The sequence below is a fragment of the Microlunatus sagamiharensis genome (assembly GCF_900105785.1).
GTDB lineage: Bacteria > Actinomycetota > Actinomycetes > Propionibacteriales > Propionibacteriaceae > Microlunatus > Microlunatus sagamiharensis.
On the sequence record NZ_LT629799.1, the window covers coordinates 4,335,471 to 4,391,224 of the forward strand.

58 protein-coding genes (2 of these 58 cut by a window edge) are annotated in these 55,754 nt (G+C 72.9%); 32 read left to right on the plus strand and 26 right to left on the minus strand.

Features of this window, described 5'->3' with window-relative positions; all coding sequences use genetic code 11:
* The 5 genes from BLU42_RS20050 to ccsB form a co-directional block, all read left to right on the plus strand.
* Positions 1-292, plus strand: partial view of a histidine phosphatase family protein gene (locus tag BLU42_RS20050; protein WP_091078752.1) — the end only. The gene continues 383 nt to the left of window position 1, outside the view; the window shows 292 of its 675 coding nt (coding positions 384-675); its start codon lies off the left edge, out of view; the stop codon is at positions 290-292.
* A complete protein-coding gene (locus BLU42_RS20055; protein WP_231918356.1) occupies positions 285-884 on the plus strand; it encodes a TlpA family protein disulfide reductase in 600 nt (199 codons plus the stop codon). Before BLU42_RS20050 ends, BLU42_RS20055 begins: the two co-directional genes overlap by 8 nt.
* Positions 881-1,645 carry a cytochrome c biogenesis CcdA family protein gene (locus BLU42_RS20060; RefSeq protein ID WP_407940234.1) on the plus strand — a complete coding sequence of 255 codons (765 nt, stop codon included), beginning with the start codon at positions 881-883 and terminating at the stop codon, positions 1,643-1,645. The genes BLU42_RS20055 and BLU42_RS20060 overlap by 4 nt, the downstream gene beginning before the upstream one ends.
* Before the next feature lie 163 nt (positions 1,646-1,808).
* Positions 1,809-3,389 carry a cytochrome c biogenesis protein ResB gene (gene resB / locus BLU42_RS20065; RefSeq protein ID WP_231918628.1) on the plus strand — a complete coding sequence of 527 codons (1,581 nt, stop codon included), beginning with the start codon at positions 1,809-1,811 and terminating at the stop codon, positions 3,387-3,389.
* Complete coding sequence (gene ccsB, locus BLU42_RS20070) at positions 3,386-4,366, plus strand: c-type cytochrome biogenesis protein CcsB (RefSeq protein WP_091078762.1); 981 nt, start codon at positions 3,386-3,388, stop codon at positions 4,364-4,366. The genes resB and ccsB overlap by 4 nt, the downstream gene beginning before the upstream one ends.
* Before the next feature lie 108 nt (positions 4,367-4,474).
* Here the strand turns inward: ccsB and BLU42_RS20075 are convergent, their stop codons facing one another.
* The 3 genes from BLU42_RS20075 to BLU42_RS21760 all read right to left on the minus strand — a co-directional run bounded on the left by BLU42_RS20075 (position 4,475) and on the right by BLU42_RS21760 (position 5,511).
* Positions 4,475-4,873, minus strand: a complete 399-nt coding sequence (locus tag BLU42_RS20075; protein WP_231918357.1) for a rhodanese-like domain-containing protein — start codon at positions 4,871-4,873, stop codon at positions 4,475-4,477.
* Positions 4,870-5,343, minus strand: coding sequence for a cysteine dioxygenase (locus tag BLU42_RS20080; protein ID WP_091078765.1), 474 nt, complete (start codon positions 5,341-5,343; stop codon positions 4,870-4,872). Before BLU42_RS20080 ends, BLU42_RS20075 begins: the two co-directional genes overlap by 4 nt.
* An 87-nt stretch (positions 5,344-5,430) precedes the next feature.
* The gene (locus BLU42_RS21760; protein WP_407940275.1) at positions 5,431-5,511 is read right to left on the minus strand and encodes a putative leader peptide; all 81 of its coding nucleotides are present in this window, start codon (positions 5,509-5,511) and stop codon (positions 5,431-5,433) included.
* 110 nt (positions 5,512-5,621) lie between these two features.
* Here BLU42_RS21760 and BLU42_RS20085 point away from each other — a divergent pair, with 110 nt between their 5' ends.
* Complete coding sequence (locus tag BLU42_RS20085) at positions 5,622-7,025, plus strand: mycothione reductase (RefSeq protein WP_091078768.1); 1,404 nt, start codon at positions 5,622-5,624, stop codon at positions 7,023-7,025.
* Between the two features lie 389 nt (positions 7,026-7,414).
* On the opposite strand, the gene BLU42_RS20090 is transcribed toward BLU42_RS20085, so the two are convergent.
* The 7 genes from BLU42_RS20090 to pstS form a co-directional block, all read right to left on the minus strand.
* Positions 7,415-7,867: a DUF1905 domain-containing protein gene (locus BLU42_RS20090; RefSeq protein ID WP_091078771.1), complete on the minus strand. Its 453-nt coding sequence runs from the start codon at positions 7,865-7,867 to the stop codon at positions 7,415-7,417.
* A 30-nt stretch (positions 7,868-7,897) separates the two neighbouring features.
* Entirely contained in the window at positions 7,898-8,473 is a 576-nt protein-coding gene (locus BLU42_RS20095) for a biotin transporter BioY (protein ID WP_091078773.1), read from the minus strand.
* Between the two features lie 41 nt (positions 8,474-8,514).
* Complete coding sequence (locus BLU42_RS21210; protein WP_091078777.1) at positions 8,515-9,612, minus strand: DUF2510 domain-containing protein; 1,098 nt, start codon at positions 9,610-9,612, stop codon at positions 8,515-8,517.
* A 115-nt stretch (positions 9,613-9,727) separates the two neighbouring features.
* On the minus strand, positions 9,728-10,504 hold the full coding sequence (gene pstB / locus BLU42_RS20105; protein ID WP_091078781.1) for a phosphate ABC transporter ATP-binding protein PstB: 777 nt from the start codon (positions 10,502-10,504) through the stop codon (positions 9,728-9,730).
* Between the two features lie 4 nt (positions 10,505-10,508).
* Entirely contained in the window at positions 10,509-11,459 is a 951-nt protein-coding gene (gene pstA / locus BLU42_RS20110) for a phosphate ABC transporter permease PstA (RefSeq protein WP_091078783.1), read from the minus strand.
* On the minus strand, positions 11,459-12,382 hold the full coding sequence (gene pstC / locus BLU42_RS20115) for a phosphate ABC transporter permease subunit PstC (protein ID WP_197680853.1): 924 nt from the start codon (positions 12,380-12,382) through the stop codon (positions 11,459-11,461). Before pstC ends, pstA begins: the two co-directional genes overlap by 1 nt.
* A gap of 458 nt (positions 12,383-12,840) precedes the next feature.
* The gene (gene pstS, locus BLU42_RS20120) at positions 12,841-13,986 is read right to left on the minus strand and encodes a phosphate ABC transporter substrate-binding protein PstS (protein ID WP_172825833.1); all 1,146 of its coding nucleotides are present in this window, start codon (positions 13,984-13,986) and stop codon (positions 12,841-12,843) included.
* 273 nt (positions 13,987-14,259) lie between these two features.
* Here pstS and BLU42_RS20125 point away from each other — a divergent pair, with 273 nt between their 5' ends.
* From BLU42_RS20125 to BLU42_RS20145, 5 genes are all read left to right on the plus strand, one after another.
* Positions 14,260-15,225 (plus strand): glycosyltransferase family 2 protein, encoded by a 966-nt coding sequence (locus BLU42_RS20125; protein ID WP_091078786.1) that lies wholly within the window; start codon positions 14,260-14,262, stop codon positions 15,223-15,225.
* A 42-nt stretch (positions 15,226-15,267) separates the two neighbouring features.
* Entirely contained in the window at positions 15,268-16,581 is a 1,314-nt protein-coding gene (locus BLU42_RS20130; RefSeq protein WP_172825834.1) for a glycosyltransferase family 2 protein, read from the plus strand.
* A 109-nt stretch (positions 16,582-16,690) separates the two neighbouring features.
* Positions 16,691-16,954: a ribbon-helix-helix protein, CopG family gene (locus BLU42_RS20135; protein ID WP_091081198.1), complete on the plus strand. Its 264-nt coding sequence runs from the start codon at positions 16,691-16,693 to the stop codon at positions 16,952-16,954.
* Positions 16,951-17,190 carry a toxin gene (locus BLU42_RS21555; RefSeq protein WP_091078792.1) on the plus strand — a complete coding sequence of 80 codons (240 nt, stop codon included), beginning with the start codon at positions 16,951-16,953 and terminating at the stop codon, positions 17,188-17,190. The genes BLU42_RS20135 and BLU42_RS21555 overlap by 4 nt, the downstream gene beginning before the upstream one ends.
* Before the next feature lie 87 nt (positions 17,191-17,277).
* Positions 17,278-18,012, plus strand: a complete 735-nt coding sequence (locus tag BLU42_RS20145; protein WP_091078795.1) for an SDR family NAD(P)-dependent oxidoreductase — start codon at positions 17,278-17,280, stop codon at positions 18,010-18,012.
* A gap of 28 nt (positions 18,013-18,040) precedes the next feature.
* Here the strand turns inward: BLU42_RS20145 and BLU42_RS20150 are convergent, their stop codons facing one another.
* Positions 18,041-19,216 (minus strand): benzoate/H(+) symporter BenE family transporter, encoded by a 1,176-nt coding sequence (locus BLU42_RS20150; protein ID WP_091078797.1) that lies wholly within the window; start codon positions 19,214-19,216, stop codon positions 18,041-18,043.
* 47 nt (positions 19,217-19,263) lie between these two features.
* Here BLU42_RS20150 and BLU42_RS20155 point away from each other — a divergent pair, with 47 nt between their 5' ends.
* On the plus strand, positions 19,264-19,806 hold the full coding sequence (locus tag BLU42_RS20155) for a helix-turn-helix domain-containing protein (protein WP_091078800.1): 543 nt from the start codon (positions 19,264-19,266) through the stop codon (positions 19,804-19,806).
* 26 nt (positions 19,807-19,832) lie between these two features.
* On the opposite strand, the gene BLU42_RS20160 is transcribed toward BLU42_RS20155, so the two are convergent.
* From BLU42_RS20160 to BLU42_RS20170, 3 genes are all read right to left on the minus strand, one after another.
* Complete coding sequence (locus BLU42_RS20160; protein WP_091078803.1) at positions 19,833-21,119, minus strand: glycosyltransferase family 2 protein; 1,287 nt, start codon at positions 21,117-21,119, stop codon at positions 19,833-19,835.
* Positions 21,116-22,258: a UDP-galactopyranose/dTDP-fucopyranose mutase family protein gene (locus BLU42_RS20165; RefSeq protein ID WP_091078806.1), complete on the minus strand. Its 1,143-nt coding sequence runs from the start codon at positions 22,256-22,258 to the stop codon at positions 21,116-21,118. The genes BLU42_RS20160 and BLU42_RS20165 overlap by 4 nt, the downstream gene beginning before the upstream one ends.
* Positions 22,259-22,424: 166 nt before the next feature.
* The gene (locus BLU42_RS20170) at positions 22,425-23,360 is read right to left on the minus strand and encodes a glycosyltransferase family 2 protein (RefSeq protein ID WP_091078809.1); all 936 of its coding nucleotides are present in this window, start codon (positions 23,358-23,360) and stop codon (positions 22,425-22,427) included.
* Between the two features lie 182 nt (positions 23,361-23,542).
* Between BLU42_RS20170 and BLU42_RS20175 the strand changes: the two genes are divergently transcribed.
* Positions 23,543-24,523 (plus strand): glycosyltransferase family 2 protein, encoded by a 981-nt coding sequence (locus tag BLU42_RS20175; RefSeq protein WP_091078811.1) that lies wholly within the window; start codon positions 23,543-23,545, stop codon positions 24,521-24,523.
* A gap of 40 nt (positions 24,524-24,563) precedes the next feature.
* Here the strand turns inward: BLU42_RS20175 and BLU42_RS20180 are convergent, their stop codons facing one another.
* Positions 24,564-26,123, minus strand: coding sequence for a glycosyltransferase family 39 protein (locus BLU42_RS20180; RefSeq protein ID WP_157720114.1), 1,560 nt, complete (start codon positions 26,121-26,123; stop codon positions 24,564-24,566).
* 192 nt (positions 26,124-26,315) lie between these two features.
* Between BLU42_RS20180 and BLU42_RS20185 the strand changes: the two genes are divergently transcribed.
* Complete coding sequence (locus tag BLU42_RS20185) at positions 26,316-27,377, plus strand: class I SAM-dependent methyltransferase (protein WP_157720115.1); 1,062 nt, start codon at positions 26,316-26,318, stop codon at positions 27,375-27,377.
* A 10-nt stretch (positions 27,378-27,387) separates the two neighbouring features.
* Here the strand turns inward: BLU42_RS20185 and BLU42_RS20190 are convergent, their stop codons facing one another.
* Positions 27,388-28,578 carry a hypothetical protein gene (locus BLU42_RS20190; protein WP_091078821.1) on the minus strand — a complete coding sequence of 397 codons (1,191 nt, stop codon included), beginning with the start codon at positions 28,576-28,578 and terminating at the stop codon, positions 27,388-27,390.
* Positions 28,579-28,958: 380 nt separating this feature from the next.
* Between BLU42_RS20190 and BLU42_RS20195 the strand changes: the two genes are divergently transcribed.
* The 4 genes from BLU42_RS20195 to BLU42_RS20210 all read left to right on the plus strand — a co-directional run bounded on the left by BLU42_RS20195 (position 28,959) and on the right by BLU42_RS20210 (position 32,981).
* Positions 28,959-31,097 carry an esterase-like activity of phytase family protein gene (locus tag BLU42_RS20195; protein ID WP_197680543.1) on the plus strand — a complete coding sequence of 713 codons (2,139 nt, stop codon included), beginning with the start codon at positions 28,959-28,961 and terminating at the stop codon, positions 31,095-31,097.
* A gap of 93 nt (positions 31,098-31,190) precedes the next feature.
* Positions 31,191-32,186 carry a glycerophosphodiester phosphodiesterase gene (locus BLU42_RS20200; protein WP_091078825.1) on the plus strand — a complete coding sequence of 332 codons (996 nt, stop codon included), beginning with the start codon at positions 31,191-31,193 and terminating at the stop codon, positions 32,184-32,186.
* An 89-nt stretch (positions 32,187-32,275) separates the two neighbouring features.
* On the plus strand, positions 32,276-32,668 hold the full coding sequence (locus BLU42_RS20205) for a hypothetical protein (protein WP_091078829.1): 393 nt from the start codon (positions 32,276-32,278) through the stop codon (positions 32,666-32,668).
* 103 nt (positions 32,669-32,771) lie between these two features.
* Positions 32,772-32,981 (plus strand): hypothetical protein, encoded by a 210-nt coding sequence (locus BLU42_RS20210; RefSeq protein ID WP_091078832.1) that lies wholly within the window; start codon positions 32,772-32,774, stop codon positions 32,979-32,981.
* A 104-nt stretch (positions 32,982-33,085) separates the two neighbouring features.
* Here BLU42_RS20210 and BLU42_RS20215 read toward each other — a convergent pair whose 3' ends face one another.
* On the minus strand, positions 33,086-35,107 hold the full coding sequence (locus BLU42_RS20215; RefSeq protein WP_197680544.1) for a metallophosphoesterase: 2,022 nt from the start codon (positions 35,105-35,107) through the stop codon (positions 33,086-33,088).
* 100 nt (positions 35,108-35,207) lie between these two features.
* Here BLU42_RS20215 and BLU42_RS20220 point away from each other — a divergent pair, with 100 nt between their 5' ends.
* Positions 35,208-35,909 (plus strand): Type 1 glutamine amidotransferase-like domain-containing protein, encoded by a 702-nt coding sequence (locus tag BLU42_RS20220; RefSeq protein ID WP_231918358.1) that lies wholly within the window; start codon positions 35,208-35,210, stop codon positions 35,907-35,909.
* On the opposite strand, the gene BLU42_RS20225 is transcribed toward BLU42_RS20220, so the two are convergent.
* The 4 genes from BLU42_RS20225 to mshD all read right to left on the minus strand — a co-directional run bounded on the left by BLU42_RS20225 (position 35,906) and on the right by mshD (position 40,675).
* Positions 35,906-36,460, minus strand: a complete 555-nt coding sequence (locus BLU42_RS20225; protein WP_091078835.1) for a Uma2 family endonuclease — start codon at positions 36,458-36,460, stop codon at positions 35,906-35,908. The genes BLU42_RS20220 and BLU42_RS20225 overlap by 4 nt on opposite strands.
* Before the next feature lie 51 nt (positions 36,461-36,511).
* On the minus strand, positions 36,512-37,474 hold the full coding sequence (locus BLU42_RS20230; protein ID WP_091078838.1) for an NUDIX hydrolase: 963 nt from the start codon (positions 37,472-37,474) through the stop codon (positions 36,512-36,514).
* 8 nt (positions 37,475-37,482) lie between these two features.
* A complete protein-coding gene (locus BLU42_RS20235) occupies positions 37,483-39,657 on the minus strand; it encodes an RNA degradosome polyphosphate kinase (protein WP_091078842.1) in 2,175 nt (724 codons plus the stop codon).
* A gap of 85 nt (positions 39,658-39,742) precedes the next feature.
* Complete coding sequence (gene mshD / locus BLU42_RS20240; RefSeq protein WP_091078846.1) at positions 39,743-40,675, minus strand: mycothiol synthase; 933 nt, start codon at positions 40,673-40,675, stop codon at positions 39,743-39,745.
* A 62-nt stretch (positions 40,676-40,737) separates the two neighbouring features.
* On the opposite strand from mshD, the gene BLU42_RS20245 reads away from it, so the two are divergent.
* Positions 40,738-41,304 (plus strand): hypothetical protein, encoded by a 567-nt coding sequence (locus BLU42_RS20245; protein ID WP_091078849.1) that lies wholly within the window; start codon positions 40,738-40,740, stop codon positions 41,302-41,304.
* 32 nt (positions 41,305-41,336) lie between these two features.
* Here the strand turns inward: BLU42_RS20245 and BLU42_RS20250 are convergent, their stop codons facing one another.
* A complete protein-coding gene (locus BLU42_RS20250) occupies positions 41,337-42,041 on the minus strand; it encodes a winged helix-turn-helix transcriptional regulator (RefSeq protein ID WP_091081216.1) in 705 nt (234 codons plus the stop codon).
* A gap of 110 nt (positions 42,042-42,151) precedes the next feature.
* Here BLU42_RS20250 and BLU42_RS20255 point away from each other — a divergent pair, with 110 nt between their 5' ends.
* The 3 genes from BLU42_RS20255 (at position 42,152) to BLU42_RS20265 (ending at position 44,033) form a co-directional block, all read left to right on the plus strand.
* Positions 42,152-42,406 (plus strand): MoaD/ThiS family protein, encoded by a 255-nt coding sequence (locus BLU42_RS20255; RefSeq protein WP_091078852.1) that lies wholly within the window; start codon positions 42,152-42,154, stop codon positions 42,404-42,406.
* A 426-nt stretch (positions 42,407-42,832) separates the two neighbouring features.
* Positions 42,833-43,681 carry a sulfurtransferase gene (locus tag BLU42_RS20260; protein ID WP_091078856.1) on the plus strand — a complete coding sequence of 283 codons (849 nt, stop codon included), beginning with the start codon at positions 42,833-42,835 and terminating at the stop codon, positions 43,679-43,681.
* A gap of 49 nt (positions 43,682-43,730) precedes the next feature.
* Complete coding sequence (locus BLU42_RS20265) at positions 43,731-44,033, plus strand: DUF1416 domain-containing protein (RefSeq protein ID WP_091078859.1); 303 nt, start codon at positions 43,731-43,733, stop codon at positions 44,031-44,033.
* 114 nt (positions 44,034-44,147) lie between these two features.
* Here the strand turns inward: BLU42_RS20265 and dtd are convergent, their stop codons facing one another.
* A complete protein-coding gene (gene dtd, locus BLU42_RS20270; RefSeq protein WP_091078863.1) occupies positions 44,148-44,579 on the minus strand; it encodes a D-aminoacyl-tRNA deacylase in 432 nt (143 codons plus the stop codon).
* A 49-nt stretch (positions 44,580-44,628) separates the two neighbouring features.
* On the opposite strand from dtd, the gene BLU42_RS20275 reads away from it, so the two are divergent.
* Positions 44,629-45,000 (plus strand): DsrE family protein, encoded by a 372-nt coding sequence (locus BLU42_RS20275; protein ID WP_231918359.1) that lies wholly within the window; start codon positions 44,629-44,631, stop codon positions 44,998-45,000.
* A 64-nt stretch (positions 45,001-45,064) separates the two neighbouring features.
* Here the strand turns inward: BLU42_RS20275 and BLU42_RS20280 are convergent, their stop codons facing one another.
* Positions 45,065-46,093, minus strand: a complete 1,029-nt coding sequence (locus BLU42_RS20280) for a ketopantoate reductase family protein (protein WP_197680545.1) — start codon at positions 46,091-46,093, stop codon at positions 45,065-45,067.
* 59 nt (positions 46,094-46,152) lie between these two features.
* Here BLU42_RS20280 and BLU42_RS20285 point away from each other — a divergent pair, with 59 nt between their 5' ends.
* The 4 genes from BLU42_RS20285 to BLU42_RS20300 all read left to right on the plus strand — a co-directional run bounded on the left by BLU42_RS20285 (position 46,153) and on the right by BLU42_RS20300 (position 48,934).
* Positions 46,153-46,647 carry an FABP family protein gene (locus BLU42_RS20285; RefSeq protein ID WP_091078869.1) on the plus strand — a complete coding sequence of 165 codons (495 nt, stop codon included), beginning with the start codon at positions 46,153-46,155 and terminating at the stop codon, positions 46,645-46,647.
* Between the two features lie 47 nt (positions 46,648-46,694).
* The gene (gene ygfZ, locus BLU42_RS20290; RefSeq protein ID WP_091078873.1) at positions 46,695-47,678 is read left to right on the plus strand and encodes a CAF17-like 4Fe-4S cluster assembly/insertion protein YgfZ; all 984 of its coding nucleotides are present in this window, start codon (positions 46,695-46,697) and stop codon (positions 47,676-47,678) included.
* Between the two features lie 73 nt (positions 47,679-47,751).
* Positions 47,752-47,943, plus strand: coding sequence for a CsbD family protein (locus tag BLU42_RS20295; protein WP_091078878.1), 192 nt, complete (start codon positions 47,752-47,754; stop codon positions 47,941-47,943).
* Positions 47,944-48,064: 121 nt separating this feature from the next.
* Complete coding sequence (locus BLU42_RS20300) at positions 48,065-48,934, plus strand: hypothetical protein (RefSeq protein WP_091078883.1); 870 nt, start codon at positions 48,065-48,067, stop codon at positions 48,932-48,934.
* Positions 48,935-48,945: 11 nt separating this feature from the next.
* On the opposite strand, the gene BLU42_RS20305 is transcribed toward BLU42_RS20300, so the two are convergent.
* Positions 48,946-49,923 (minus strand): asparaginase, encoded by a 978-nt coding sequence (locus tag BLU42_RS20305; protein ID WP_231918360.1) that lies wholly within the window; start codon positions 49,921-49,923, stop codon positions 48,946-48,948.
* A gap of 78 nt (positions 49,924-50,001) precedes the next feature.
* On the opposite strand from BLU42_RS20305, the gene BLU42_RS20310 reads away from it, so the two are divergent.
* Positions 50,002-50,718, plus strand: a complete 717-nt coding sequence (locus BLU42_RS20310) for an HAD family hydrolase (RefSeq protein WP_091078888.1) — start codon at positions 50,002-50,004, stop codon at positions 50,716-50,718.
* Positions 50,718-53,222, plus strand: a complete 2,505-nt coding sequence (locus BLU42_RS20315; protein ID WP_091078890.1) for a glycoside hydrolase family 65 protein — start codon at positions 50,718-50,720, stop codon at positions 53,220-53,222. The genes BLU42_RS20310 and BLU42_RS20315 overlap by 1 nt, the downstream gene beginning before the upstream one ends.
* A gap of 167 nt (positions 53,223-53,389) precedes the next feature.
* On the opposite strand, the gene BLU42_RS20320 is transcribed toward BLU42_RS20315, so the two are convergent.
* Complete coding sequence (locus BLU42_RS20320) at positions 53,390-54,832, minus strand: APC family permease (protein ID WP_331715247.1); 1,443 nt, start codon at positions 54,830-54,832, stop codon at positions 53,390-53,392.
* 282 nt (positions 54,833-55,114) lie between these two features.
* Between BLU42_RS20320 and BLU42_RS20325 the strand changes: the two genes are divergently transcribed.
* Both BLU42_RS20325 and BLU42_RS20330 read left to right on the plus strand, forming a co-directional pair.
* Entirely contained in the window at positions 55,115-55,561 is a 447-nt protein-coding gene (locus BLU42_RS20325; protein WP_231918361.1) for a helix-turn-helix domain-containing protein, read from the plus strand.
* On the plus strand, positions 55,558-55,754 hold the beginning of the coding sequence (locus tag BLU42_RS20330) for a hypothetical protein (RefSeq protein ID WP_091078897.1). It continues 709 nt past the right edge of the window; 197 of the gene's 906 nt are visible here — the first part of the coding sequence; it begins with the start codon at positions 55,558-55,560; its stop codon lies beyond the right edge, outside the window. The genes BLU42_RS20325 and BLU42_RS20330 overlap by 4 nt, the downstream gene beginning before the upstream one ends.

Genomic DNA, 55,754 nt, shown 5'->3' on the forward strand with positions numbered 1-55,754 from the left:
CGAGCCCTACCGCGAGATCGTCGCCCGCATGCGGCTGGCGATCCGCGACGCCGAGCAGGAGGCGAGCGGCCACGAGGCCGTGATCGTGTCCCACCAGCTGCCGATCTGGATGGCGCGCTGCGACGCGGAGGGCCGCCGCCTGGCGCACGACCCGCGCCGCCGCGAGTGCCGCCTGGCCAGCGTCACCTCCCTCACGCTGCTCGACGGCCGCGTCGTCGCCGTCGACTACGCCGAGCCCGCGGCCGAGCTCTATGCCGGGCCGTCGCCGAAGAAGTTCGTCGCCGGTGCCTAGGACCCGCCTCTCCCGGACCTTCGCCGCCGCGGCGCTGTCCGCGACGGTGCTGCTCGCCGGCTGCTCGGCGACCGGGGCCGACGAGCCCGTCCGGGGCGCCGACCAGCAGGGCTACGTCGGCGGGGGCGGCGCGCTCACCCGCATCGACCCCGACAAACGCACCGAGGTGCCGACGCTGAGCGGGCCGGAGCTGGGCAAGGACGGGGCGACGGTCTCGACCGCGAGCTACGCCGGGAAGGTGCTCGTGCTCAACGTCTGGGGCTCCTGGTGCGCTCCGTGCCGCGCGGAGGCCAAGGACCTCCAGGCGGCCAGCGAGGCGACCAAGGCGGACGCGCAGTTCGTCGGCCTGAACGTCCGCGACCCCGCACCGGCGGCCCCGGAGGCCTTCCTGCGCGCGCAGGGCATCACCTACCCGAGCATCTTCGACCCCTCGGGCCAGACGCTCCTCCAGCTCAGCGGGCAGGTCCCGCCGCAGGCCATCCCGACGACCCTGGTGCTCGACCGGCAGGGGCGGGTGGCGATCCGCGCCCTCGGCCAGGTGTCGGAGGCGACGCTGACCGAGATGGTCGCGCAGGTCGCGGCCGGTCGATGACCCCGCTCGACGTCTCCACCTGGGCGCAGCAGGCCGTCGGCGGCTCGATGCTCCTGGCGCTGCCCGTGGCCCTGGCCGCCGGGCTCGTCTCGTTCTTCTCCCCGTGCGTGGTGCCGCTGCTGCCGGGCTACCTCTCGTACGCGACCGGGCTCGGCGCGGCCGAGGTCGTCGAGGGCACCCGCCGGCGCGGGCGGATGCTCGCGGGGACGTCGCTCTTCGTGCTCGGCATCGCCGCCGTCTTCGTCGTCACCGGGGCGATCGTCGGCAGCGCGGGCGTGCTGCTGCTGAGCCACGCCGAGGTGATCAGCCGCGTGCTCGGTGTGGTGATCATCGCGCTCGGGCTGATGTTCGCCGGCGTGCTGCCGCTGGGCCGCCGCGAGGTGCGCATCCACCGGCTGCCCGCCGTCGGGGTGGCCGCCGCGCCGCTGCTCGGGATCGTCTTCGCCCTGGGCTGGACCCCGTGCATCGGCCCGACGCTGGCCGTCGTCTACAGCCTCGCGCTGAACGAGGGCACCGCCGGCCGCGGTGCGCTGCTCGCCTTCGTCTTCGCCCTCGGCCTGGGTGTGCCCTTCGTGGTCGCCGGGCTGGTCTACACCCGCATGGCCCGCGCGGTCGGCTTCCTGCGCCGTCACCAGACCGCCCTGCTGCGGACCGGGGGCATCCTGATGGTGGTGGTCGGCCTGCTGCTCGTCACCGGCCTGTGGACCACCCTGACCGCCGAGCTGCGGCAGTCCTTCGCGACCTTCACCCCCGCCATCTGATGACCGTGACCCCGACAGAGCTGGACCGATGACCGACACGCAGACCCGTCCGGCGGGCCACGCCGACAACCCGGAGGAGCCCCGCCCCGAGCGGGCGGGCCCCGACCTGCCCCGGCTCGGGCTGCGGGGCACGCTCCGCTTCCTGTGGGCCCAGCTCACCTCCATGCGCACGGCGCTGGTGCTGCTCTTCGCCCTCGCCGTGGCCGCGATCCCGGGTTCGCTGATCCCGCAGCGCCACATCTCGCCGATCCGGGTCGACGACTTCATCGCGCAGCACCCGACGCTCGGTCCGCTCTACGACAAGGTCGGGCTCTTCTCGGTCTACAGCTCGCCGTGGTTCTCCGCGGTCTACCTGCTGCTCTTCGTCTCCCTGGTCGGCTGCATCGTGCCCCGGGTCGGCGTCTACTTCCGCGCGCTGCGCGCCGAGCCGCCGCGCACCCCCAGGAACCTGCGTCGCCTCCCCGCGTACGCGACCGCCGAGGTGAGCGCCGCCGAGGCGGGCGACGTGCTCGAGCGGGCCGTCACCGAGCTGCGGCGGCAGCGCTACCGGGTCCGCGTCGTCGAGGGGCCGGGCGGCGCCTCGGTCGCCGCCGAGCGCGGCTACCTGCGCGAGGCGGGCAACCTCGTCTTCCACGTCAGCCTGCTGCTCCTGCTGCTCGGCGTCGGCGTAGGCGCGCTGTGGGGCTACCGCGGCAGCAGCGTCGTGGTCGTCGGCCAGGGCTTCTCCAACAGCGTCACGCAGTACGACGACCTGACCGCTGGCGGATGGTTCAAGGCGTCGAGCCTCGAGCCGTTCAACGTCGTGGTCAAGGACTTCCAGGTCGCCTTCGAGACCGGCCCGGTGCAGACCGGCGCCGCGCGGCTCTTCCGGGCCGACGTCGCGGTCACCGACAAGCCGGGCGACCCGGTGCGCTCGGAGGTGCTCGAGGTCAACCACCCGCTGCACGTCGACGGCTCCACGGTGCACCTGATCGGGCACGGCTACGCGCCCGTGGTCACGGTCAAGGACGGCAAGGGCGACGTGGCCTTCTCCGGCCCCGTCGTCTTCCTGCCCCAGGACGGCAACTTCACCTCGGCCGGCGTCGTCAAGGTGCCCGACGCCCGGCCGGAGCGCCTGGCCTTCCAGGGCTTCTTCCTGCCGAGCGCGGTGGTCGACGCGCAGGGCCCGCGCTCGGTCTTCCCCGACGCGTACGACCCGCAGATGTTCCTCAACGTCTGGTCCGGGCCGCCCGCCGTCGAGACGGGCAAGCCCGAGAACGTCTACTCCCTCGACACCGCCGGGCTGACCCAGCTGCGCAACGAGAAGGGCGACATCGTCCGGCTGCGCCTCTCCCCGGGCCAGGGCACCGACCTGCCGGACGGGATGGGGTCGATCACCTTCGACGGCTGGAACCGGTGGGTCAAGCTGCAGGTCGGCGACACCCCGGGCGCCCCGGTGGCGCTCGCCGCCGTCGGCTTCGCGGTGGCGGGGCTCTGCCTGTCGCTGTTCGTCCGGCCGCGTCGCGTCTGGGTGAGGGTCTCCGGCGGAACCATCACCGCCGCCGGAGCCGGGCCCGACGGCGGTCCCGAGGACGCGACCGGCACCGAGGGGCCCGAGGACGACGGACCTAGAGTGATCGAGGTCGGCGGTCTCGACCGGGCGGACGCCCGGGGTGGGCTGACCGACGACGTGGACGACCTGGCGGCGACGCTCGCCGGGGCGCCCGAGGTGAAAGCACGAGAGAAGAGCGGGGCCCGTTCATGAACTACGCCTACTACTCCAGCGTGGCGCTGGTGAGCTCGGTCGTGGTGTACCTGCTCGCCTTCTTCGCGCACACCGCCGAGTGGGCCTCGGCCCGCCGCGTGGGCGCGAGCGAGGCGGTGGAGGAGCGCGAGCTCGTCACCGCCGGCGCCGGTGGCTCGTCCGGCGCGTCGGAGACCGTCGTCAGCCGCGAGGCGCTGACCCGGGAGATCGAGGGCGAGCTGGCCGACCGGCGCGTCGAGCAGTTCGGGCGGATCGGCGTCATGCTGACCGTCTTCGGCTTCTGCCTCAGCGTCATCGGCGTCGTCGGCCGCGGCCTGGCCGCTGGCCGCGGCCCCTGGGGCAACATGTACGAGTTCACGATCACCGCCATGGTGGCCGTCGTGGCCGCGTACCTGATCATGGTCTGGAAGGCCGACCTGCGCTGGCTCGGCCTCCCGGTCACGCTGCTGGCGACCGTCGGCAACGGGCTCGCCGTCACCGTCTTCTTCGTCGCCGTCGCGCCCCTGGTGCCCGCGCTGCACTCGGTCTGGTTCCTCATCCACATCAGCGCCGCGGTGATCAGCGGTGCCGCCTTCAACGTCGGCGGGCTGCTGTCGATCCTCTACATCCTCAAGAAGCGCGCCGAGGACCGTGGCACGGTCGGCGGCTACCTCGCCCGGATCCCGGGCTCGCGCCGCATCGACCTGCTCACCTACCGCTTCCACGCGTTCGCCTTCCCGCTGTGGACGTTCACGGTGGCGGCCGGGGCGATCTGGGCCGAGTACGCCTGGGGTCGCTACTGGGGCTGGGACCCCAAGGAGACCTGGGCGCTCGTGACCTGGGTCATCTACGCGTGCTACCTGCACGCCCGCTCGACCGCCGGCTGGCGCGGCAACAAGGCCGCGGTCATCGCGATCATCGGGATGGCGTCCTTCTGGTTCAACTTCATCGGCGTCAACCTGCTGGTCTCGGGCCTGCACTCCTACGCCGGCGTCTGAGAGACCCTGCGCCGGGCCTCTACGGCGACTGCACGAACCGCCAAGGGACGACGCCATCTGATCCGGCGTCGTCCCTCAGCGGTTCGTCTGCGTTCGGGCCAGGGCGCGCTAGGCGCCCAGCTCGTCGCGCCAGGCGGCCCAGCCGCCCGCCACGTCGGTGGCGCGGTGGATGCCCAGGTCCTGCAGGGCGGCGGCGGCCAGGCTCGAGGTGAACCCCTCCTGGCAGAGCACGACGACCTCGAGGTCGTACGACGCGATCGGCAGGGCCGCGTCGCTCTGCGGGTCGAGGCGCCACTCGAGCACGTTCCGCTCGATCACGAGGACGTCGTCGGGCCCGCCCTGCACGGCGCGCTGCGCGGCCGGACGGATGTCGACGACGACCGCACCGGCCGCACGGGCTGCGACGGCCTGCGCCGGGGTCAGCCGGTCGAGGCGGGAGCGGGCGTCCTCCAGCACGTCGGCGATGCTGCGGCGCCGGGCCAGGGGAGGGGCGGCGAGCGCGGTCACCAGGCCACCCCCGCCAGGCGCGACTCGACCAGGTCGAGGCGGTCGCCCTCGCGGACGTAGCCGTTCATCCGGGTGAGCGCCGGCGCGTACACGTGGATGCTCACCGCCGGCTCCAGGCCGGTGTTGGTGACCTTGTGGATGTGGCGGGTGCCGAAGGGGCGCAGCGCGCCGGTGCCCAGCGAGCGGGTCTGCGCCACGACCGCCGAACCGTCCGGCTGCAGCCGGGCGTGCTCCTCGGTGAGGGCTCCGCGGACGACGACGAACGCGCCCGCGCTGCCGCCGTGGTCGTGCCAGTCGGTGCCCTGGCCGGGCACCCAGGTCAGCAGCCAGGCCTCGTGCTCGGGGGTGAGGGCGAGCCGGGCGTAGAAGCGGGAGACGGGGTCGTAGTCGACCAGCGGCTCCCAGAGGTGGGTGGCCTCGCCCAGGCGGGTCGCGGTGGCGGCGAGGTCGGCGAGATGGCGTGCAGGCATGGTGGGACGGTTCCTGTCGGGGCTGAGGACTGCAAGAGCGGAGGAGACCGAGGGGCGGCGTGGTCGCCGAGCCCTCACGAGGTGCGCCTAGAGGCGCGTGGTCATTCGACACACCGAGCTCGCCGTGCGGCGCAGGTCGACGTGTCGGCGCTGGTGCAGCGTCCTCATCAGGATGTGTCCTCCTATTCCCGGGCACCACAGTAGGGAACATCGGGTTCGTGCGCACCCGGCGGTCCGGACCGTGAGACCGCTCTGCGTCGGCCTGGCAGACTGGTCGCGTGCGACACTTCGACCTCTGCGTCATCGGCAGCGGCTCCGGCAACTCCGTGATCGACGACGCGATGGACGGCTGGTCGGTGGCCATGGTCGAGGCCGGGACCTTCGGCGGGACCTGCCTCAACGTCGGCTGCATCCCCACCAAGATGTACGTCTACCCGGCCGACCTCGCCGCCTCGCCGCAGCAGGCCAAGGAGCTCGGCGTCGACCTCGAGCTCGTCGACGTGCGCTGGCCCGACATCCGGGACCGGATCTTCGGTCGCATCGACCCGATCTCCTCCGGCGGGCGCGACTGGCGGGCCGGCCGGCCGAACGTGACCCTCTACGAGCAGCGCGGCCGCTTCGTCGGCGACCACGAGCTCCTGCTGGAGGCCCGCGACGGGCACCCGGAGACGACGATCACCGCCGACCGCTTCGTGCTGGCCAACGGCAGCCGCGCGGTCGTCCCGCCCTTCCCGGGGATCGACGCCGTGCCGTACGAGACGTCGGACACCGTCATGCGCCTCGACGCTCTCCCGCGCTCGATGGTGATCGTCGGGGGCGGCTACATCGCCGCGGAGTTCGCGCACGTCTTCTCCTCCTACGGCGTGCAGGTGACGATCGTCGGCCGCTCCCCGCAGCTGCTCTCCCGCGAGGACGCGCAGGTCTCCGAGCGCTTCACCGAGCTGCTGGGCCGCCGGGTCGACGTCCGCACGAGCACCGAGGTGCAGCGCGTCGACCGGCGTCCCTCGGGTGACGGCGTGGTCGTCACCGCCCGGACCAAGGAGGGCGTCGAGTCCACCATCGAGGCCGACGTGCTCCTCGTCGCGACCGGGCGGACGCCGAACGCCGACACGCTCGACCTGGACCGGACGGGCGTGGAGGTGGACGACGACGGCCGCGTGGTCGTCGACTCCCGGCAGCGGACCGGGGTCGAGGGCATCTTCGCGCTCGGCGACGTCTCCTCGGCGCACCAGCTCAAGCACGTGGCCAACCACGAGGCGCGCGTGGTGAAGCACAACCTCCTCCACCCCGACGCGATGGTCGAGTCCGACCACCGCTACGTCCCGCACGCGGTCTTCTCCGACCCGCAGGTCGCCGCCGTGGGCCTCACCGAGGCCGAGGCGGAGGAGCAGGGGCTCGACTACGCGGTGGCCGTGCAGGACTACGGCTCCACCGCGTACGGGTGGGCCATGGGCGACGAGGACCACTTCGTGAAGCTGGTCGGCGAGCGGGGGACCGGGCGCCTGCTCGGCGCGCACCTGATCGGCCCGCAGGCGTCGTCGCTGATCCAGCCCCTGATCCAGGCCATGAGCTTCGGCCTCCCGGCCCACGCGATGGCCCGCGGACAGTACTGGATCCATCCGGCCATGGCCGAGGTGGTGGAGAACGCGCTGCTCGCTCTCCCGTCGTCCTCGGAGGACTAGAGCCTCTCGCCGAGCGGTCCTGGGCACGGGGCGCCGGGCAACCATCCGCCCGGGCGCGTGGTCTGGCTCGTAGTGCTTCTGCGGTCGCGCCCGGGCTCCCGCCAGACCCATCCACGCCCGGCGCCCCGTGCCCAGGACCGCCCTTGATTGTCACCCCTCGCGATCCTCGAGCTGTGGAGCAGCGCGTTGCTAGGGGTGTCCCGGCTTCGCTTCAACCCTCTGTCGAAGGGCCGCTCGGGCAGGGTCGCGACCACGACCCCTGAGTCTGTCGAGGGGCCGCTCGGGCAGGGTCGCGACCACGGCCCCTGAGCTTGTCGAAGGGCCGCTCGGCAGGGTCGCGACCACGGCCCCTGAGCCTGTCGAAGGGCGCTCGGACGGACCAGCTCGGGCTAAGAGGGGAGTAGGCGGCGACGGAGGCGCTCGATCCGGACCTCGCGGGTCTCAGCGTCCTCGCCGACGCTGATCCAGCGTCCGTACTCCTCCTGATGGCCCTCGGGGAGGGCGCGCCACGCTTCGGCGAACCTCTCGTCCTTGGTCAGCGCTGACTCGAGCTCGGAGCAGGTGGTGGGCGCGGTGTCGGGCTCGGGCTCCTCGACCGGGGCACCCGGCTCGAGCTCGACGTGCACGGTGTCGCCCGCCCCGACGCCGAGGGCGGTCAGGAGAGTCTTGCGCAGGCCGAGGTAGGTGCGGCCGCCGTACGCGCCGAGCGTGGTCTCGAACGACTCGTCGCCGAGCCGGACCCGTACGCGACGGGTGCCGAGCTCGGCGACGACAGGCTTGGGGACGACGACGGCGTGGCTGCCGCGCCCGGAGGCGCGGACCTCCGCGTCGAACCCGGGCACAGCAGTGTGGTGCGGTGGTGCTTCGGGCGCTCAGCCGCGCCGGCCGACGAGCTTCCAGGCGGCGGGGAGGAGGGCGGCGGCGACGACGACCTTGACGACGTCCCCGATCAGGAAGGGCACGACGCCCTTGGCCAGCGCGGTGCCGAGGTCCATGCCGGTGGCGGCGATGAGGCCGGACACGCCGAAGGCGTAGACGATGATGCTGCCGAGGACCAGCAGGCCGACGTTCTTGACGACGTTCCGGTCGGCGCCGGCCTCGGCGAGCCGGCCGGCGACCCAGCCGGCGGCGACGAAGCCGACGACGTAGCCGAAGGAGGCGAAGGCCCAGCCGCTCTGGTGCGCGGCGAACCACGGCACACCCGCCATGCCGGCGGCCAGGTAGAGCACCATCGCAGCGGCGCCGCGACGGCTGCCCAGGCTGGCGCCCACGACCAGGACCGCGAAGGTCTGCAGCGACAGCGGCACGGGCGTGAACGGCAGCGGGATCTGCACGAGCGCGCTCAGCGCGACGAGGAGGGTGCCGCCGACGACGAGGGCGACGTTGCGCACGAGGCCACCGGGGACGACGTCACCGAGGGTGCGGGGAGAGGCGCTGACCAGAGACATGCGCTCACCTTAATGGGCGCCCGCCTGGGGTCGGCGCCCGCTCAGCTGTCGACCGTGAGCTGCTCCAACGCGTCGCGCGCGGGCTGGACGAGCTCGGGCGTCGTGTCGGGGATGGAGGCGTAGAAGAGGCCCGAGCGCTCGGGGCTGGCCTGCACGATCGCGATGATCGCCAGCTCGCCCTTGGTCCGCAGCCCGGTGATGTCGAAGCTGAGCTGGGTCTCGACGAGCCAGGCGTCCTTGCCGTCGATCGTCGTCGCCTTGTTGACCTTGACGTCGCTCTGCACGGGGTTGTTGCCGTAGAACACGCCGAGGATGCAGCGGACGACGATCTGCGAGCCCTGCTCGGGGGTGAAGAAGCCGTCGCCGGCCTGCAGCTCCCCGACCGTGATCGAGGCGACCCAGTTGGTGCCGGGGCCGTCGTAGTTGGGCTCGACGTCGACGTTCTGGCTCAGCACGTTGACGCCGAAGGGGACGCGGTTCTCCCCGGTCGGCGCGCCCCAGGGCGACCCGAGCTGCGGGTAGGAGACGGGTCCGCCGTGCACGCGTCCGTCGTTGGTCGTCGACGAGGGCGCGCTGGGGGAGTCGGAGCGCTGGGGCGGGCACTGGTCCGACGACGCCTGGCCGCTGGCCCCGCCGCCACCCACCGTGGTCGAGCCGCCGGTGGCCGCGCGGATCGCGACAACGGCGACGACGACGAGCACGAGGGCGAGGACGCCGGCGCCGACCCACCAGCCGAGGCCCGAGCGCGACTTGCGCTGGAACTGGGCGTACGCGGGACGGCCCGGCTGACCGCCGCCCGGCTGGCGGGCGCCGGTCTGACCCGTCTGGCCGTACGGGCCCTGAGCACCCTGCTGGCCGCCCTGGCCGTAGGACGACTGCCCGTAGCCGCCCTGCCCGTACGCCGACTGCCCGTAGGAGCCCTGGCCGTAGCTGCCCTGGCCGTACGAGCCCTGCCCGTAGTTGGCGTGGGCGCTGTCACCGGCCGTGCCCGAGGCGGAGCCCGGGTTGACGATGCCCTGCGGCGGGGCCGCGGAGGCCGGGTTGGCCGTGGTCGCGGCGGACCACGCCTGCCCGTCCCAGTAGCGGTAGAGACCCTGGCCGCCGCCCGGGTCGGGGTACCAGCCGGCCGTCGCGCTCATTGCTCGAGTCTAGGAGGAGCCGGGAGCGTGCCAGAGCCCGCGCGCCGTCTCACAGCGAGCTGTGACCTGACGGGACGCGGGCCCTGGTGGTGGTGCATGCCTGCGGGGGAGGGGATCAGCCGAAGCGGCCGGTGATGTAGTCCTCGGTCGCCTTCTCCGTGGGGTTGGAGAAGATCGTCTCGGTGGTGCCCACCTCGATGAGGCGACCCGGTTTGCCCTGGGCGGCGAGGTTGAAGAACGCCGTCTGGTCGCTCACCCGGGCGGCCTGCTGCATGTTGTGGGTGACGATGACGACGGTGAACTGCTCCTTGAGCTGGTTGATCAGGTCCTCGATCGCCAGCGTGGAGATGGGGTCGAGGGCCGAGCAGGGCTCGTCCATGAGCAGCACCTGCGGCTCGACCGCGATGGCGCGGGCGATGCAGAGGCGCTGCTGCTGACCGCCGGAGAGGCCCATGCCGGCCTTGCCGAGGCGGTCCTTCACCTCGCTCCAGAGGTTGGCGGCTTTCAGGGAGCGCTCGACGGCGTCGCTCAGCACGCCCTTGTTCTTGACGCCGTTGAGGCGCAGCCCCGACGCGACGTTGTCGAAGATCGACATCGACGGGAAGGGGTTCGGGCGCTGGAAGACCATCCCGACCACGCGGCGCACGGCGACCGGGTCGACGCCGGGGGCGTAGAGGTCGGTGCCGTCGAGCTGGACGCTGCCCTTGACGTGGGCGCCGGGGATGACCTCGTGCATGCGGTTGAGGGTCCGCAGGAAGGTCGACTTGCCGCAGCCGGACGGGCCGATGAAGGCCGTCACGGTGCGCGGCTGGACGGTCAGCGACACGTCCTGCACGGCGTGGAAGGCGCCGTAGTAGATGTCGACGTTCTTCGCGTCGATGCGCTTGGCCATTTTCCTACTTCTCCTTGAGCTTCGTGGCCCGGGCGATGCCGCGGGCGACGAGGTTGAGCAGCATGACGATGATGATGAGCGTGAGCGCGGCGGCCCACGTCCGGTCGTAGCCGGGCAGGCCGGGGGCCACGTCGCGGCTGGAGTTGATCATGGTGGGCAGCGACGCCATCGTGGAGCTGGTGGGCGAGAAGTTGATGCCCACCGCGTACGACACCAGGATCAGCAGCGGCGCGGTCTCGCCCATGACGCGGGCCAGGCCGAGCATGACGCCGGTCGAGATCCCGCCGAACGAGGTCGGGATGACCACCTGCAGGATCGTCTTCCACTTCGGCACCCCGAGCGCGTACGACGCCTCGCGCAGCGAGTCGGGGACGAGCTTGAGCATCTCCTCGGTGGAGCGCAGCACCACGGGGAGCATCAGCAGCACCAGGGCCAGCGACACCGCGACCGCCGAGCGGCCGGCCCCGAGGATCGTGATGACGAGGGCGTAGATGAAGAGCGCCGCGACGATCGACGGGATCCCGCTGAGGATGTCGACCATGAAGCTGACCACGCGGGCCGCCTTGGTGCCGCGGGCGTACTCGACGAGGAAGATCGCGCCGAGCACGCCGAGCGGCACGGCGATCACCGCGCAGATCAGGCCGATCTCGAGCGTGCCGACGATGGCGTGGTAGGCGCCGCCGCCCTCGCGACGCGGCGTGATGCCGCGCTGGCTCTCCAGCCACCAGCTCGACGTCAGGACCAGGCTCAGGCCCTTGCTGACCACGGTCCAGAGGACCCAGACGAGCGGGATGAGCGCGAGCAGCGTGGCGATCGAGACGTAGACCGTGGCGAGCGCGTTCTTGAGCGTGCGCGGCCCGCTGGGCCGGCGGAAGGAGAGCGGGGCGTCGCCGCCCTGCAGGCGCTGTCCTGAGCTCGTCGAAGGGTCGTTCGCGGCTGCGGTGGTCGAGGCCATCACTTCACCCCTCTGTCGGCGACGACCCGGGCCGCGGCGTTCACCAGGAAGGTGACGACGAACAGGACCAGGCCGGCCGCGATGTAGGCGCCCGTCTTGGACGGCGAGTCGAACTCGGACGCGTTGTTGGCGATCTTGCTGGCGAAGGTCTCGCCGCCGGCGAAGATCGAGGGGGTGAACGGGCTGCCGGGGGCGGGCTGGCTGAGGATGATCAGCACCGCGATCGTCTCGCCGAGGGCGCGGCCCAGGCCGAGCATCGACGCGCTGATGACGCCGGAGCGGCCGTAGGGCAGGACCGAGGTGCGGATGACCTCCCAGCGCGTCGCCCCGAGGGCGAGCGCGGCCTCGATCTGGTCGCGCGGGGTCTGCTCGAAGACGTTGCGCGAGATGGCGGTGATAATCGGCAGGATCATGATCGCCAGCACGATGCCGGCCACGAACACGGTGCTCTTGGGGTCCGACACCGGGTCGAAGAGCGGGATGAAGCCGAGGTGCTCGCCGATCCAGGCACCGATCGGGCCGAGGAACGGGCCGAAGACGATGAGGCCCCAGAGGCCGAAGATGATCGACGGCACCGCGGCGAGGAGCTCGACGAGGAAGCCGACCGGGCCCGCGACGCGCTTGGGCAGGTACTGGGTGAGGCTCAGGGCCACGCCGACCGCGACGGGCACGGCGATCACCAGCGCCACGACCGAGCTGAGGACCGTGGTCCACAGCAGGCCGAGGATGCCGAAGCGCAGGTCGCCGCCGGAGACCTGCCAGTTGCGGCTGGTCAGGAAGTTCTCCTGGTCGGCCAGGATGCTCGGCAGCGCCAGCGCGAGCAGGAAGATGCCGACGAAGGCGACGAGCAGCACCAGCAGCACGGCGGTGCCCTTGGTGACACCGCCGAAGACGAGGTCGCCCGTACGGCTGATGGTGGCCAGCTTGACGCCGGCGCCGGGGCGGTCCGCCCCGCGGCCTTCGTCCGCCGGGGTCTGGAGCGTGCGCACCTGGTGGGCCACGACGGGCACCCGGGTGTGGTTCGCGGTCTCGTCGTGCACCGGCGAGACGGTGGGGTCGACGGCCGCGGGGCCGGCCTCCAGGAGCTCGCGGGGGACCGGTCCGTCGACCTCGTGGTCGTGCTCGCCGCCGCGCACGTCGGCGCTGGCCAGCGGGTCGGCCACCGTGGACACCGAGGACGTGCCGTCGTCGGGTCCGGGCTTGCGGGTCGTGTCGGTCACTCTCCGCCTTCCTCCTTCATCTCACGCAGCTGCTCGGGCCACACGCTAGGTCGTTCCTCCTGGTTCCGGCAGGTGCCGGAGCCGGCAGGCACGAACAAGGCGCCGGCGCCGCCCGAGCCGCACCCGAGGGTGCGTACCGGGTGGCGCCGGCGCCGTGGTGCTCAGGAGATCGCGGCGACGGAGGCCTTGACCTTGGTGAGCAGGTCCGCGGGGAGCGGGGCGTAGCCCAGCTCCTGCAGCGCCTGCTGCTCCTCCTCGGAGGAGAAGAAGGTCAGGAAGTCCTTCTCCAGCGCGGTCTTGTCGGCGTCCAGGCCCTTGCTGCAGACGATCTCGTACGTGACGAGGAGGGCCGGGTACGCGCCGGAGTCCTTGGGCTCGTAGTTGAGCTTGAGCGCGAGGTCGTTGCCGCTGCCGGCCACGGTGGCCTCGGACACGGCCTTGCCCACCGAGTCGCCGGTCAGCTCGGTCGCGCCGGTGCCGGCGGAGCTCGAGAGCTGCGCGATCGGGAGCTTGTTGTCGCGGGCGTAGCTCCACTCCATGTAGGAGATGGAGTTCTTGGTGCTGCCGACGGCCTCGGCCACGCCGGAGGACTTGTTCTTGCCCTCGCCGGTGCCGCTCCAAGCCTTGGCCGGCTCCTTGGTCCACGCGCCGTTGCCGGCGGCGGAGAGGAACTTGGTCGTGTTCTCCGTGGTGCCCGACTCGTCGGAGCGGAAGAAGACGGTGATCGCGTCGCTCGGCAGGGTGACGCCCGGGTTCAGCTTGGCGATGGCCGGGTCGTTCCAGGTCTTGATGGTGCCGTTGAAGATCTTCGCCAGCGCCTCGGCGCTCAGGACGAGCTTGTCGACGCCGTCGAGATTGTAGGCGAAGGCGATCGGGCCGACGACCATCGGGATGTTCCAGGCCTCGTTGCCGCCGCAACGCTCCTTGGCCTTGTCGGCCTCGACCACGCCGTCGACGGCGGCGGTCTTGAGCGCCGAGTCCGAGCCGGCGAAGTCGACGAGGTTGTTGTAGAAGGACTTGATGCCCGCACCGGAACCGGTGGGGTTGTACTCGATCGTCGAGGCGTTGTTGCAGGCCGACTGGTAGTCGGCGATGACCTCGGTGATGGCGTTGGCCTGGGCGGTCGAGCCCTCGGCGTTGAGCTTGCCCGACGGGCAGGTGAGGCCCGAGGCGTTCGAGCTCGAGCCGCCCGAGGCGGCCGGGGCCGCGGAGCCGGCGGGGTCGGAGCCACAGGCGACGAGGCTCAGCGAGGCCAACGCGGCGAGGGCGGCGAACGTCGTGTTGCGCGCACGGCGGGTGGTGATCATGGAAGTCCTTCACGAACTGTGGAGGGCTGACGGGGAGGCGTTGCGCCCCCCGACGCCGGCCGGCACGTCACCGGTTGACGCGGAAACTACGCACGTCAGTTGTCCGGTTGGCCCCGGTCAGGTGAACGGCAGGTGAACGGCTCCCCGACGTCCCGCGCGCCTCGGTGATCAAGGTCCGGCAGGCCAAGATCGACGTCACCTCCGCGTCGCCGACGTGCTCTACGCTGCGCCCGATCCGAGGGCGGGACCGCCCCGGCGACGGGAGGACGAGCAGTGAGCGAACGGCCCGACGTGTCCGTGATCATCCCCGTGCACAACGCCTCCTCGACCATCGGGCGGCTCGTGTCCTCGATCCTCACGGTCGAGTCGGTGCAGGTCGAGGTGGTCGTCGTCGACGACGCCTCCACCGACGGCTCGCTCGCCCGGGTGCGGGCGCTCGACGCGGCCCAGGTGGTCGTCGACGGCTTCGCGACCAACCGGGGCGCCGGCGTCGCGCGCAACCGTGGCCTCGAGCTGGCGACCGGGCGCTTCGCCCTCTTCTTCGACGCCGACGACGAGATCCACCCCGAGGCCCTGGTCGCCGCCGTCCGGGCCCTGGACGAGACGGGCGCCGACGTCGCGATGATGCCGTACCGCTACCGCCGGGGCCGGGCCGCCGCCCACGACGGCATGAACTCCTTCGACGCGGCGGTCTGGGCGCGCTACGTGACCGCACCGCGGCGGCTGGCCCGGCTCGGCGACGTGGCCTCGCTGCTCGGTTTCTCCAACTACCCGTGGAACAAGGTCGTGCGCACCGACCACTACCGCACCACCGGGTTGCGGTTCAGCGGCACCGTGGTGCACAACGACATCCTCGGCCACTGGCTGACGCTGCTCGACGCGGGCACGATCCTGCTGCTCGACCAGCCGCTGTGCACCCACATCGTCAACGAGGGCGCGCGCAACCTCACCAACCGCGAGAGCCGCGCGCGGCTGAGCCTGCTCGACGCCCTCGACGAGACGTACGCCGCCCTGGAGGCCAGGCCGGAGCAGCGTCGCCGCTACGCCCACCACTACTGGGACTTCGTGCTGCGGGTGGGGACCTGGGCGACCAGCCGCCTCACGCCCGAGGTGGCCGACGAGTTCGACCAGCGGCTGCACCAGCACCTGCTGCGCCTGGACCTGGGCGACTACACCCGGATCCGGCTGCGCTCCGACCCCGAGCTCGCCTCGCGCCTCGCGCGCCGGGCGCTGGTCTGAGCAGGCCGATGAGTGAGCAGGCCGATGAGTGAGCAGGAGCCGATGAGCGAGCAGGAGGGGGCCGGCGTGCCCGAGCTGAGCATCGTCGTCACGACGTACAACATCGAGGCGTACGTCCTCGAGTGCCTGGAGAGCGTCGCGGCGCAGACGCTGACCGACCTCGAGGTGCTCGTCGTCGACGACGGCTCGAGCGATGCGACGCCGAGGCTCGTCGCCGACTTCTGCGCCCGCGACCCGCGGTTCGTCCCGGTCCTGCTGGGCACGAACAGCCCCGGCGGCGTCGCGACCGCCGCGAACGCCGGGCTCGACCTGGCCACCGGGCGCTGGGTCGGCTTCGTCGACGGTGACGACTTCGTCGAGCCGACGATGTTCGAGCGGCTCGTCTCCGCAGGGGACGCCGGCGGCACCGACCTGGCGATGTGCGAGTACCAGGAGGTGACCGACGCGACGTCCGAGCGCCACGACCCCGCCGACGCGCACCGCTGGGGTTCGCTGACCGAGCGGACGTACCCCCTCGACGTCGCGGCCCGCAAGCAGTTCCTGCGGTTCATCGCCGTGCCCTGGCGCAAGCTGTACCGGCGCAGCCTCCTCGAGGAGCACCACCTCCGCTTCCCGGTGAGCGACGCGTTCTACGAGGACAACCCCTTCCACTGGTTCGCGCTGCTGTCCGCGCGCTCGATCGCGGTCGTTCCCGAGGTCCTCTGCTACCACCGGGTCGGCCGCGCGGGCCAGACGATGGCCACCGCCGACGAGCGGCTGTTCCAGATCTTCAGCCACCACGACACGATCCACGCCTGGCTCGAGCGCAAGGGCCTGGTCGACGTCTACGACACGACCCTGCTGGGCTGGGTCGTCTCGCAGATGGAGTGGATCTCGCGGCGCACGCCGCCACCGCTGCAGCGCCGCCTCTTCGACACCCTCGTCCCCGTCTTCGCCCAGTACTCGCCGGCCACCCTGGCCACGGCGCTGCGCGAGGGGAACAAGGGCCCGACGACGCAGCGGATGAGCGCGGCCGTGGCCAAGCGCGAGTTCGGCAGCTTCGCCCGGCGCCTCTCCGACCGGCCCGGGACCGACAACCCCCTGGTGACCGCCGCCTTCCACCTGCGCCACTCCGGCCTGCAGCACACCGCGCTGCTCACCAGCCGCTACGTCCGCAACGCCGTACGCGGCCGCCGGCTCGACAAGGTCGTCGCCGTGGCGGGCCGGCTGGGCCGCCAGGAGCCGACCCGCTCCGACCTCATGCTCGGGCTCGTCGTCCTGCAGCAGCAGGTACGCGGCCTGGAGCGTCAGCTCGCCGAGCTGACCGCCGCCCTGCCGGCGCGCGACGACGAGAAGGGCCCGACGCTGTCCTCGTAGCTGCCGTCGACCCCGAGGCCGGCCCTGCCGAGGACCGAGGAGGGGTTGTGGGGCCGGGGCTGGTCCATCAGGGGCCGCGACTGCTCGGTTTTCGTCATACGATATGAGGGTGAACGCGAGGGAGACGATCAACGGAGCTGCCGTCACCGAGGAGCAGATCGCCGCCTGGGCTGCAGAGGCCGAGGCCGGCTACGACGTCCCGGAGCTGAAGAGGCGAGGCCGCGGAAGACCCGGTCGCGGTGCCGAACCGTCGCAGGTCGTCGCCCTGCGGCTCACGGCTGCAGAGCTCGCAGAGCTGGACGCCCGAGCCGCGCGCGAAGGGAAGTCTCGATCCGAGGTCATCCGCGAAGCCCTGGCTGCTTCGGCCGCGTGAGGGTTCACGCGTCGGCGCTCAAGCACGGAGTGCGGGAGTACGACGCGGCTCATGCCGCGACCTGGGCCCTCTGGATCGAGGACCTCGACGACGACAGCCCTTCTCGACAGCTTCGGATCGGCTTCGACACGGCCGGCCGTCTTCTGGAGACGGTTGTCCTCGTCTTCGACAGCGGCAACGAACTAGTCATCCATGCCATGAAGGCTCGCCCTCAGATGTACGACCTCTTGCCTTAGCTGCGTCGGCCCACCACCTGCGCGCTCCGTTCGACGCCTGGCTCGAATGCTTCGCACTGCGAGCGGCCCAGACGCCACACTTGGCCCATGACCTCGTACGACGCCCGCCTCGACGGGAAGGTCGCCGTGGTGACCGGCGGCAGCCGTGGCATCGGGCTGGCCGCGGCGCGGGGGCTCGGGGCGCTCGGCGCGACCGTGGTCCTCGTCGGCCGCGACGACCGGGCGGCGGCCGACGTCGCCGCCACCCTCGTCGAGGAGGGCGTCGACGCCGTCGGCCTCGGCTGCGACGTCGGCGACGCCGAGGCGGTGGCCGCGCTGCCGGAGCGGCTCGGTCCCCTGGCCGCCGTCGACGTGCTCGTCTGCGCCGCCGGCGTGATGAGCGAGCGCTCGGCCAAGACGCTCCGCACGAGCGAGGAGGAGTGGCGCCGGGTCATGGCCGTCGACCTCGACGGGGTTTGGCGCACCATGACCGCGTTCGTGCCGGGAATGGTCGAGCGCCGCAGCGGCCGGGTGGTCGCGGTCAGCGCCTGCCTGGGCCGGATGAGCGGCCCCGGCACGGCGGGTGGACTGGCGCCGTACCGCGTGGCCAAGGCGGGCGTGAACGCGCTCGTCCGCAACCTGGCCCACGAGCAGGGCCTGGGCCGTCGCGGGGTGCTCGTCGACGCCACCTGCCCCGGCCACTGCCGCACCGACATGGGCGGCCCTGACGCTCCCCGCTCGGCCGAGGAGGGCGCCGAGACCGCGGTGTGGCTGGCCACCCGCGCCGCGGACGGAGCCGAGACCGGGTTGCTGTGGGAGGACCGCCAGGTCGTGCCGTGGTGACCGGCTCCTCGCGCTCGGCGGGAGGGTCCTAGCGCGCTCGACGCGGTGCCGGCTTGCGGCGTACGCCGACTACCCACCAGGCGACGAGGCCGACGACCAGGGCCCAGAAGGCGGGTCCGACCCCCAGGACGGTGGCTCCTCCGGCGGCCACGGCGAACGTCGCCACCGCCGGGATCCGGTGCTCTGCTCCCGAGAGCGCGCCGGCAAGGGCCGTGGCCAGCGTCGGCAGCAGCGCGAGCCCGGCCGCGGTCTCCACCAGCCCGGCCGGCGCCAGCGCGACGAGCTCCACCAGGCCGGTCGAGACCAGGCCGAGGACGATGTACGCCCACCCGGTCGTCTGGGCGGCCACCCACCGCCGCTGCGGGTCCGGGTGCGCGTCGGGCGACGCGGAGAGCGCAGCGCTGATCGCGGCCAGGTTGATGGCGTGCCCGCCGAACGGAGCGCCGAGCAGCGTGCCGACGCCCGATACGGCCATGGCCGGGCGCCACGGCGTGCGGTAGCCGAACGAGGCGAGCACGGTGACGCCCGGGACGTTCTGCGAGGCCATGGTGACCACGTAGAGCGGCAGCGCGAGCCCGATGAGCGCCTGGGTGCTCCACGCCGGGGTCGTCCACACCGGGCTGGGCAGCAGGTTCCCGTCCCCGGGCACGCCGGGGCTCACGACGACGACGATCACGAGGACCAGGGCGAACGCCGCCGGCACCGCCCAGCGCGGAGCGACGCGCAGCAGGACCAGCCACACCGCGACGACCGGCAGCACGAGCCAGGGGTTCGAGACGGCGGCCCGCACCGGGGCCAGGCAGAGCGTGAGGAGCACCCCGGCGAGCATCGCCTGCGCGACCGGCGTCGGGATGCGGGCGATCAGCCGACCCATCCCGGGCCAGACCGCGGTGACCGTGATGAGCAGACCGGTGACCAGGAACGCCCCGACCGCCGCCGGCCAACCGCCGACGAGACCACCCGTGCCGACGAGCAGCGCGGCCCCGGGTGTCGACCAGGCGAAGGTGATCGGCATTCGCGTGCGGGCCGAGACCAGCACCGTCGCCAGGCCCATGGTGACGAACAGCGCCAGCAGTCCCGACCCGGCCTGGGTCGGGGTGGCGCCGACGGCGCGGAGCCCGGACAGCACGACGGCGAACGAGCTGGTCGAGCCCACGAGGGCCGTCACCAGCCCGGCCACCACCGGACGGAGGTGGTCGGTCATGGTCGTCTCCTTCAAACGTTCTGCAAACAGAACGCTACCCTGACCCGGTGAGCCGCGACGACAGCCGTACGCCGGATCTCGCGGCGCTCGGCGACCGCCTCCGCGGGCTGCGTGCCGAGCGGGGGCTCAGCCTCTCCGCGCTCGCCGCGGCGGCCGGCATCGGGAAGGGGTCGCTCTCCGAGATCGAGGCGGGGCAGCGCAACCCGACGCTCGCCACCCTCTACGCCCTGGCCGCCCCGCTCGCCGTGCCGCTGGCGACCCTGCTGGCGGACCAGCCGGGCGCGGAGGTCTCGGCCGACGGGCTCACGGCCACCCTGCTCAGCACCGAGACCACGGCCGACGGGGCCGTCGTCGAGATCTACCGGCTCGCCTTCCGACCCGAAGCGGACCGCCGCTCCCCGGCTCACGGAGCCGGGGTGCGCGAGCACGTGCTGGTCACCGCCGGCCGGCTCGAGGTGCACCACCGCGACGGCTCCGCGGTGCTGGGACCGGGCGACTCCCTGTCGTTCTCCAGCGCCGCGGCGCACCGCTACCGACCGCTCGGCGGGGAAGCCTGCTCGGCGGTGCTCGTCATCACCTCACCGCACTGACGCCTGCCTACTGCCGTCGCCGGCGGCTACTCCCGCAGCGTCGAGCGGTCAGGGCCCGGCTCGTCCGAGGTACGCCCCCCGAGCGCCTGCACCTCGGCCTCCAGCCGTCGCTGCGCGGCCTCCAGCTCGGTGAGGGCGTGGCGGAGCGTGGCCAGCTCGGCGGCGACCTGCCGGTGCCCGAGGAGGCCCCGGCTGACGTCGACCAGGCGGCGGCCCCGCCCGCGCCAGCGCTCCGCACGGGTCACCACGGCCTTCGGCGGCGGGGGCGGCGGCACCTCGGCCAGCGCCTCGCGCAGGGCGGGCAGGTCCACCCGCCTCACCGCGTCCAGGTGCTCGGGCCGCAGGCCCTTGGTCAGGCTGTCGGGCCGCACCAGCGCCACGACCGGGTCGGCCAGCAGCGCGGCAAGGTCGCGCAGGGCCCGCTCGCCGGCCTCGGGCTCGCTGTCGGCGATCGAGGTGAGGTAGCGCTGGCGCAGCAGCACCCGGGGGAGCACGACCTCGCGCAGGATGCGCGTCTTCTCCCTGTCCGTGAGCGTGCTGCGGCCCAGATCGCCGAGCATCGAGGCGAGGATCCGGTGGTTCTTGGCGATCAGGGCCTCGGCGGTCCGCGCGGTGCGGGAGAGGTGGACGGGCTCGTCGGGGTTGCCGCTGTGCTGGGTGAGGTAGTAGTACGCGTAGTTGCCGAGCATCAGGAAGCGGCTCGCGTTGACGATGTAGGAGAACGCGAAGGCGATGTCCTGGCCCGAGGGCAGGCCCTCGTCGAAGCGCAGGCCCTGCCGCTCGATCTCCGCGCGCCGGAAGACCTTGTGGACCGTGAGCGTGCTGAGCGCCCGCTGGCGCGGGACCTCGACCTCGTCCTGGCTCACGGTCGCCCCGGCGCCCCGGCCGTTGACCATCACCTGGTGCAGCGCGACCCAGTCGGCGGGCCGGACCGAGAGCACCGCTGCGACGCGCTCCAGCGCCTCGCGGCCGATGGTGTCGTCGGCGTCGACGAAGAAGACGTACTCCCCGCGCGCCTCGTCGAGGATCCGGTTGCGCGGGCGGGCCGCGCCGCCGGAGTTGACGCCCAGGGAGATGACCCGCAGGAAGCCGGGCTCGGCGGCGTAGCGCTGCGTGAACTCCTCGAGGATGGCGAGGGTCTCGGGCTCGGAGCTGCCGTCGTCGGCGAGCAGCACCTCGAAGCGCTCGTGGGCGATGCTCGAGCCGACGACCGACTCGAGGCAGGCCCGCAGCAGCGCGCGCCCGTTGAAGACGGGGATCCCGACGGTGAAGAGCCTGCTCGGCGCCTGCACCTCGATGACGTCGGCGCTCATGCGTCGACGAACAACGACGGGACGGGGCGTCCGGCGTCGAGCGCGGCGAGGATGCCGTCCGCGGCCGCCAGCGCCTCGCCGATGGTCACGTCCATGTCCAGGTAGCGGTAGGTGCCGAGGCGCCCGACGAACGTGACGCCCTGCTCTGCGCGCGCCGCGTCGACGTAGTCGCGCAGCAGACTCTTGTCCTCGGCCAGCCGGATCGGGTAGTAGGGCGTGTCACCCTCGCCCGCGAGCCGGCTGGTCTCGCGGAAGCACACGGTCTTGTCGTGGGTCTCCCACGGGGCGAAGTGCTTGTGCTCCGCGATGCGGGTGTGCGGCACCTCGAGGTCGCCGAAGTTCATCACCGCGCAGCCGAGCTGGTCGCCCTCGGCCCGGATCTCCTCGAAGTCGAGCGTGCGGTAGCCCAGCCGGCCGCGCGCGTAGCCGAACCACGCGTCCAGCGGACCCGACCAGACCGAGTGGTCGAAGTCGGCCCGGTGGTCCTGCGTGTAGGGCGTGGACAGGCGCACCTCGATGCGCGGGTGGTCCAGGACCGCCTCGACCAGCGCGGTGTAGCCGTCGCGGGGGATCGCCTGGTGCGGGTGGTTGAAGTAGGAGTCCTCGTAGCTGAAGCGCAGCGGCAGCCGCTTGAGCACTGACGCGGGGATCTCGGTCGGCTCGAGGCCCCACTGCTTGCGCGTGTAGCCGAGGAAGAACGCCTCGTACAGCTCGCGGCCCATGAACTTGAGGGCCTGCTCCTCGAAGTTGCGCGGCTCCCCGATCGAGGAGTCGGCCTGCTCGGCGATGAAGCCGCGCGCCTCGTCGGGTCCGAGCGCGGTGCCGAAGAGCTGGTTGATCGTCATGAGGTTGACCGGCAGCGAGTAGACCCGGCCGCCCACGGTCGTGCGCACCCGGTGGGCGTACGGCTCCATGCGGGCGAAGCGGTTGACGTAGCCCCACACGCGCTCGTCGGCGGTGTGGAAGATGTGCGGGCCGTAGCGGTGGACCATCACGCCGGTCTCGGCGTCGCGCTCGGTGTGGCAGTTGCCGGCCACGTGGTCGCGGGTGTCGAAGACCACGGCATCGTGGCCGGCGACCGCGAGCTGGCGGGCGATCACCGCGCCGCTGAAGCCTGCGCCGGCGATGCCGAACCTCATCGAGCCGCCCCCGTGGCCGTGTCCTGGACCGTTCCCGCTGTCATCACGCGCGTCACCGTAACGACGCCCGACCGGGCTCCGAGCGCTCCGGACACGCCCTGCACGGGACCGCCGCCGGACCGTCGAGAAGGCGTCACCGGGCGGTCACCGGGGCGTCGCGACGCGTTCACGCAGGGCGCGCGCGACCGCCGCGGGGGAGCACGACCAAGCACCGCAGCGCCTCACGCGACTGGACCGCTGCCGCGCGCCAGCGCCCGGTCCGCGCGAGCTGCAGGGCGGTCCGCCCCGCGAACACGGCCGCGTACGCCATCGCCCGCCGGCGCAGCCCGTCACGCCGGGGCGCGGGCAGGTGGGCAAGCACGGCCTCGGTGGCGGTGACCCGCTCGCGGACGTTGGCGCCGCTGCGGACCCGAGCCGAGGTGTCGGAGGCGGCGTGGCGCCGGTAGCGGGCGAGGACCTCGTCGACGAAGACGACCGGCCCGTGCGCGGCGAGCCGCGCCCACATCTCCCAGTCGGCGGCGTGGGGGAGCGCGGTGTCGAAACCGCCCACCGCCTCGTACGCCGAGCGTCGCACGACGATGGCGGGCGCTCGGACGCGGTTGGAGAGCGCGAGGGAGTCGAGCGCGTCGGTCCACACGCCGGTCCCGTGGCGGTAGGAGCGGGTGGTGTGGGTCGGGGTCCCGTCGGCCGTGACGTCCTCGGCGCGGCAGACCGCGGCGACGGCCGACGGCTCCGCGGCGAGGGCCTGCTCCATCGCGGCGTAGAAGCCGGGCAGGACCTCGTCGTCGCCGTGCAGGAGGTGGACGAGCTCGCCGCGGGCCAGGAGGAGGCAGCGGTTGAACGTCCGGATCGCGCCGAGGTTGACCGGAAGGCGCACGTAGGTCACGCGACCGGCACCGAGGCGGTCCACCACGGCGGCCGGGTCGTCGGACGAGGCGTCGTCCACGACCACGACCTCGACGTCGGAGCGCCCGCCCAGCTGGGCCACCACCTCGGGGAGCGCGAGCGCGAGGTAGCCCGCGCAGTCGTGCACGGGCACGACGACCGACCAGCGCGGGCGGTGCGGCTCGGTGACCGGGAGCACGGGCGGGACCTGGGGCACGCGCGCAACGTAGCGGCGCCGGACCGTCCCGCCGAGGCCTCGGGACGGGGCGTCACCACCTGTTGGGCGACTGCACCTCCCGGGTTCACCGTCCGTTCAGCGGGGGCCCGGAGCATCGGTGAGGCAGGGACAGGACTGACCGGGCGGGCCGCGCAGACCCCGCCGGACGAGGGAGGTGGACGATGACCGCGATCGCCGAGCGCCCCCTGGGGCTCTGGCTGGACGAGCGGCTCTTCTCGTCCCCGGGGACCCTCGACGTGCCGCTCGCCATCGAGGTGGAGGCCCGCGGGCCGCGCCACGAGCTGGCGGTGGTCGTGCTGACCCAGTGCAACCGGCCCGAGGAGCTGCGCCGGGCGCTCGCCTCCGTGCGCGCCCAGCGCGGGGTCGACCTGCAGCTCGTGCTCGTGGTCAACGGCGCGCAGGCCGAGGACGCCGCCCGCCTGGTCGTGCCCCGCCTCGAGCAGAACGACCACTTCATCGTGCTGCCCGAGAACGCGGGCATCCCCGGCGGCCGCAACATCGGCGCCGCCGCAGCGGACGCGCAGGTCGTGATGTTCCTCGACGACGACGCCGAGCTCCTCGGGCCCGACGTGCTCGCCGGTGTCGTGGCGCGGTTCGCCGCCGACGACGGCCTGGGCGCGATGGCGATCCGCCTCGTCGACCACGAGGGCCTCACCCAACGTCGCCACGTCCCGCGGGTCGGGTCGCGCTCCTTCGCCCGCTCCGGCGAGGTGACCCACTTCATCGGCGCCGCGTGCGCCGTGCGCGCCGAGGCGTTCCACGCCGTCGAGGGCTTCGAGCAGCGCTTCTTCTACGCCATGGAGGAGTCGGACCTGTCCTGGCGCCTCATGGACGCCGGCTGGTCGCTCTGGTACGCCGCCGACCTCACCGCCTTCCACCCGCGCACCACGCCGTCGCGCCACCCGGGCCACGTGCTCCTCACCGCGCGCAACCGCTTCTGGGCCGCCTGGCGCTCGCTCCCGCTGCTGGTCGCGCTCGCGTACGTCTCCATCTGGACGGTGCTCGCGGTCGTCCGCGGCGGTGCCGCCCGTCAGGTGCTCGCCGGCTACCGCCAGGCCTGGGCGGCGCGGCCGCACCGGCGCCCGATGCGCTGGCGCACGGTGTGGCGCATGACCCGCCTGGGTCGCCCGCCCGTCCTCTGAGCGGCTGACGCCGCTAGTAGCGGGGCCCGCGACCCGCCCGTCAGCGGGCGCCCTTGCGGACGAAGAGGTGGACCTCCAGGCTGCGCACGGCGACGCCGGGAGCGGGGAAGAGCCGCTCCTCGGTGAACTGCTCGTGGAGCACGGCCATCTCGGCCGCCCCGACCTTGTCGGTGCTCCGCACCCGGAGGTTCTTGGTGCCGACGACCCACACCCGGTCCTTCGTGCCCAGCTCCTTGCGGATCTGGTCGGGGGTGTGGCTGGTGCCGCGGAGGTTCGCGGCCTGCACGGCCGACTTCTTGAGCGCGAGGTCGTCGAGACCGGCGTACGCGTCGGTGTAGGCCATGGCGCCGAGCCGGTAGGTCAGCGGGAGGAAGACCACGCCGTCCCCGGGCCGGGCGCCGGCCTTGACCACGGCGGCCGCGCCGGCGAAGTCCTGCGAGCGGGAGTCCGTCGTGCGCTCGTGGCGCAGCGCCGGCAGCTGGGCGACGGAGACGCCCAGGACGAGCACCGCGGCGACGACCGACCCGACGACGGCTCGCCCGGTCGCCCGCCCCGCGGCGCCCGCCAGCGCCTCGACCCCGCGGGCGGTGAGGAGCGGCAGCCCGACGACGGAGAACAGGACGTAGCGGACCTGGAACAGCGGGTGCACCAGCGAGGCGCCGAGCAGGAGCGCGACGGGGACCAGCAGCAGGGGCAGGGCGACGGCGGCGAGCCCGACGCCACCCTGGCGTCGCGCGCCGCGGACGGCCGCGACGGTGCCGACCGTCGCGAGGCCCAGCAGCACGAGGGAGAGCCAGAGGCTGGTCGAGAGGAACTTCTCCGTGAGGTCCACGAGGGTGTCCCACGTCGGCGAGGTCATGTAGCTGACCTGGCCTGACTGCTCCTGCGACGTCCAGGCGAGCGGCGCGACGCAGACGGCGCAGACCAGCCCGGCGACGACGAAGGCCCGCCACGCGCGCCACCCCGGCCGGACCAGCAGCATCGTCACGCCGTGGGCGACCACGGCCAGCACCGCGAACTCGTGCAGCAGCGCCGCGACGACGACCGAGCCCGTGTACGCCCACCACCACGCGCGCTTCTGGGTGGTGAGGGCCTGGACCAGGCACCAGGTGCCGAGCAGGACGGCCCCGGTCACGAGGGCGAACGAGCGCCCCTCCTGCGCGTAGTAGGAGACGAGCGGCCAGCCGGCGAGCAGGAGGCCGGCGAGGAGTCCCGTGCGGGGTCCGGCGAGCCGCACGCCGAGGGCGGCCGTCGCCCCGGCGGCGACGCCCATCCCCAGCACGGACGGGACGCGCATCCAGACCTCGCCGCCGCCGAGGGACAACCAGACGTGCATCGCGAGGTAGTAGAAGCCGTGGACGACGTCGATGTGGTCGAGCACGGCCCGGATCTGGTGGACCGGGCGGGTGGCGACGGTCCAGGTGGCCGCCTCGTCGAGCCACATCGACCCGCGGTCGAGGCCCCAGGCCCCGACGGCCAGCATCACCAGGACCGAGCCGACGACGACGGCCAGTCCGCGCCGCCGAGCCTTCGGCAGCTCGACGCCGCCGTCCTCGACGGAGGCCGGTCCGCTGTCGACGCGCTGCTGGAGGGAGGTCACGACGCAGGACGCTACGGTCGCGCAGGACGCTCGGCCACCGGCGCTCGCGGCCTGCACGGGCTCGTCCCCGAACGTTCACCTGCCCGTCCCGCGATCGTCCACCACCGGTCGGCGCGGGGTCACGACGCGCCTCCACGGTCGGGCACCAGCACCGCTCCCAGCAGCGCCGTGGTGCCGGCGAGGGGAGTCATGATGACCGGCACTGTCGCAGCCAGCCCGGGCAGCACCAGCCTCCTGCGGCGTCTGGAGACCGCGCTGGCCCCGGACGGCGGCGTCGCCGGCCGGCGGGCCCTCGTCGCCGCCGTGGCCGCGGCCGTGGTCGTCCCCGCGCTGCTCGTCGTGCTCAACGTTCTCCTCGTCCCGGTCACCGGGGCCTGGTTCGTCGGCCTGGTCGCCGGCCTCGTGCTCGACCTCCTCGCCGGCACGTTCGCCCTCGGCGTGGTGTCGCACCGGCTGACCATGCGCAAGCTCCGCGAGCAGCAGCGGGCCGTCCGCTCGGTCGAGCTGCGCACCCGTGCGGTGGAGGAGCGGGCCGCGCACGTCGAGAGCGCGCTCTACCCCGACGGCGCCCGGCGTCCGGTAACCGCCTCGCTGGCGACGCCGCAGGACCTGGCCGCCGCCAGTCGCAGCCTCGGCGACCGGCTGCAGGCCACGCAGAACCTCTTCGCCCTCGTGAGCCCGCGCGGCCCGGTGCCCCCGCTCACCGGCTTCGTCGCGTCACCGGACGTCCTGCTGCTGCTCGTGCAGAAGTTCCTCACGCTGCGGCCCTTCCTGACGCTCGAGTGCGGCAGCGGCACCTCGACGCTGTTCCTCGCCCTGGCCGCGCAGCAGCACGGCGTCGAGGGCCGCATCGTGTCGCTGGAGAGCGACCTCGCCTACGCCGAGGGCACGCGGGCGCTGCTCGCCGAGCACGGCGTGGCCCACCTGGCGGAGGTCCGGCACGCGCCGCTGGCCCCTACCGGTCTGCCCGACCACGACGCGCCCTGGTACGACCGGGCCGCGCTCGAGGACCTCCACGACGTCGGGCTCGCGTTCGTCGACGGCCCGCCCGGGAAGACGGGCCCGCAGGCCCGCTACCCCTTCGTCCCGCTGCTGGCCGACCGCCTCGCGCCGCGCTGCGTGATCGTCATGGACGACGCGAACCGCCGCGAGGAGCGTGGCGTCACCGAGCGCTGGCTGCCCCGCCTGGAGGGCTTCAGCCACCGCTTCCTCGAGCTGACCCGCGGCGCGGGCCTCTTCGAGCGGGGTCTCTGACCGAGCTGCGTCAGCCGAGCGTGGCGCGGACCTTGCGCTTGCCCCCGGGCAGGCGCAGCTCGCCGAGCCGCCGGCGCCGGACGAAGCGGCGGCGAGTGCCGTCCTCGACCGTGGCGAGGTGCTCGATGACGGCCGGCCGGTGACCGGCCAGCAGCTCGGGCTGCATCGCGTACGCGACCGCGGTCACGAGGCCGGGCAGGTCCACCACCGGCGGCGCCTCGCCCTCGGGCGCGCTGGTCCAGGAGCGCAGGTCCGGCACGAGCGCCTGCACGAGCGTGGCTCCGATGCGGCGCGGGTCGGAGAAGGGCGCCAGGCGCTTGAGGACCACGTCCGTGTCGAGCTGGGCGGCGCGGATCCCGTACGCCGCCTGCGCCACGACCAGGTCGGGCGCGGCCGAGCCGACGACGAACCGCACGGCGCCGGTCGCCAGCCACTGCTCGGCCGGGCTCTGGTCGTCGACCACCGTGAGGTCGGCGCGCACCTGCGCGGCGGCCTTCTCCAGCTGGCGCCGGACCCGCGGTCGCGTCCTCGGATCGAGGAGGAGCACCATCCGGGAGTGGCCGGCCTCCGCGCACCGCTGCACCAGCGCGACCAGCAGGTCGGTCTGGCGGTCGGCGTCCAGGGCGTCGTCCCAGCGCGCCGCGCTCCCGAGCACGAGCGTCGTCGGGTCGACGACCCGGCCGCCGTCGGGCAGCAGGGCGGCGGGCAGGGTGGCCGCGAGCGCGCGGAGGTCGTCCAGCGGGACGGGTGCGGCCGGGACGTGACGCTCCGCCAGCAGCAGCGGGGTGAGCCCCGGGACGATGTCGAGGTGGAGGACGCGGGAGACCAGCCGCGCGAACCGGCCGCGCACGAGGTCGGGCGTCGGGCCGTACGCGTCGCCGTCCACCGCGACGAGGGTGATGCTCACCTCGAGCAGCCGGCGGGCGAGCGCCCGGCCCGCCTCGAGCGAGGCGCTGCCCACCACGAGCTCGACCGGGGAGTCCTCGACCCGGCCGTCGCCGCCGAGGAGCTCGTCGAGCACGACGACCCGCTCGACGAAGCCCAGCTGCTCGGCCGTGCGTCGTGCGGCGCGCGACCCGGTGCCGGTCCCGACGACCAGCACCAGCGGTCCGGCGACCGGCAGCGAACCGGCGCGCCACGCCGCGGCCATGACCAGCACCTCGTGCGGGGAGGTGGCGACGAGGTAGCAGCGGGTGCTCACGCCTGCGAACGTAGGGGCCGAACCGGGCCGCAGGTGTCGTCGCCGGGAGCGCCCGGTGGACGGCGCGTGAACTCCTGGAGCCGCGCCACGGCCCGACCCGGTCGTCTGGGCCACTCCTTGCGTTCATCCGCTGTTGCCACAGACGATTCACAGGTGACAGCCCGGGCGGCTTGGATCCTGCCCACGGGGCCCGTACGGGGCCTCGCCGAGCAGCTGGACGGGTGGGAGCGGTCGTGACGGCAGGGACGCGTAGGCGATGGGCACGGGGGACGGCGGCGGTCGCCGTCACCGCGCTGGTGGGGACGGGGCTGAGCCTCGCCGCGCCGGGAGCGGCAGAGGCCAGGCCGCCGGTGAAGGACAGCCGGCCGACCCCCAGCCGGGTGGTCACCACTCCCACGCTGCAGGCGAGGGCGACGCTCTCGGCCGACTACTCGGCCCCGGGCCCGGACTCGGGCGCGCTCGCCACGCCGAACGGCCCGGTCAACGGCCGCACCGGCCCCTTCCGCGGGCAGGTCGTGCCGGGCTTCTCGGGCGTCGTCGCGAACGGGGACGGGACCTTCTGGGCGATGCCCGACAACGGGTTCGGCTCCAAGGCCAACTCGGCCGACTTCCTGCTGCGGGTCTACGAGGTCGCCCCCGACTTCGAGACCGGCCGCCGTGGGGGCGGGTCGGGCACGATCGACGTCGAGCGGTTCATCTCGCTGCGCGACCCCGACCACAAGATCAAGACCAAGATCGTCAACGAGGACACCACCGACCGGCTGCTGACCGGCGCCGACTTCGACATCGAGTCGATCGTGCGCCAGCCCGACGGCACCTTCTGGATCGGCGAGGAGTTCGGGCCCTACCTGCTGCACGTCAGCAAGAGCGGCAAGCTCCTGTCCGCGCCGGTGCCCTTCGTCGGCGGCAAGTCGCCCGACAACCCGACGCTCGCCGCGGGGGAGACCCCGGCGATCGGCAGCAGCCGCGGCTTCGAGGCGATGGCCGGCTCGAAGGACGGGCGCTACCTCTACCCGATCCTCGAGGGCGCGCTGAACGCCGACGCCGACAAGCGGCGCCGCCTGGTCTACGAGTTCGACACCAAGAAGCAGCGCTACACCGGCACGACCTGGGCGTACGAGACCGACACCGACGCGAACTTCGTCGGCGACGCCCACCTGGTCGGGCCCAAGAAGCTCGTCGTGCTCGAGCGTGACAACTTCGACGGTGCGCAGGCCGTGACCAAGCGCGTCTACGACGTCGACCTCAACCGGCGCGAGAACGGCTTCGCGCGCAAGCGGCTCAAGGTGGACCTGCTGCAGATCGCCAACCCCGAGCGGATCGGCACCACGACGTCGCCGGGGGCGTACGGGGTGGGCGCGAACTTCTCCTTCGCCTTCCAGTCGACCGAGACGGTCGTGCCGCTGAGCGGCGGGCGCTACCTCTTCGCCAACGACAACAACTACCCGGGCAACGCCGCGCGCTACCCGGGCCGCCCCGACGACACCGAGATGATCATCGTCGGCTTCCCGAAGGTGCGCACCGACGCCCCGGCGAACCGGCTCATCGGCCACCGCGGCGCCAGCGGCTACCGGCCCGAGCACACCCTCGCCAGCTACGAGCTCGCGATCCGCCAGTGCGCCGACTACATCGAGCCCGACGTCGTCCCCACGAAGGACGGCAAGCTCGTGGCCCGCCACGAGCCGAACATCACCGACACCACCGACGTGAGCACGCACCCCGAGTTCGCGGACCGCAAGACCACCAAGACCATCGACGGCTCCACCCAGACCGGTTGGTTCACCGAGGACTTCACGCTGGCCGAGCTGCGCACGCTCAGGACGAAGGAGCGGCTGCCGCAGCTGCGCACCGACAACACGGCGTTCGACGGTCTCTACCCGATCCCGACCCTGGACGAGGTCTTCGACCTGGCCCTGCACTCGCGCACCTGCGCCGGCAAGCCGGTCGGCGTCGCGCCCGAGACCAAGCACCCGACCTACTTCGCCTCGATCGGCCTCCCGACCGACGCCGCGCTGCTCAAGGAGCTCAAGGCGCACGGCTGGACGAAGAAGTCGGACCCGGTCGTCATCCAGAGCTTCGAGACGACGAACCTCAAGTCCCTGGCCAAGAAGTCCAGGCTCCCCCTGATCCAGCTCGTCGACTGCTCCGGGGCGCCGTACGACCTCAAGGCCGCCGGCGAGGCCACGACGTACGCCGACCTCGTCACGCCGGCCGGGCTGCGCGGCATCAAGCGCTACGCCGACCAGGTGGCGCTGTGCAAGGACCGGATGATCCCGCGCGACGCCGACGGCCGGCTGCTCGCGCCGACCACGGCCATCTCCGACGCCCACCGCGTGGGCCTGCGGGTGACGGGCTGGACCTTCCGGCGCGAGAACCAGTTCCTGCCGCTGCAGTTCCGCAGCAGCACCGTCGCGGCGGAGGTCGGTGACCTCGACGGCGAGATCAACGCCTTCCTCGACGCGGGCATGGACGACTTCTTCACCGACAACCCCGACGTCGGCCAGGAGGCCCGCTCCTAGGCCGCTGCCGACGCGCTGCGCACGACGGACGGCCGTCGCCCCTCACCGGGGCGGCGGCCGTCCTGCGTCTGCGGCGTCTGCTGGGATGGGCCCATGAACCTCGTCATCGGCCACCGCGGTGCCAGCGGCTACCGTCCCGAGCACACGCTCCTCGCCTACGAGCTGGCGATCGAGCAGGGGGCCGACGTCATCGAGCCCGACGTGGTGCCCACCGCCGACGGGCAGCTCGTGGTGCGCCACGAGAGCGCGATCACGGCGACGACCGACGTCGCCGACCACCCCGAGTTCGCCGGGCGCCGGACGACGAAGTCCATCGACGGCCGCGAGATCACGGGGTGGTTCACCGAGGACTTCACCCTCGCCGAGCTCCGCACGCTGCGGGCCGTGGAGCCGATGCCGGCGCTGCGCCCGCAGAACACGCCGTTCGACGGCCAGCCGATCTGCACGCTCGACGAGGTGCTCGACCTCGCGCGCCGCTCCCGGACCCGCGACGGGCGCCCGGTCGGCGTCGCCCCGGAGACCAAGCACCCGACGTACTTCCGCTCCCTCGGGCTCGGGGTGGAGGAGCCCCTGCTCGAGGCCCTCGCCGCGCACGGCTGGACGCGCGCCGACGACCCCGTCGTCATCCAGAGCTTCGAGGTCGGCAACCTGCGCCGGCTCGCCACGATGACCGACCTGCCGCTGATCCAGCTCGCCCACGTCAGCGGAGCGCCCTTCGACCTCCAGAGCGAGGGCGACCCCCGCACGTACGCCGACCTCGTCAGCCCGACGGGGCTGGCCGAGATCAAGACGTACGCCGACCAGCTCGGCCTGCACAAGGACCTCATGATCCCGCGCGACGCGGACGGGCGGCTCCTCGAGCCGAGCCCGGTGCTGGCGGACGCCCACGAGGCCGGGCTGCGGGTGACGGGGTGGACCTTCCGCCGCGAGAACCGGTTCCTCCCGCTGCAGCACCGCCGCGGCGAGACGCCCGACGCGCCCGGCGACCTCGGTGCGGAGATCACGGCGTTCCTCGCGGCGGGCATGGACGACTTCTTCACCGACAACCCCGACGTCGGCGTCGCCACGCGTGCCGCCTTCCTCGGCTGATCCGCCGGCTGGTCCGAGCGGAGGCCGGCGCCCGACGTTCGTCGCCTGGGGTTCGTCCGGCGTTCACGTTGCTCTGGCACGTTCCTGGGGTGACTGAGCACCAGGTGCTGGGCCCGGCGAGCGCCGGGTGGAGCGACTACGTCGGCACGGCCGCGGCGGAGGACGCCGTCGCCACGCTGGGCTCGCCGAGCCTCTACGAGCTGGCCGGCGTCGACCGCGAGCGATGGACCATCCTCGGCATCGACATCGCCGTGGACGCCACCACGTCGGTGACCGTGTACGCGTTCGACCGCCAGTCCTCCGGGCTGGTCAGCGTCGACGAGATCGAGCGCCTCGGCTGGGAGTCCGGCCAGATCCCCGTGTCGGCCTTCCCCGTGAGCGCCGACCGGGTCGACGCCTTCATCGAGGACGCCTTCAAGCGGCTCTCCATCCGCCTGGTCGCCCGCACCGTGCGCGACCAGGCGCTCGTCGTCCACGACTGAGCAGGGCCGCTCCCGGCCCCGGCCCGGACCCCGCCCTCCGGGCGTGCGGACCCTGCGCGCACTGTGGGGGGTCAGGGCCACCAGGCCTGGCCGAGGAGGCCTGATGACCGGAACCGTCGTCCTGATCGTGATCGTCGTGGTGGTGCTGATCGCCGTCGCGGTGCTCGTCCCGCTGCTGAGACGCAGGGGCAGGACGCGGGGCGCCAGCGCCTCGGCCAGGCTGCCCGCGCTCGGTCAGATGGGCGCCAACCCCAACGCCGCCCCGAAGGACCACAACCGCACCCCGGCCGACCCGCCGGCCCCGCCCGTCTGAGCCGGCTCGGCGCAGACTGATCGCCTGAAACAGATCGCCTCAGACAGATCGGCCCCGACCGTCCGCGGTCGGGGCCGATCTTCGTCCTGGGGCGGTCGCGCCCCCTATGGCGTCGGGTCGGGCGCGGGCCCGCGGTCGACCCGGGTGATCCGGGCCTCGCCCGCCCGGCGCCGCAGCGTGATCCGGTCGATCTCGCTGTAGGCCTCGTTGGTCCCGGGCAGCGCGTCGGCGAGGGTGCGGACCGTGAACGTCGTCTGGTGGCCCTGCCGCGCCGGCTTCACGTCGATCGCGAGGAAGGCGTACGCGTCGTAGCGCACCTGCGACCACTCGACGACCTCCGGCACCTTGGTGCCCTGCAGGTAGCCCGACGCGTTCTTGGCCGAGCCCTCGGCCGACCAGTAGTAGCTGTTGACCACGTTCTCGGTGTTGTTCTCGGTGGTGTTGGCACCACCGGCCGGGGAGTAGCCGCGGTAGCGCTGCCCCTCGGGCAGCAGCTGCGCACCGGTCGGGGTGACGCCCTCGGGGGCCGGTGCGTCCGGACCCGGGGCCGGACGGAACGGGTAGCGCGGTCGGCCGCCGCTGCCGACGCAGATGTAGGTGACGCCGTCGGTCGGCGGGTGCAGGACCGAGCCGTCGGGTGCGCTGCGGGTCCGCCTGCCGTAGCGGATCGGGTCGGTGCGCTCGAGCAGGTGGTTGTGCCCCTGCACGACGAGGTCGACCTGGTAGCGGGTGAAGAGCGGGTCCAGCGCGTCGCGCAGCCCGCCGTCGGAGGCGTGGTTGTTCGTCGTCGAGTAGGCGCAGTGGTGGAAGAACGCGACGACGAAGTCGATGCCGTGGGCCTCGTCGGGGTCGGTGCGCCAGCGCTTCAGCGTCCGCTCGAGCCAGGCCAGCTGGGCGCCCTCGGAGTAGCCCCGGTTCGTCTGGATCTCGTTGCTCAGCTCGTTCGCGTCGACCGAGATCACCGCCACGTTGCCGTAGACGAACTGGTAGACCGACGGGCAGCCCTTCGGCCCGTTGGTCGGCAGGTCGAGGCGGTCGAGGTGGCCGCCGTAGCCGTGGGTGGGGCTGTCCCCGAGCTGGCGCGTGTTGCCGTAGAGCGGCTCCATGTCGTGGTTGCCGGTAGCGAACATCCAGGGGGTGAAGGCGGCCTGGCTCTCGATCTGGTTGAGGAAGACGTCCCACACGTACGGGTTGTAGGGGTTCGTGCCGGGCGCGGACGTCCCAAGGGGGGTGTGGGAGTCGTCGGCCGGCAGGCCGCTGCCGCCCGGGTCGGCGTAGCAGATGTCCCCGGCGAGCAGCGTGAACACCGGCCGCTGCGAGGCCATCAGGTTCGTCTGCGTCGCGGCCGGGTGCGGGTCGCGCCCGCTCGTCCCGGCGACGGGGTCGCCCGCGGCGTAGTAGTTGTTGTCGAAGACGCCGTTCGGCCAGGTGCCGCCCGCGTCGGTGACGACCTTCGGGTCCTGCCCCCAGGCGTACTTCGGGTCGGTCGGGGCGTTGTTGGTGCCGACGTCGGCGAAGGCGGTGAAGGTGAACTCGTCGGGCACCTCGCTGGCGTGGTTCCGTCGGCCGCGCGCCGGCTTGGGAGCCGTGGTGAAGTACGCCGTCCCGCTCGTCGCGCCGTCCGACAGCCGCAGGCGGTAGTGGTGGACCTGGTCGGCCCGCAGGTGGTCGAGCACGGCCTTGGCGTAGAACTGGCTGCCGACCGGGCCGCCGGGGATCGCGTACTGGCCGACGAGGTGGACGATCTCGGCCTCGTAGCGCTGGCCGTAGCGTCCGGGCTCCGTGCCCACGTCGACGAAGCAGCGCAGCCCCGACGGCAGCGAGCCGGTCCGGCTGACCAGCTGGGCGGTGATCGCCATGGCGTTGTCCGGCCGGCCGTGCCGGCCCTCGACGAACGAGAGGTGGCGCCCCGAGATCACCGTCCCGGACGTCCCGGCCGTCCCTCCGCCCGCGGCGAACGCCGCGTTCGCCAGGCCGAACTGGGCGGCGGCGTACCCGCCGGCCCCGGCCATCACGGCCTTCAGGACGCTGCGGCGGCTGACCGACTGCCGGGCCAGCTCGCGTGCGTTCCACTCGGTGTACTCGTCGATGGTGACGGGCTGTCCGCCCTGCTCCAGGAGGCTCACGGTTCTCGATCCTCGTCCCGAGGGGCATCAAGAATCATCGAACGGCTATGCAACGGTGGGTGAACGTTCGGGGTCGGTGCGGGCGTGGGAGGCTGCCCGGGTGGTGGGGCAGACGATGGTCCGGCAGGTCGTGGCGCTGGGCGGCGGCGGGTTCGGCGAGGGCGTGGACGCCGACCGCGGGCTGGAGGACACGCTGCTCGGGCTGACCGGGCGCGACGAGCCGCGCGTCTGCTTCGTTCCGACGGCGAGCGGCGACGCGGACGCGTACGTCGAGAAGGTGGGCGACGCGCTCGTCGGACGGGCGCGGTTCAGCGTGCTGCGCCTCTTCGCCCGCGAGGTCGTCGACCTCGACGCCTTCCTCGCCGAGCAGGACCTCGTCTACGTCGGCGGCGGCAGCACGGTGAACCTGCTCGCGGTCTGGCGCGCCCACGGCCTCGACGCGGCGCTGCGCCGGGCCTACGAGCGCGGGGTCGTGATGTCCGGGGTGAGCGCGGGCGCGAACTGCTGGTTCGAGCGGTGCACGACCGACTCCTGGCGCGTGGGCAACGCCGACGGCCTGCGCGACGGCCTCGGCTGGCTGAGCGGCGGCTTCTGCCCGCACTACCGCTCCGAGCCCGCGCGGCGCCCGCAGCTGCACGGGCTGGTCACCTCCGGCTTCGGCGAGACGTACGCCGTCGACGACGGCTGCGCGCTGCACCTCGTCGACGAGCAGCTGGTCGGTCCGCTGGCCTCCCGTCCGGACGCCCGCGCCGTGCTCGTGCGCCGGGGTGAGGACGGCGAGGTCGTCGAGGACCGCCTCTAGCCGCCGAGCAGGTCCTGGACCGTCAGCTCCCGGTCGACGTAGGGCAGCGTCACCGCGTCCTCGGGCCCGAGGACCCGGACCCTGGCGTAGCCGTGGGCCGACGGGCCCTCGTGGACGTGCAACGCGTCGCGAGCAAGGACCCAGTAGTGGGCGACCCCGCCCTCGGCGTACACGGCCGCCTTGGAGGTGAGGTCGGCGCGCAGGGTCGCGTCGCTGACCTCGACGACCAGCAGCACGTCGGCGGGGTCGTAGGTGGCGTAACCCCGGACGGATCCCACCGGCTCGGCGCCGCTGCGCAGCACCCAGGCGTCGGGGTCGGGCATCGATCGCGGCATCGGCAGAGTCCGTGTCGTCACGACGATGCCGTCTGCGTGGAGCAGCCGAGCCATCCTGGCGGTCGCGTCCCCGTGCCAACCCTGGATCGGGCCCAAGTCCCACACCTCTCCGTCGACGAGCTGGACGCGGTGACGGTCGGCGAACGCGCCCGCCTCCCAGGCGTCGACGAACTCCTCGGCGGTCCAGCGCAGGACCGGGAGCTCTGCAGCCGTCATGACTCGATGGTCCCACGCGACCGCTCGAACTTCGAGGGGTCGCGCGAGCCCTCACGCCTGGGGCCGGTGCCGCTCCAACGCGTGCACGGAACCGTCACCCGTCAGGTGCGCGACGAGGAACTCGCCGGTCACCAGGGTGGTCGGCGCGATCTCGAGGGTCTCGAGGATGTGGGGGAGGACGGGCCGGTGCACGCAGATCGCGGTCGGGCGACCGGCGGTCAGGGCGCTCGTGCGGACGCGCCGGACGATCTTGGACACGCCCTTGGCGTCGTGCGTGCCCTCCTCCTCGGTCAGCCCGGGGTAGGTCATGATCTTGTGCTTGGTCGCGCCCGCGTACGGCTGCAGGGTCGAGAGGCAGCGCACCGCGGTGGAGGAGACCAGCCGCTCCACGCCGTATGCCTGGAGCATCGGCACGAGCAGCTTGGCCTGGCGCCGGCCGAGCGCGTTGATCGGGCGGGCGACGTCCTTCTTGGACCAGTCCTTGCGGTCCATCGCCTTGGCGTGGCGCACGATCACCAGCGGCGTCGTGACGGGCTGCTCGAGGTGCTGGCTGAGCAGGAAGTGGTCGGCGGCGTACGACAGCCGGCTGAGCGCCGCGCGGACGGGGAGCCAGGCGACGACGTCGACCTCGTGGTCGGGCGCGCGCTTGACGCTCGCCGTCGCCGTGGCGCCCCAGTAGCTGACGCGCTTGATGCCGCTGAGCACCTTGCCGTGCTTCGACAGGTCGGGCCGCGCGGGCTTGGTGAGGTCGTAGGACACCGTGTCGAGCGGGACGCCGAGGCGGATCGACACCCCGGTCTCCTCGAGCACCTCGCGCACCGCGGCTGCGGGCACCGACTCGCCCGCCTCGGCCTTCCCCTTGGGCAGCGACCAGTCGTCGTAGCGCTTGCGGTGCACGACGACGACCTCGGTGCCCCGGGTCGGGTGCTCACGGGTCACGACGGCGCCGCCCGCCAGCACCGGCTTGGCGGGGATGACCTGGACGCCGCCCTGACGCATCACGGAGATGGTCACGGGCGCGATTACTTGGCGGTGAGCCGGCGCCGGCTCTTGGCGTTGATCAACCACTCCTGCATGTCGAGCAGCGGCTTGCCCTCGTCGTCGGTGGTGAAGGCCACCCACGTGCCGTCGGGCTGCAGCTTCCACGACGCCGTGCCCTTGTCGAAGGCGATGTCGAAGAGCTCGCCGATCTCGGCCACGTGCGCCGGGGCGTTGATCGACGCCAGCACCTCCACGCGGCGGTCGAGGTTGCGGTGCATGAGGTCGGAGGAGCCGATCCCCACCGACGGCTGCCCGCCGTTGGCGAACCAGAAGAGCCGGCTGTGCTCGAGGAAGCGCCCGAGGATGCTGCGCACCCGGATGTTCTCGCTCAGCCCCGGCTGGCCGGGGCGCATCGTGCAGATGCCGCGCACCCACAGGTCGACCGGCACGCCGCTCTGCGACGCGCGGTAGAGCGCGTCGCTCACCTCCTCGTCGACGAGGGAGTTGACCTTGATCCGCACGTACGCCGGCCGCCCGGCCTCGTGGTGGGCGATCTCGGTCTCGATGCGCTCGATCAGCCCGGTGCGGACGCCGTGCGGGGCGACGAGGAGGCGCTTGTACGACGTCTCCTGGCTCATCCCGGACAGGTGGTTGAACAGCCGCCCGATGTCGTCGGTGATGATCGTGTTGGCCGTCAGCAGGCCCATGTCCTCGTACGTGCGCGCGGTCTTGGGGTTGTAGTTCCCGGTGCCGACGTGCGCGTAGCGGCGCAGCCCGTCCGGCTCGTCGCGGACGACGAGCGAGAGCTTGCAGTGGGTCTTGAGCCCGACGACGCCGTAGACGACGTGCACGCCGTGGCGCTCCAGCCGGCGCGCCCACGCGATGTTCGCCTGCTCGTCGAAGCGGGCCTTGATCTCGACCAGGGCGAGCACCTGCTTGCCGGCCTCGGCCGCCTCGATCAGGGCGTCGATGATCGGGGAGTCGCCCGAGGTGCGGTAGAGCGTCTGCTTGATCGCCAGCACCTGCGGGTCGTCCGCGGCCTGCTCGATGAAGCGCTGCACGCTCGTGGCGAAGGAGTCGTACGGGTGGTGCAGCAGCACGTCGCGCTGCTTGATCGCGGCGAACATGTCGGCCGGCTTGGCCGTCTCCACCTCCGCCAGGTGCGGGTGGGTCGTCGGCAGGAAGGCCGGGTACTTGAGGTCGGCGCGGTCGAGGTCGGCCAGCGAGAAGAGCCCGCGCAGGTCGAGCGGGTCGGGCAGCGCGAAGACCTCGCGCTCGCTGATGTCGAGCTCGGAGACCAGGATCTCCAGCATCCGCGGGTCCATGTCGGCCTCGACCTCGAGGCGCACCGGCGGGCGGCCGACCTTGCGGCGCAGCAGCTCCTTCTCCAGCGCGAGGAGCAGGTTCTCCGCGTCGTCCTCCTCGACCTCCACGTCCTCGTTGCGGGTGACGCGGAAGACGTGGTGGCTCACGACCTGCATGCCGCTGAAGAGCTGGTCGAGGTGGCGGGCGATGACGTCCTCGAGCGGGACGAAGCGGCCCTCGTCGAGCGGCAGGAAACGGGGCAGCACCGTCGGGACCTTGACTCGGGCGAACTGCCGCAGGCCGGTCTCGGGGTTCTTGACCAGCACGGCCAGGTTGATCGACAGCCCAGAGATGTAGGGGAAGGGGTGCGACGGGTCGACCGCGAGCGGGGTCAGGACCGGGAAGATGCGCTCCGCGAAGAGCACGTGCATGCGCTCCCGCTCGTCGGGGCGCAGCTCGTCCCAGCGCAGGATCTCGATGCCCTCGGCGGCCAGGGCCGGGCGGATCTCCTCGCCGAAGATGCGCGCCTGCTCCTCGACCAGCTCACGGGTCCGGTTGAGGATCGCGCTGTGCACGTCGCGCGGGAGCAGCCCGCTCACGCCGGGCACGGCCACCCCGGCCGCGATGCGCCGCTTGAGCCCGGCCACGCGGACCATGAAGAACTCGTCCAGGTTCGAGGAGAAGATCGCCAGGAACTTGGCGCGCTCGAGCAGCGGCACCCGCACCGTGTCGCGGGCGAGGTCGAGGACCCGGTTGTTGAAGGCCAGCCACGACAGCTCCCGGTCGAGGAACCGGTCGGCCGGCAGCTCGGGCTCCGGGAGCCCGTCCAGCAGGCTCAGGTCGGCCCCGTCGGTGTTGGTGGTGCCACCGTCGGTCTCCAGGCTGGGGACCGCCGCGTCGACCACGTCCATCACACTCCTCAGGCTCGGGACGGCTGATGCTACTCAGATGAGGTGAACGACCCGTGGGACCGTTCCAGGGGCGGTGCGGCCGGCCTCAGGAGCCGTCGGCGGACGGTCCGGCGTACATCACGTCCCGGCTCGACTCGGTGAACCCGTACGCGGTGTAGAGCCCGACGGGCCCGGCCTGGTCGGCCTCGACGTAGAGCTCGACGGTCTCGTCCCCGGCCTCGCGCAGGTGGGCGAGCCCGGTGAGCAGCAGCGCCTTGGCCAGCCCGCGGCCCTGGGCGTCGGGGTCCACGCCCAGCACGTAGACCTCGCCGAGGCCGGCCTCGCCGAGCGCGTCGTGCTGCTTGGTCCAGTGGAAGCCGAGGACGGGCGCCCCGGGGGCGGCGTCGTCGGCGGCGCGGGCGAGGAAGAAGCCGGCCGGGTCGAACCAGGGCTCGGCGGTGCGCTCGGCGAGGTCCTCGCGGTCCATCGAGCCCTGCTCGGGGTGGTGCGCGAAGGCGCGGGCGTTGACCTGCAGCCAGGCGTCGTCGTCCGCGCCCGGCACGAAGGTCGACACGACGAACCCGTCCGGCAGCACCGGCGCGGGCAGGTCGGCGAGCGGGCGCGTCATGACGAGCAGGACGCGGGCGGGGACGAGCCCCGTGCGCGCGGCGAGCCCACCCGCGGCCGGGGTGTTCCCGAGCGCCCACACCCGCAGCCGTACGCCCAGCCGGCTCGCCTCCTGAAGCAGCGCGGCGACGAGGAGCCCTCCCGTCCCCCGGCGCCGGTGCGCCGGGTGCACGACGAGCTGGCCGGTGCCGTCGTCGGCGAGCTGGGCGTAGCCGAGCGCCTCGCCGGCGCGGGCGGCGACCAGGTGCCGCGTGCCGCCGCGGTGCGGGTGGCGCAGGGCCAGCACGCCGGCCTCGTTGAGGGCCGGGACGCCGTCGGTGCGCGCGGCCTCCTCGAGCAGGTCCTCGACCTGGGCGAGCAGCTCCCGACCCGGGTCGTGGTCGATCTGCACGTCGTCCTCGCCGGTGGTCACGCCTCCGACGCTATCGGGCGCATCCGACGGGGGCGTCGTCGCTCGCGCCTATCCTGACCGCCGTGGCACAGGCAGGTGGAGGACGCGGGGGAGCGGGTCGCGCGACGACCGAGCTCGAGGCGCAGGTCGCGGGCGCGCAGCGCAGGTCGCTGTTCGTCTCGCTCGGCACGCTGCTGTCGACGGCTGCGCTCGTCCTGGGCCTGCTCGCGCTGAGCGCGGCCTACACCGGCGCCTCGGACACGACGTCGGTCCCGTGGATCGTCACCCTGATGGCCGCCGCGGCGGCGATGGGCCTGCTCTGCGTGGTGCAGCTGCGCCTGTGGAACCTGTCCTGGCGCCGCTGGCTCGAAGGCGTCGCCACCGAGCGCGTCGAGCGGATCTCGTGGGTGCTGCACGTCGTCTCGTACGCGGTCGTCGTCGTCGGGATCCTCGCCGGCATCGCCGCGAGCCACGACGTCGGCTTCGCCGGCGGCGTCAGCAACTGGGCGACCCTCGCCCTGGTCCCGCTCATCGCCGCCCAGGTGCTCGGCGCGGTGAACTTCGTGCGTCGCGACGGCCCGCCCGGGACCATCCCGACGCACCTGCGCCGCCTCTTCGCCCGCATCGAGCGGGCGCGGCACGAGGATTGATCGCTCCTCGGCGTCGCCGGGCGTCGAGAGGCTCAGCCCGCGTTGACGCGGGCGCCCTCGCGGCCGGACTCGTCGGCCTGGGTGACGAAGCGGTAGCCGACGTTGCGCACGGTGCCGATGACGGACTCGTACTCGGGGCCGAGCTTGGCGCGGAGGCGCCGCACGTGCACGTCCACGGTCCGAGTGCCGCCGTAGTAGTCGTAGCCCCAGACGTCGCTCAGCAGCTGCTGGCGGCTGAAGACGCGGCCGGGGTGCTGCGCGAGGTACTTGAGCAGCTCGAACTCGGTGTAGGTGAGGTCGAGCTGGACCCCGTTGAGCTTGGCGCTGTAGCCGGCCTCGTCGATGACGATGTTGCCGCTCTGGATCAGCGGGTCGACCCCGGTCTGCGCGACCGGCGTCATGGCCAGGCGGATCCGGACGTCGACCTCGGCCGGGCCGGCGGTGGCCAGCAGCAGGTCGTCGAAGCCCCAGTCCGCGCTCAGCGCGGCCAGGCCGCCCTCGCTCGCGATGACCAGGAGCGGCGCCTCCTTGCCCGTCGTCTCGATCAGGCGGCACAGCGACCGTGCACCGGCGAGGTCGCGGCGCGCGTCCAGCAGGATCAGGTCCGCGGCGGGGGCGTCGAGCAGCGCCGTCGCCTCGGCCTGGGCCACCTTCACCTGGTGGGGCAGCAGCTCGAGCGCGGGCAGGATCTCCGCAGACGCGTGCATGTCGTTGGTCAGCAGGAGCAGTGTGGCCATGAGGGTCTCCTCGACGGTCGGGCCGCACCCGTCGGCCTGGGTCGAGAGGCCGACGGACCGCACCGGGACCGATGCAGCGTTGTCTCGGTGCTGGGCGGGAGAATATCCCAGTGGCTGAGGTGACCCTGAACTTCTGGGCCGGGGCCCGTGCTGCCGCCGGCACCCCCTCCGAGAGCGTCGAGGCGTCGACCGTGGCGCAGGCGCTCGAGGTCGTCCTCGACCGTCACGCCGACGACCGCTTCACGCGTGTGGTCAGGGCAAGCAGCCTCCTGGTCGACGGGGTGAGCGTGTCCGGCGACGCCCTCGGACGGCCGCTCGAGGGGCGGTGCACGATCGAGGTCCTGCCCCCGTTCGCGGGTGGGTGAGCGGGTCCTCGGCCCTCGCGGAGGTGGCCGGCAGGCGTACGGGATGTGAACGACTTCACGCGATCAGACGTCGGATCCACGCTCAGCGTCTCGCATGCCGGACGCAGGTCTCGCTCATCGGGACGCCCACTCACGCCCCGGCGGGCTCTCGTCGTACGGTTGCTGCCATGACGAACACGGGTGCGCTGCCGCTCGTCCGCCGCCGCGCGGTCGACCACGGCCGAATGCGCTCGTCGCTCTGTCGGGCCTGATCCCGGTGCCCTGACCGGCCCGTCGTCCGCAGCGTCCTCGCTGCCGTCGGGCCCGCGCGCTCCTGCCGCGCACCGCACCCGTACGCCCCCCGCCGCACCTCCGGGTCCCGCGTCCCAACGCGCCCGACCCGGGCACCGCAACCCGCACAGCCGCAACCGCAACAGGAGATCGCTCATGAGCACGTCTGAAGTCCTCGTCGACGCCGACTGGGTCGCCGAGCACGCGTCCGACAGCAACGTCGTCCTGGTCGAGGTCGACGAGGACACCACCGCCTACGACGGCGGCCACATCGAGGGCGCCATCAAGCTGGACTGGAAGAAGGACCTCCAGGACCCGGTGCGGCGCGACTTCGTCAACCGCGAGCAGTTCGGTGCGCTGCTGTCCGAGCGCGGCGTCTCCAACGACGACACGGTCGTCCTCTACGGCGGCAACAACAACTGGTTCGCCGCGTACGCGTACTGGTACTTCAAGCTCTACGGCCACGGCGACGTCAAGCTCCTCGACGGCGGCCGCAAGAAGTGGGAGCTCGACGCCCGCCCGCTGTCCAGCGAGACCGTCACGCGTCCCGCGACGCAGTACGAGGCCGGCGAGCCCGACCTCTCGATCCGCGCGTTCCGCGACGAGGTCGTCTCGGCGATCGGCAGCGACGCGCTGGTCGACGTGCGGAGCCCCGACGAGTTCGCCGGCCGTCTGCTCGCCCCGGCCCACCTCCCGCAGGAGCAGGCGCAGCGCGGCGGGCACATCCCGACCGCGGTCAACGTCCCGTGGAGCAAGGCGGCCAACGACGACGGCACCTTCAAGTCGGCCGACGACCTGAAGAAGCTCTACGGCGACGCCGGCCTCGACTTCGGCAGCGACATCATCGCCTACTGCCGCATCGGTGAGCGCAGCGCGCACACCTGGTTCGTGCTGCACGAGATCCTCGGCCAGGGCAACGTCAAGAACTACGACGGCTCCTGGACCGAGTACGGCTCCCTCGTGGGGGTCCCGGTCGCCGTGGGCGACGAGCCCGGCTCGGTCTAGCAGCAGCCTGAGCCCCCGGACCAACCCCTTCCAGAACGAGGTCATCACCATGTGCGGTTCCACCAAGGGCGGCCTGAGCATCGCCGGCGTCGACACGTCGAAGGAGGCGGTCATCCAGGGCCGCGTCCTGCGCGACGGCGAGCCGGTCGGCAACGCGTACGTCCGTCTGCTCGACCCGTCGGGCGAGTTCACCGCCGAGGTCCCGACCTCGGCGACCGGGCACTTCCGGTTCTTCGCCCACGACGGCCGCTGGACCCTGCGCACGCTCGCGCCGGGAGCCAAGGCCGACCGCCAGGTCGTCGCCACGGTGGGTTCGGTGGCCGAGGTCGACGTGGAGCTCACCGCCGCCTGAGGCCGCTGCTCCACGAGCTCGGCGTCCTCGGACGGCGAGCAGGAGCACGCTCACTGAGCCTGTGGAAGGGCCTCGGTCACCTGACGGTGGCCGGGGCCCTTCGTCGTCCTCCCTCTAGCCCGCCGAGTCGAGCAGCAGCGTGACCGGGCCGTCGTTGACCAGGGACATCTGCATGTCGGCGCCGAAGATCCCCGTCTCGACGTGCGCCCCGCGGGTCCGCAGCGCGCCGACGAAGGCGTCGACGAGGGGTTCGCTGACCGGCCTCGGCGCCGCCGCGTTCCACGAGGGCCGGCGTCCCTTGCGGGTGTCGGCGTAGAGGGTGAACTGGCTGACGACCAGCACCGGGGCCGACTCGTCGGCCGCGGAGCGCTCGCCGGCCAGGATCCGCAGCGTCCAGACCTTGTCGGCCAGCCGCTCGGCGTCCGCCGCCGTGTCGTCGTGGGTCACCCCGACGAGGACGACGAGGCCGGGGGAGGGCAGCGAACCCACCACCGCGCCCTCCACGGAGACGCTGCCCGACGACGCCCGCTGCACCACGACCCGCACAGGCCGACCCTAGCGATCAGCCCTCGTCGCGGCGCGCGACGATGGTCGGGTGCCCGACGCCCCTCGTCCCCTGATGGTCAAGATCACCTGCGGCGCCGAGGCGCCCGAGCGGGCCAACCAGGCCTGGACCGTCGCGGCGACCGCACTCGCGGCGGGCGCCGAGGTCGGCGTGTGGCTGACGGGCGAGGCGGTGTGGTTCGCGACCCGCGACGCCCAGCCCGACCTCGGCCTGGAGCACGCGACCGCCGTGGCCGACCTGGTCGCACCCCTGGTCGAGACCGGCGCCGTCGTCGTCTGCACCCAGTGCGCCGCCCGCCGTGGGCTCACCCAGGCCGACCTGCAGGACGGGACCCGCATCGCCGGGGCGGCGACGTTCGTCGAGCGGGTCCTGCAGCCCGACGTCCAAGCCCTGGTCTACTGACGTCGTCCCGGTCGGACGCCGACGACTGCGTGGCCCTTCGACAGGCTCAGGGGGCGTACGAGGCTCAGAGAACGTCAGCCAGCCCGAGCGCCACGGCCAGCTCGTCGGCCGTGACCGCGCCGGGCTGCTGCCCGCGGGCCGCCGCCTGCCGGACGAGCGTGGCCAGGCGCGCGTTGAACGGGGCCTCGGTGCCGTGGGCGTGCGCGATCCGCGCGACCTCGCCGTTGAGGTAGTCGGTCTCGACGTTGCCGGTGCCGCGCTGGAGGGATTGCCAGGTCGAGCCTCCGACGTCGTCGGGGACGCCCGGCACGTGGTGCATCGTGAAGGCGGCCGCGCGGGCCGCGCTCTCTTCGGCGTCGGGGGTGACCTCGATGCCCGCCGCGTCGAGGACCGTCCGTGCCTCCGCCTCGAGCGCCGCGGCCAGCCGACCCGAGCCGCCCTTCGGGCCGACGAGCGCCTGGAGGCCGTTGCCGAGGTTGGAGATCAGCTTGCGGTACTTCCACGGCATCACGTCGGCGGGCAGCGGGACGTCGAAGTTCGCGGCCTCGAGGTCGCCCGCCACCTCCTGCAGCAGCGCATGGTCCCGCCCCTGCGGCACCGAGCCGAGGTGCAGCATCCCGGACTTCGGCCCACCCCGGATGATCACCTCGCCGGGCACGAGGTGCACCGACGGGAGCCAGAGGCAGACGCCGACGACGCGGGCGAAGTACCGCAGCGCGATCGCCTCGGAGGCGACCCCGTTCAGGGCCATCAGGGCCGGCAGCCGCGACCCGGCGGTGCCCGTCTCCCGGCCGTCCGCGTCCCGGACGGGTGCGTCGGCCCAGGCCGGCAGCGCCGCCTCGACCTGCTGGGTCTTGGTCGCGAGGACGAGCACGTCGTCCTCGGTCAGCGTCAGCTCGTCGGGCCCGCCGACGGCGGGCACGCGGAGCGTCACGTCCTCGTCGGGCGTACGCAGGCGCAGCCCGTCGCGCCGCAGCGCGTCCAGGTGCGCGCCGCGGGCGACGAGGACGACGTCGCGGCCGGCCTGGTGGAGCCGGCCGCCGATCGACCCTCCGATCGCCCCGGCCCCGATGATCACGTAGCGCTTCGGCACCGGGCCACGCTAGTCGTCCGTCGGGGACGGCCCGGCCCCCGCCCCGATACCCTGGACGAGTGCCGTTCGAGATCCCTGATGGGCTGAACCCCTCCGTCAACCGCCTGGCCTGGCTCGTGGGCCGCTGGGAGGGGACGGGCAAGGGCGTCTACCCGGGCGTCGAGGAGTTCGACTTCGGCCAGCAGGTCGACTTCGCCCACAACGGCGGCGACTTCCTGCACTACCTCTCGCAGACCTTCGAGGTGGACGCCGACGGCAAGGCCGTCCGTCCGCTGTCGATGGAGACCGGCTTCTGGCGCCCCCAGGCCGACGACAACCTCGAGGTCGTCATGTGCCACCCCACCGGGGTCGCCGAGGTCTGGTACGGCAAGATCACCGGCGCCAAGATCGAGCTGACCACCGACGCCGTCGTGCGCACGCCGACCGCCGAGGAGTACACCGCCGGTCAGCGTCTCTACGGGCTCGTCGAGGGCGACCTGCTCTGGACCCTCGACAAGGCCTCCGGTGGCCACCCGCTGCAGAACCACCTCTGGGCGCGCCTGCGCCGGGTCTGAGCCTGCGGCGCGGGAAGAATCCGTGCCTCCGGGGCGCTGACGCACGTATGAGCGACGAGCGTCAGCCCAGCCCCGTGGTGGCCGAGGAAGGCCGCGACGCCGGGGTCGCGTGGCACTACGGCGACCCGGTGCGTGAGCAGCGGGCGCTCGAGCGCGGGACGGGCCGCGTCGATCTGTCGCACCGCGGCGTGCTGCGGGTGACCGGGCCCGACCGGCTGACCTGGCTGCACTCGCTGACCACGCAGCACCTCCTCGGCCTGGCGCCGGGGCAGGGCACGACGACGCTCGTGCTCTCCCCGCAGGGCCACGTCGAGCACGCCCTGCACGGCGTCGACGACGGCACCACGTTCTGGGCCCACACCGAGCCGGGCGCGGCGGCCGCGGCCGCCGCCTGGCTCGACTCGATGCGGTTCATGATGCGGGTCGAGGTCGCCGACGTGAGCGACGAGGTCGCCGTGGTCTGGAGCGCCGACCCGACGGCGACCCACGACGCCGCGTTCGCCGTACGCCGCGCCGCAGACTCGCTGGGCGGCGCCGAGCTGCTGGTGCCCCGCGCGCGGCTCGACGAGGTGCTGACCGGTCCGCTCGCCGGCACCTGGGCGTTCGAGGCGCTGCGTATCGCCGCCGGCGTGCCCAGGGTCGGGGTCGACACCGACCACCGCACCATCCCGAACGAGGCCGGGCTGCTCGGCGTTGCGGTGCACCTCGACAAGGGCTGCTACCGCGGCCAGGAGACCGTCGCCCGCGTGCACACGCTCGGTCGCCCGCCGCGGCGCCTCGTGCTGCTGCTCCTCGACGGCAGCGCCGAGCGGCTGCCGGAGGTGGGCTCGGCGCTCACCCTGGATGGCCGGGCGGTCGGCTTCGTCGGCAGCGCAGCCCGCCACCACGAGCTCGGGGCGGTCGCCCTCGGGCTGGTGAAGCGCAACGTGGCGGTCGACGCCACCCTGCTGGCCGACGGCATCGCCGCGGCGCAGGAGGTGCTGGTCGACCCCGAGGTCGGGCTGCACGTGCGCCCCCGGCTCACCGTCTGAGCAGGCCGCCTAGGAACCCCTCGTCCTACCCACGTAACGTGTTCGGTACACGTCGTCGTCGAAGGGAGTCAGCATGGGTATCGGGGACAAGATCTCGAACAAGGCGGAGGAGCTCGGCGGCAAGGTCAAGGAAGCCGCCGGCGACGCCACTGACAACGAGCGCCTGCAGGCCGAGGGTCAGTCCGACCAGGCCTCGGGCCAGACGAAGCAGGCCGGCGAGAACGTCAAGGACGCCGCCGCCAACGTCAAGGACGCCTTCAAGTAGCACCGGCTCCTCGACCCAGCCGCCACCGTCACGGTGGCGGCTGAGTCGTCTCCGGACCGGGTAACGCCCGGCAGCGACACCGCCCAGCACCGACCGCCAGCACCCGAGCACGAGGAACCCCATGAGCGAACCGACCGCCGACGCGGCTGCGTCGACCACCGACGACGCCGCGGAGCGCCCCGCCGCGCCCACCGACACCACGGCCACCGCCGCCGACGCGCCGAGCGTCACGCCGGGCGACACCGCCGACGACGCCGGGACGCCGCCGGCCGGCGCGCCCTCCACCCCCGGCGCGGCCACCGCGGACGGGGACGCTGCCACGTCCACCCCGGCCCGTCGGACGACGCCGCGTAAGACGACGCCGCGCAAGACGACCCCGCGCAAGACGACGACGGCGCGCAAGACGGCGACCCCGCGCAAGACCTCCGGCACGGCGGCGGCGCGCACGACGACGGCGCGGAAGACGGCCGGCACCCCGGCCCCCACGCCCCAGTCGGGCGCCGAGACGCCGGACAGCCCGCTCGACGCGCCGAACAACAAGCAGGCGCTCCCCGCCGAGACCGCCGAGCGTCTGACGCGTCGCCCCGCCGGCCGTACGCGGAAGGCCGCGCCCCCGGCGCCGTCGGCCCCGGCCGTCGACACGCCGGTGAGCGACGTCATCACCGAGATCGACAACCAGGTCGACGCCCAGGGCGACCAGCTCGAGGTCCTGCGCCGCGCGCTCGACGCCGCCGAGCAGCGCCTGTCCCGCCTCGAGGCGTCGGTCCAGGCAGCTGCCGCCACGACCGGTGCGCCGGCCCCCGCCGCCGCCACGGGTAGCGCGAGCGACGGGGTCGCCCCGAAGAAGGCCGACAAGAAGTCGGAGTCCAAGAAGGACGACAAGAAGACGTCCAAGAAGGACGGCAAGAAGGACGACAAGAAGTCCAAGTCCAAGAAGGACGACAAGAAGTCGTCCAAGAAGGACGACAAGAAGAAGAGCAAGAAGAAGTAGCGGACGCCCCGCTACGCCCCGATGCCCTCCAGCGTCGGGGCGTAGGGGCGGACCTCGCCCACCGGGCGCCCCCCGCCCAGCACCGCCACGCGCGACTGGCTCCGCAGCACCTCGGCGTCGAGCCCCAGGCGCATCAGGACCGCGGCCATGACCACCGCCCGGCCGCGCGTCGAGCCGTCGTCGATCTTGAGCGCGACCCCGCGCCCGTCGGGCAGCCCGACCGCGTACACCGACTCCGCACCCGCCTTGGCCACGATCCCGGGCAGGCCCTGGTGCAGCGCCAGCTCGTCTCGCCGCGTCCCCGAGACGTACGCCGGGTGCGCGCGGACCGCGTCCGCCACCTTCTGCTCCGTCGGCTCCGTGCTCGCCGCGAGGCGGCCGAAGGAGCGCGCGAGCGCCGTGAGCGACAGCGCCCACAGCGGGGCGCCGCAGCCGTCCACCGCCGGGCCCGACGGCTTCTCGCCGGCCAGGTCGGCGAGGGCCTCCTCGATCGCTCGTTGCACCGGGTGCGACGGCTCCAGGTAGGTCCCGGTCGGTGCGCCCGAGCGGACCGCCGTGAGCAGCATCCCCGCGTGCTTGCCCGAGCAGTTCATGGCCAGGCGCGACCGCTGCCCGCCGGCGCGCAGCAGCTCCTCCTTGGCCAGGTCGTCCAGCGGCCAGTCCGGCGGGTCCTGCAGCGCGTCCTCGTCGAGGCCGGCCAGCCCGAGGATGCGCGCCGCGCCCTCGCGGTGGAAGACCTCCCCGGAGTGCGAGGCGGACGTCAGCGCCAGCAGCTCGTCGGAGAGGTCGAGCCCGGCGCGCACCATGCCGACGGCCTGCAGCGGCTTGTTGGAGCTGCGGGGGTAGACGAGCGCGTCCGGGTCGCCGAGCGAGGCGAGCAGCGAACCGTCCGGCCCGGTCACCGCCACGCGACCGTGGTGGACGCTCTCCACCAGGCCGTCACGGACGACCTCGACGAGGACCGGGTCTGTGTCGAAGGGGTGCAGCACGGGCCAGACCCTAGACCTCCGCCCAGCGCGCGCCGATCGGCGCCTTTGACCTGACATCTCCCTCTAGGCTTGTGCCCCGTGGACTGGCACGACTACGACGCTGCGCTGTTCGACCTCGACGGCGTCCTCACGCCCACGGCGGAGGTGCACATGCGCGCCTGGCGGGACCTGTTCACCGACTACCTCACGCTGCGCGGGATCACCGACCGCCCGTACGTGGAGTCGGACTACTTCGACCACATCGACGGCAAGCCGCGCTACGACGGCGTGCGGGACTTCCTCGCCTCGCGCGACCTGACGCTGCCTGAGGGCGAGCCCTCCGACGGCTCCGACGCCGACACGGTGTGCGGGCTGGGCAACCGCAAGAACGACTTCTTCGCCGCCGCCCTCGCGGCGGAGGGCGTCGAGCCGTACGCGGGCTCGGTCGCGCTGCTCGACCACCTCGCGACGACCGGTACCAAGGTCGCGGTGGTGTCCTCCTCGCGCAACGCCCCGGCCGTGCTCGAGGCTGCCGGCCTCGCGGACCGCTTCGAGGTCGTCGTCGACGGCCAGGTCGCGGCCGAGGCGGGGCTGCCGGGCAAGCCCGCACCCGACACCTACCTCGAGGGCGCGCGGCGCCTCGGGGTCGAGCCGGGCCGCGCCGTCGTCTTCGAGGACGCGGTCTCGGGCGTTCGGGCCGGGCACGACGGCGGGTTCGGGCTCGTGGTCGGGGTCGACCGCGGCGCCGGGACGGACGCCCTCACCGACGGCGGCGCCGACCGCGTCGTCACCGACCTCGCCGAGCTGGTCGGCTGATGCGCGGCGCCCACGAGGACACGCCCGCGCTGCATCGCGACCCGCTCGACCGGGTCCGCTTCCCGGTCCGGGACTGGGGGCTGAGCGAGACGGTCTACAGCGCCGAGGACCTCGGGGTGACCGAGACGCTCTTCGCCGTCGGCAACGGCTACCTCGGCATGCGGGGCAACGTGGAGGAGGGGCGCGAGACGTACGCGCACGGGACCTTCATCAACGGCTTCCACGAGACCTACCCGATCCGGCACGCGGAGGAGGCCTTCGGCTTCGCCAAGGTCGGCCAGACGATCGTCAACGTCCCCGACAACAAGACGATCAAGCTCTACGTCGACGACGAGCCGCTGCTGCTGCCGGTCGCCGACCTCGAGAGCTACGACCGGACGCTCGACTTCCGCGAGGGTGTCCTGCGGCGCAGCATCGTCTGGCGCACGCCGGCGGGCAAGCGGGTCCAGGTGACGTCGAGCCGGATGGTCAGCTTCACCCAGCGCCACCTCGCGATCATGACCTTCGAGGTCACGATGCTCGACGACTCCGCCCCGGTCGTGATCTCCAGCCAGACGCTCAACCGGCAGGACGGGCGCGACGAGTACCACGTGCGCTCGGCGGCGATGGGGGAGGGCAACCTCGCCGACCCGCGCAAGGCCGAGGGCTTCGCGGAGCGCGTGCTCGAGCCCCAGATGCACTGGGCCGACGGCACCCGGCTGATGATCGGCTACCGCTGCGCACGCTCGGGCATGACGCTCGCCGTCGGCGTCGACCACCGGATCGACACCGAGAACGCCTACACCGAGCACATCAGCGCCGACGAGGACACCGGCAAGATGGTCTACCGCGTGCAGGCGTCGCGCGGGCAGACGATCACCGTGACCAAGACGGTCGCCTACCACACCTCGCGCGGCGTCCCCGTGCGCGAGCTGAGCGACCGCTGCCGGCGCACGCTCGACCGCGTCCTCGTCCAGGGCGTCGATCGCGAGCTCACCGCCCAGCGCGACTGGCTCGACGCCTACTGGGACCGTTCCGACGTCGTCCTGCACGACCAGCCCGAGCTGCAGCAGGCCGTCCGCTGGAACCTCTTCCAGGTCGCCCAGGCCGCCGCGCGCGCCGAGCAGTCGGGGGTGCCCGCCAAGGGCGTCACCGGCTCGGGCTACAGCGGGCACTACTTCTGGGACACCGAGATCTACGTCCTGCCGTTCCTGTCGTACACCTCGCCCGCGATGGCGCGCAGCGCGATGCGGTTCCGCTACCAGCTGCTCGGCGCCGCCCGGCAGCGGGCGCGCGAGCTCACCCAGGCCGGCGCGCTCTACCCCTGGCGCACGATCAACGGCTCGGAGGCCTCGGCTTACTACGCCGCCGGCACCGCTCAGTACCACATCGACGCCGACGTGGCCTACGCCCTGTGCAAGTACGTGGCGGCCAGCGGCGACCACGACTTCATGAACCGCGAGGGCATCGACATCCTCGTCGAGACCGCCCGGATGTGGGCCGACCTCGGCTTCTGGCGCGAGAACGGCGACGGGCGCCGCAGCTTCCACATCCACGGCGTCACCGGGCCCGACGAGTACACGACCGTGGTGAACGACAACCTCTTCACCAACGTCATGGCCCGCTTCAACCTCGACAAGGCCTCCTGGTACCTCGGCTGGATGAAGACCGAGGCGCCCGAGGCGTACGCCCGCGCCGTCGAGCGGCTGCACGTCCACGACGGCGAGGCCGCCGAGTGGACCGAGGCCGCCCGGGCGATGACGATCCTCTTCGACCCGGTCACCGGCATCAACCCGCAGGACTCGCTCTTCCTCGACCGGGAGGTGTGGGACCTCGCGCACACGCCGATGGACAAGCGGCCGCTGCTGCTGCACTACCACCCGCTGGTGATCTACCGCTTCCAGGTGCTCAAGCAGGCCGACGTGGTGCTGGCGCTGTTCCTGCAGGGCGACCACTTCACCGCCGAGCAGAAGCGGGTCGACTTCGAGTACTACGACCCGATCACCACCGGCGACTCCACGCTCTCCGGCGTCGTGCAGTCCATCGTCGCGGCCGAGGTGGGCTACGCCGACCTGGCGCTGCGCTACTTCACCAGCTCGCTCTACGTCGACCTGGCCAACCTGCACGGCAACACCAGCGACGGCGTGCACGTGGCCTCGACCGGCGGGGTGTGGAACGCGCTGGTCTACGGCTTCGCCGGGATGCGCGACTACGACGGCGTGATCACCTTCGACCCGCGGCTGCCGGTCGGCTGGTCGGGCCTGTCCTTCATGCTGACGCTGCTCGGCACGCGGGTGCGGGTCGACCTCGAGCCGGGCCGGATCGGCTTCGAGGTCGTCGCGGGCAGCCGCGCCGAGGTCAGCGTGCGCGGTCACCGCGTGGTCGTCACCGCGGCCGAGGAGGTCTGGGTGCCGCTGGAGGACCAGGGCCCGCGCCTCAGCGGACCCCTCGGCGCCCGCGGGGGCGAGCGCCGTCCGGACGGCACGCTGATCACCGCGAGCGTCCCGCAGGCCACGCTCGTTTAACTGCCTCCGCTCCGCTCCGGCGCGGATCCCGCTCTGACCCGATGCCTTCCTCCCTGCGCGAGCAGGACGAAAAGCGTGTCCTGCTCGCTCCGGTCGTCCAGGCACCGGCGCGGGATCCGGCGGTGGTGCGGTAGCGGGCCCTGGCGATCGGTCCGGAGGCCTGCGCGTTACTGCTCCAGCTCCTCGGGGCGCTCGAAGTAGGTGTGCCGGCTGTAGACGGCGCGGTTGATGACGAAGGTGACCGCCCACAGGACGACCCCGATGCCGAGCAGGACGAGGGCGATCCAGTACTGCTCGGTCGCGCGCCCGGTCCAGGGGCCGACGAGGTACGCGCAGGCCAGCGCCCCGACGACCGGCAGCCACGTCGGCGCGCGGAAGTGCTGGTGCTCCACGCGCTCGCGGCGCAGCACCAGGCAGCAGACGTTCACGACGGTGAAGACGCCGAGCAGGAGCAGTGCCGTCGTCCCACCGAGCGCGCTGATCTGGCCGACGACCGTGATGAGCCCGACCGCGAGCAGCGTGGTGAAGATGATCGCCACCCACGGCGTACGCCGCCCCGGCAGCACGCGTCCGAGGACCGGCGGGAGCACCTTCTGACGGGCCATGCCGTAGAGCAGGCGGCTCGCCATCAGCATGTTGATCAGCGCGGTGTTCGCGACGGCGAACATGCTGATCAGCGGGAAGACGTCGCCCACCGGCAGGTCCGGAGCACCCGCGTTCACCACCTTGAGCAGCGGGGCGTCGCCCTCGCCGAGCTCACCGGCGGGCACGAGCGCGATGGCGGTGATCGAGACGAGGACGTAGATCAGGCCCGTGATCCCCAGACCGGTGAGCAGGATCCTCGGGAAGACCCTCGAGGGTTCCTTGACCTCCTCGGCCATGTTCACCGAGTCCTCGAAGCCCACCATGGCGAAGAAGGCCAGCGACGTCGCCGTCGTGACGGCGATGAAGATCGACTTGTCCTCGGGGGTGTCGAACATGACGACGCGCGACATGTCCGCCTTGCCCTGCGTGAAGGCGTAGAAGCCGACGAAGATCACGATCAGCAGACCGGTCAGCTCGACGCAGGTCAGCACGATGTTGGCGTAGACGCTCTCGGCGACCCCGCGCAGGTTGACCAGGGCGACGACGAGCATGAAGCAGACGGCGAGCACGGTGGTGAGCCCGGCCGAGATGTCGACCTCGGTGCCGCCCATCCACTCGGCGCGGACCACGTTGACCATCGCCTCGAGGTTGGCCGCGAAGGCCCGTGACGCGGTCGAGGCGGACGTGATCCCCGAGCACATGACCGCGAAGGCGAGCAGGAACGTCACGAAGTGGATGCCGAACGCCTTGTGGGCGTAGAGCGCGGCCCCGGCGGCCTGCGGGAACTTCGTGACGAGCTCGAGGTAGGAGAACGCGGTCACGAGGGCGACGGCGAAGGCGACCAGGAAGGGCAGCCAGACGACGCCGCCGACCTCCTTGGCGACCGTGCCGGTGACGGCGTAGATCCCCGTCCCGAGGATGTCGCCGACGATGAAGAGCAGCAGCAGCCTGGGTCCCATCACCCGCTTGAGCTCGGGCTGCTCCGACGTCGACCCGGGCCGGTCGGCGGTGCTCGTCTGGCTCACGGGCTGCTCCTTCGGTGCGGCTGCGGAGCGACCAGTGTGTCGGCTGGTCTGGTCGTAGTCGAGCCCCACTCGATGGCCTCCGCTCCGCTCCGGCGCGCCGGACGCTCCAACCCTCCGCCTTCCTCCCTCCCGAGCAGGACGAAAAGCGTGTCCTGCTCGTCCGGTCGTCCAGGCGGAGGCGCGTCCGACGGCGCTGGTCGAGCAGGACGTGGTTCGGCCCGCACACCGCTCGCTGCTTGCGTGTGCTTGCGTGTGCTTGCTGCTGCAAGCACACTGGAAGGCGTGGCACGGAGGACGGTCGGTGAGCAGCTGGGGTCCGTCGGCGAGCTGATCGCCGACCGGCGCCGCGCGGCCGAGCTCACGCTGCGCCAGCTCGCCGATCTCACCGGGATCTCCAACCCGTACCTCAGCCAGATCGAGCGCGGCCTGCGTCGTCCGTCGGCGGAGGTGCTGCAGCAGCTGTCCAAGGCGCTGCGGGTGTCGGCCGAGTCGCTCTACGTCCGCGCCGGGATCCTCGACCCCGAGGACCACCCCTCCGGCGACGTCGAGACGGCGCTGCTGGCCGACGCGTCGATCACCGAGCGGCACAAGCAGGTGCTGCTCGACGTCTACCGCAGCTTCGTGGCCGAGGACGCGCCGACCCTCGCCGGCGGGCTGACCGAGGACCCGACCGAGGCCGACGGGCCGGACCCCGTCGGCGAACCCACCCCGAAGGAGCACCGCCCATGACACCCACCCGTGACGACAAGGCCGAGCGCGCCGCCCGTCCCGCCGAGTCCGACCTCGGCCCCTTCTACGTGGCCGCCGGGCTCGCCGACGTGATCGCGGAGACCCTGCGCGAGACGCTCGCCGAGCGTCAGCGGCGCGCCGAGGAGCGCATCGCCGAGATCCGCGACAAGCGCCTCGAGCGCGCCGAGCAGGC

Excerpts from the sequence above, each read along its gene's own strand:
- BLU42_RS20060 (WP_407940234.1), top strand. The coding sequence starts at position 881 with ATGACCCCGCTCGACGTCTCCACCTGGGCGCAGCAGGCCGTCGGCGGC.
- resB (WP_231918628.1), top strand. The coding sequence starts at position 1,809 with ATGCGCACGGCGCTGGTGCTGCTCTTCGCCCTCGCCGTGGCCGCGATC.
- ccsB (WP_091078762.1), top strand. The coding sequence starts at position 3,386 with ATGAACTACGCCTACTACTCCAGCGTGGCGCTGGTGAGCTCGGTCGTG.
- BLU42_RS20080 (WP_091078765.1), bottom strand. The coding sequence starts at position 5,343 with ATGCCTGCACGCCATCTCGCCGACCTCGCCGCCACCGCGACCCGCCTG.
- BLU42_RS21760 (WP_407940275.1), bottom strand. The coding sequence starts at position 5,511 with ATGAGGACGCTGCACCAGCGCCGACACGTCGACCTGCGCCGCACGGCG.
- BLU42_RS20095 (WP_091078773.1), bottom strand. The coding sequence starts at position 8,473 with ATGTCTCTGGTCAGCGCCTCTCCCCGCACCCTCGGTGACGTCGTCCCC.
- BLU42_RS21210 (WP_091078777.1), bottom strand. The coding sequence starts at position 9,612 with ATGAGCGCGACGGCCGGCTGGTACCCCGACCCGGGCGGCGGCCAGGGT.
- pstB (WP_091078781.1), bottom strand. The coding sequence starts at position 10,504 with ATGGCCAAGCGCATCGACGCGAAGAACGTCGACATCTACTACGGCGCC.
- pstA (WP_091078783.1), bottom strand. The coding sequence starts at position 11,459 with ATGGCCTCGACCACCGCAGCCGCGAACGACCCTTCGACGAGCTCAGGA.
- pstS (WP_172825833.1), bottom strand. The coding sequence starts at position 13,986 with ATGATCACCACCCGCCGTGCGCGCAACACGACGTTCGCCGCCCTCGCC.
- BLU42_RS20130 (WP_172825834.1), top strand. The coding sequence starts at position 15,268 with ATGAGCGAGCAGGAGGGGGCCGGCGTGCCCGAGCTGAGCATCGTCGTC.
- BLU42_RS20145 (WP_091078795.1), top strand. The coding sequence starts at position 17,278 with ATGACCTCGTACGACGCCCGCCTCGACGGGAAGGTCGCCGTGGTGACC.
- BLU42_RS20150 (WP_091078797.1), bottom strand. The coding sequence starts at position 19,216 with ATGACCGACCACCTCCGTCCGGTGGTGGCCGGGCTGGTGACGGCCCTC.
- BLU42_RS20160 (WP_091078803.1), bottom strand. The coding sequence starts at position 21,119 with ATGAGCGCCGACGTCATCGAGGTGCAGGCGCCGAGCAGGCTCTTCACC.
- BLU42_RS20165 (WP_091078806.1), bottom strand. The coding sequence starts at position 22,258 with ATGAGGTTCGGCATCGCCGGCGCAGGCTTCAGCGGCGCGGTGATCGCC.
- BLU42_RS20175 (WP_091078811.1), top strand. The coding sequence starts at position 23,543 with ATGACCGCGATCGCCGAGCGCCCCCTGGGGCTCTGGCTGGACGAGCGG.
- BLU42_RS20185 (WP_157720115.1), top strand. The coding sequence starts at position 26,316 with ATGACCGGCACTGTCGCAGCCAGCCCGGGCAGCACCAGCCTCCTGCGG.
- BLU42_RS20200 (WP_091078825.1), top strand. The coding sequence starts at position 31,191 with ATGAACCTCGTCATCGGCCACCGCGGTGCCAGCGGCTACCGTCCCGAG.
- BLU42_RS20210 (WP_091078832.1), top strand. The coding sequence starts at position 32,772 with ATGACCGGAACCGTCGTCCTGATCGTGATCGTCGTGGTGGTGCTGATC.
- BLU42_RS20225 (WP_091078835.1), bottom strand. The coding sequence starts at position 36,460 with ATGACGGCTGCAGAGCTCCCGGTCCTGCGCTGGACCGCCGAGGAGTTC.
- BLU42_RS20235 (WP_091078842.1), bottom strand. The coding sequence starts at position 39,657 with ATGGACGTGGTCGACGCGGCGGTCCCCAGCCTGGAGACCGACGGTGGC.
- BLU42_RS20250 (WP_091081216.1), bottom strand. The coding sequence starts at position 42,041 with ATGGCCACACTGCTCCTGCTGACCAACGACATGCACGCGTCTGCGGAG.
- BLU42_RS20260 (WP_091078856.1), top strand. The coding sequence starts at position 42,833 with ATGAGCACGTCTGAAGTCCTCGTCGACGCCGACTGGGTCGCCGAGCAC.
- BLU42_RS20265 (WP_091078859.1), top strand. The coding sequence starts at position 43,731 with ATGTGCGGTTCCACCAAGGGCGGCCTGAGCATCGCCGGCGTCGACACG.
- ygfZ (WP_091078873.1), top strand. The coding sequence starts at position 46,695 with ATGAGCGACGAGCGTCAGCCCAGCCCCGTGGTGGCCGAGGAAGGCCGC.
- BLU42_RS20295 (WP_091078878.1), top strand. The coding sequence starts at position 47,752 with ATGGGTATCGGGGACAAGATCTCGAACAAGGCGGAGGAGCTCGGCGGC.
- BLU42_RS20300 (WP_091078883.1), top strand. The coding sequence starts at position 48,065 with ATGAGCGAACCGACCGCCGACGCGGCTGCGTCGACCACCGACGACGCC.
- BLU42_RS20315 (WP_091078890.1), top strand. The coding sequence starts at position 50,718 with ATGCGCGGCGCCCACGAGGACACGCCCGCGCTGCATCGCGACCCGCTC.